Source organism: Cupriavidus sp. GW823-FHT06D04, from assembly GCF_058795055.1.
Map to the genome: position 1 here is coordinate 1 of NZ_JBXAHL010000026.1, position 55,759 is coordinate 55,759.

Consider the following 55,759-nt stretch of genomic DNA (forward strand, 5'->3'; position numbering starts at 1 on the left):
AGAGCATCACGTAGCGCCGTAGGAATCCTCGTCCTTTCCGCCGTAAGGCGGCAGCCGAAGGCTGAGGACGGGGAGGACGTCAATGAAGCGTCAGCCCACGAAGGCGTGGATACAAAGCCTTACAAGACTCTCAAGCGCCGTGGTCAACTGTCACAAGCTGTCGCCGTTACACGAGGTAACCAGCTTTAGGTTCTGCTCATACCAAACATGGCGAGAACCCCCTAAGGTATTGGCAACATTCGACGGAACAGCATCATGCAGAAGATCTTGGCAGTTTGTGCAATTGCAGCCGCATCCGTGCTTGCGTCAGGCACCGCCCAGGCAAGGGTAGACGTCGGAATTGGCATCGGTATTCCAGGTGTCGTAGTTGCAGCGCCTCCACCCCCGGTGTACTACGAGCCGGCCCCAGTTTACGTGGCTCCGCGCCCGGTGGTAGTGGCGCCTGGTTACTACGACGATTGGCAAGCACGCGAATGGCGTGAACAACAGTGGCGTGAACGGCGGTGGAGGGAACGCGAGTGGAGAGAGCGCCATCGCGAGTGGCGCCGTTGGCACGATGACGACTAGGACTGAAGACGGGTTCTACGCTAAGTCTGCCTTCCTGCGGGCCTGACCCCAAGGCGCGGGCTTCCCTGCGGAAGCCCGCTTTTCGTCCGCCCGTCTCAGAAGGTGGCCGGCGAATTCACCCACAGCACCCTGGCCACGACGTCGCCCACATTGCGGTAGCCATGCGGCACCTGGCTGGCGAACGTGAAGGCATCGCCCGGGCCGATCAGGTAGACGTCGTCGCCGAGCATCAGTTCGAGCTGTCCTTCGAGCACGTAGCCCACTTCCTCGCCCTGGTGCTCGATCTGCCCGTCGCTGGCCTCGCCGGGCCAGACGATGTGGATGTTGGCCTGCAGCAGGCCGCCACGCTTGGGCAGCACCACGCGTTCGAGCGCCACGCCGCCGGCCCGGATCACCGGGCGTTCACCATGCCGCAGGATCGGCGACTGGTTTGGCTCCTCGTCGCTGGTCAGCGCGCCGATATTGGTGTCCAGCGCTACGGCCAGCCGGTGCAGCGTGGTAAACGACGGGGTGGCCAGCCCGCGCTCAATCTTTGAAATCAGGCTTTCCGAGCACCCCGCCTTCCCGGCGAGCTGTAGCAGCGTGTAGCCGGCCACCAGCCGGGCGTGGCGCAGCTTGACGCCAAGCGTCAGGGTGGCCGACTTGCTGTCGGCCGTTTCAGGTGTGGGGCGCTCGGTCTTTGCCATGCAGGCTCGGAATGGGTTGGACTTGGATCGGCCGCCAGGCGCCGTACGTCGATGTGTTCAGCGGCTGGCCAGTTCGGCGACAGTGTAAGCCAGTGCCTGGGCTCCAAGGAACAGATCGGCGCCTTCCGTATCTTCGGCGGCATTGTGGCTGATGCCCCCTTTGCTTGGCACGAAGATCATCGCCGTGGGGCAATGGTCGGCCAGGTACATGGCGTCGTGGAACGCGCCGGAGGTCAGCCGCATCGGCAGCGCCCGGCCGGCGTTGCCGCTGGCACGCGAGCAGGCGCGCTCGATGGTGCCCAGCATGGCCTCGGGGAAATGCGTCGGCTCGCGATGGAAGAAGCGCGTGACCGTGACCGCTTCGGGCGCATGTGCGTGCCTGACACACGCCGCGCGCAATGCCGCTTCGGCGCGATCAAGCGCGGCGTCGTCCAGGCAGCGCATATCGACCGTGAACGTGACGTGGCCGGGAATGGTGTTGACCGAGTTCGGCGCCACGCTCCAGCGGCCCAGCGTCAGGCGCAGTTCGGGAGTACCGGGGGCGGCCGCATGGCGCGGCGCCAGCGTGTACAGGTCTTGCGCAATGGCCACGGCCGCGGCCATCGCATCGTGTCGCACCGCCATCGGCGTGGTGCCGGCATGGGCCATCGTACCCGTGCATTCCACGCGGAACCAGCGTACCGCCTGGATGCCGGTGACCACGCCCAGCGGCACATTTGCGCCTTCCAGCACCGGCCCCTGTTCGATGTGCAGTTCGACGCATGCCGCCATGGGCCGCGCCATCGGCACCCTGGGCACGTCATGGCTTTCCGCCAGCGCGGCATCGAGCGCCTCGCCGAACCGAATACCGGCCGCATCAGTCACGTCGCGATAGCCTGCCAGCCGCGCGGGTTCGACGAAGGCGCTCGACCCCATCGCGCCGGGACCGAAGCGGCTGCCTTCCTCGTTGGTCCAGGACACAACCTCGACGGGGCGCAATGTCTCAATGCCGGCCGCGTTGAGCGCGGCAATTACTTCCAGGCCGGCCAGCACGCCGTACGCGCCGTCGTACTTGCCGCCCACCGGCTGCGTATCGGCGTGGCTGCCGGTCAGCACCGGCGGCAGGTCTTCGCGGCCGGGGCGGCGGAAAAACAGGTTGCCGCAATCGTCGATGCCGACTGTGCAGCCCAGCGCGCGTGCCTGGTCGATCAGGTGGCGCCGGGCGGCCAGGTCGATTGCGGTCAGCGTTTCGCGGGAAACGCCGCCGTCGTGGCGCAGGCCAAACCGGGCCAGGGCTGCCAGCGATGCGGCCAGGCGCTCGGCGCCCACATGATCCTGCGCGCGTTCGGCAATGGTTTGTGCGTTGGCGAGGGTGGGCGGGTTCGATACGGTCAATTTGGTCTCCAGATATCAGGCAAGGCTGGCGCCGAGCGCCTGCTCAAGACGATGAGCCATGCCGAGCACGCGGGCATCGGCATGGCGCGGCCCCGTCACGGTCACGCCAACCGGCATGCCGGTGGCGCCGGTCCCCGTCGGCACATGGACGCATGGGGTGCCCAGCAGCGACCACATGCGGCAGAAAATCGGATCGCCGGTGGCGCCAAGGCCAGCAGGCGCTTCGCCTTCGGCGCTCGGGGCCAGTACGACGTCGAATTCGGCCATCGCCATACTGAACGCCGTGCGGGCTGCTTCCGCGTGGGCCAGCGCGACATGGAAGCGCTGGCCGGTGACGGCGCGGCCCGCTTTGAGTTGGCGCGCGAAAGCCGCGCTAAAGCCTTCTGCGTGCTCGCGTGCTTCCGGCGCGAATGCGGCGAGTGCCTCGAATGCCATGATGTCCAGTTGGGCTTCAGTCAGCCCGTCGCAAGCCTGCGGCAGGTTGAAGTCGCGCACCGTGCCACCGATGCGTTCGAGCGCACGGATCGCGGTGTCCAGCGCAGCTTGGGTATCGGCACTGGCGCGTTCCCAATGCGGCGTGCGGCAAATGCCGATGCGCAGCGGCGCGTGGCGTACCGTCGACGCATCCGCTACCGCGGCATCGCGCGCCAAGGTGCCGATGAAGAAGGCCGCGTCGTCCACGCGGCGGGCCAGCACCCCCACCGTATCCAGGCTCGGTGCCAGCGGCTTGATACCGGCCAGCGGCAGCGTGCCATGCGTGGGCTTGTAGCCCACCACGCCGCAATAGGCGGCCGGCCGGATGATCGATCCCGCGGTCTGTGTGCCGAAGGCCAGCGGCACCATGCCTGCGGCGACGGCGGCGGCCGATCCGCTCGAGGAGCCGCCGGGGGTGCGGGGCCTGTCCGCCGGCGCGCGCGGGTTGCGGGTCGGCCCAGGCTGAAACGTGGCGAATTCGGTGGTGACGGTCTTGCCGACCACGACCGTGCCCGCCGACCGGGCCAGTGCTACCGCCGCCGCATCCACGCCCGGCCGATGTCCGGCGTATATCGGCGAACCATAAGTGGTCGGCATGTCGGCCGTATCCATCAGGTCCTTGACGCCAAGCGGGACGCCCGGCAAGGCGCCTGACGCGCCGCCGGCATCTAGCCGCCGCGCATGCGCCACGGCGGTGTCGCCACCCACGTGCTGCCAGGCCAGAATGCCTGCGTCTTGCGCTGCAATGCGGGCCAGCGCCGCACGGACCACCGCTTCGGCGCTCAGTTCGCGCCGGGACACCATCGCCGCCAGGGTGCGGACCGGAAGATCGAGGAAATCGTCCATCGCATGTTCTCCGGATCAGCCGAAATAGGCTGCGCGAACCTCATCGTTCTCGCGCAGCGCCTGCGCGGTGCCCTGGGCCACGACACGGCCCTGGGTCAGCACATAGCCCTGGTGTGAGATGGCTAGCGTCTGGCGCGCGTTCTGTTCCACCAGCAGCACAGTCATGCCCAGTTCGTTGATCTGCTGGATGACCTTGAAGTTCTCCTTCACGTAGAGCGGCGACAGGCCCAGCGACGGCTCGTCGATGACCAGCAGCCGCGGCTGCGCCATCAGTCCGCGCCCGATCGACACCATCGCCTGTTCGCCGCCGGACATGGTGCCGGCGAGCTGGCCCGCGCGCTCGCGCAGCCGGGGGAAGATCGTGTACACGCGCTCGATGCGCTCGCGCACTTTGGCCGGGTCCGCCTCAAGGAAGGCGCCCAGCGCAAGGTTTTCAGCCACCGTCATGCGCGGGAACACCTTGCGGCCTTCGGGAATGCAGGAGATGCCGCGTGCGATGATGTTGTGGGTCTTCTCGCCCGCGATGTCCGTGCCGTCCCACAGGATGCGTCCCTGGCGCGGCGGTGTCAGGCCCAGGATCGAACGGATCAGCGTGCTCTTGCCGGCGCCGTTGGCGCCAAGGATGCATGTGATCTTGCCCGGCGGCACCTCGATCGAGACATCGTGCAGGACGTTGACCTTGTCATAGCCCGTGGTCAGCCCTTCCACGCGCAGTGTGCTGTCGCTCATGCGGCTTCCTCCCCCAGATAGGCGGTCTGCACGTCGGGATCGGCGGTAATCTCGGCGTAGGTTCCCTCGGCAATCTTCTTGCCGTAGTTCAGCACGATGCAGCGGTCGGTGATTCGCTCGATCACGTTCATCTCGTGCTCGATCAGCACCACCGACAGGTCCTGCAGCTTGCCGCGCACCTGCAGGATGTCGTCCATCAGCTCGTGGGTCTCGTCATGCGTCATGCCAGCCGAAGGCTCGTCGAGCAGCAGCAGCCGAGGGCGGCTCATCAGGGCCCGGCAGACCTCGATGCGGCGGCGGTCGATCATCGTGAACGTTTCCACCGGCTCGAACAGCCGCGCCACCAGCGGCGGGCTGAAGATGCCCAGCAGCTCGCGCACCGACTCCACGTAGCGCTCGTACTCGGCGCGGAACGCCTTGCGCCGGAACAGGTTGAAGACCAGCCCGTGCTGCATGTTCTGGTAATCGCCGATCACGATGTTGTCGAACACCGTCAGCGGCAGCGACAGCCGCGAACGCTGGAACGTCCGCGCCACGCCGCTGCGATAGATCTGCTGTGGCGTCTTGCCGATGACGTTGTCGCTGTCATAAGTGATAGTTCCGGCGCTGGCCTTGTATAGCCCCGTCAGCACGTTGAAGAACGTGGTCTTGCCGGAGCCGTTGGGGCCGAGCAGGCCCAGGATCTCGCCACGGCGGATATCGAGCTGGAGTTTGTCCAGCGCGGTCAGGCCGCCAAAGCGCATGGTCAGGTCGCGCACCTGGATCATCGCGTCGCTCATTGCGCATCCTCCCGGGGAAAGAACAGGCGGGTCTTGCGCGGCATCAGGCCGTCCGGGCGGAACAGCAGGATGGCGATCACCAGCGCCGCGTAGAACAGGAAGCGGTATTCCTGGATGAATTGCAGCTTTTCGGGCAGCACCAGCACGATGATCGCCGCTGGCACCAGGCCCACCACGTTGCCAAGGCCGCCCAGGATCACGATCGACAGCATCAGCAGCGAGTCGGCGAAGGTGAAGTTGTTGGGCGCCACGAACGCAGTGACCATACCGTAGACACTGCCCGCGATGCCGGCAAAGAAGTTGCCGAGCATGAACGCAATCACCTTCCAGCGGGCGATGTGCAGGCCGAACGCGGCGGCGGCGGTCTCGTCGGTGCGCACCACGTCCATCGCCAGGCCTACCCACGAGCGTTCCAGCGCCTTGACTACGGCAAACGTGCCTGCGCAGATCAGCAGGCTCAGCAGCGCATAGCTGGCGTAGAACGACACGTCCACGCCGAACAGTGTCACGCCCTCATTGAACGCGAAGCCGAACAGCGTCATCCCGGGCACCTGCAGGCCCTGCGGCCCGCCCAGCACGTCGTTGACCTCAAGGAAGGTCTTGAACAGGATGCCGAACGCGATGGTCACCAGCGCCGCATAGTGGCCGCGCGTGCGCAGCACGGGTGCAACCAGCACCGAGCCGATCACGGCCGCTGCCACGCCAGACAGCACGATCACCAGCACGTGAGGAATGCCCGTGTGCGTGGCCAGCACGGCCGTGGTGTAGGCGCCGATGCCAAAGAACGCCGCGCCCGCGAAGTTGGACACGCCGGAAAACCCGAACTGGACGGTCAACCCCAGGCAGGCGGTGGTGTAAAGCAGCACCGCACACAGCATCAACAGGACGAAATGGCTCTCGTGGAACAGCGCGATCAGCGCCAGCGTGCCGGCCAGCGCCCATAGCCTGGACTGGCCCGGTCGCCGCACTGTCGCCTGCTCCACGGCCTGCGTCAGGCCCAGCCGACCCGCCGCAAACACCGCGGCCCCGGCCAGTGCCAGCAGCACGGCCACTGCCAGCTGCGATTCCGCATGCAGGAAGCAGTAGAGATAGGCCACCATGGCGATGGCCGCGATGGCCAGCACCATGGCCGGGCGGCGTTGCGAGCCGTCGGTCGTTGCGCCGGGGACCGCAGGCAGCGGCTTCGAGACGTTGTCAGACACGTTCACTGGCTTTCTCCGCGATGAGTCCGGTCGGCTTCCAGGCCATCAGCACGATGACCACGGCAAAGGCGAATACGTCCTTGTAGGCGCTCGGGATGTCTGGCACCAGGGCCGGCAGCATGGCACTGCCCAGTACCTGCAGCGCCGCAAACAGGAAGCCGCCGAGGATGGCGCCGTAGATATTGCCGAGCCCGCCCAGGATGGCAGCGGCAAAGCCGATCACTCCCAGCAGCAGCCCGACGTTGAAGTTGATCTCGTTGTAGTAGAGGCCGTTCATCACGCCCGCCAGTGCCGCCATGGCGGACCCCAGCGCAAACGTGACCAGTACCACTACCTCGAAGTTGATGCCCATCAGCCGGGCCGTTTCGCCATCCTGGGCCACGGCACGAATGGCCATGCCAAAGCGCGTGCGGGTGATCAGCAGATGCACGCCGAGGATGATGGCTACGCCGGCGGCCAGCAGGATCAGGTTGTCCGCGCGGATGGAGAGCGCGCCGATGGTGAACTCGCCAGCGGGCAGCAGCGCGGGAAACGGCTTCGGGTTCGAGCCGTCCGGGTAGAACAGCCGGACCGCCTCACGCAGCACTGTGCCCAGCATCAGCGTGGCCAGCAGCGTGTTCAGCGGTGGCGCACGGCGCAGCGGCAGGATCAGGACGCGGGCGATGCCGGCGCCCAGCAGGCCGGTCACCGTCACCGCGCACACCACGATGGCCAGCAGCTGCAGCCACGGGGAATCCACGTGCATCGCCACCACGCCGGCTGATGCCGCCAGCCCGGCAAACGCGCCCACCATCAGCACATCGCCATGAGAAAACTTGATCACGTCGAGCACGCCGAAGAACAGCGTGAACCCGACCGCCACCATGGCGTAGATCATCCCGAGCATCAGCCCGTTAAAGACGTACTGCCCTAATACACTCATCGGTATCCTCCGAATTCCGGATGCCCAGGCGGGCGCGGGGCCGGGCGGGGGGGCAGGAGCGCCCCGAACCCGGCCGCCATGCTTACAGGCCGGTCAGCTTCTTCTTGCCCTTGCCGTAGGTGCTGTCTTCCCAGATCACCCACTTGCCGTCTTCCACCACATACTTGGTGATCAGCGGCACCACGTTCTGGCCGTGGTCGTCGAAGGTGACCTTGCCGATGATGGTGTTCACGTCCCTGGTGCCGTTCAGCACATCACGCACCTTCTTGCGGTCCGGGCCCACCTTTTCCACGGCGTCCATGATCAGGTTGGCCGCGGCGAACGCAAACGGGCCGTACGCTTCGGGCGGTTCACCGTATTTCTGCTGCGTGTAGCGTTCCATGAAGAACTGGCCGCCCGCCAGCTTCTCTACCGGCGCGCCTTCGATGAACGCCAGCGAACCCTCCGACAGCGGCTTGCCCACGCCTTCGATATAGGCATCGGACTTGATGCCCGACGTGCCTTCGAACTGGGCCTTGATGCCGAGCTTGTCCATCTGCGTGCGGATGCGCACGCCCAGCGGCGTGAGGCCGCCGAAATACACCACGTCGGGCTTCAGTTCGCGGATCTTGGTCAGCTCCGTGGTGAAGTCCTGCTGATCGGCTGTCACGCCGAACGTGCCTACGATGGTGCCGCCATCCTTCTTAAGGAACTCGCTGAAATACTTGTTGTGGCCCTTGCCGTAGTCGGTGGTGTCATGGATGATCGCCCACTTCTTGTAGCCCAGCCCGGTCATGAATTTGGCTGCCACTTCGCTCTGGTTGATCATCGTGCCGTTGACGCGATGGATCTCCTTGAACTTGTTGCCGTAGGTGACCTCGGGCAGCACGGCGCCCCACACGACGGCGGGCATGCCGAAGCGGTTGTAGACGCCCACTGTACCCATGGCCACGGCAGAGCAGAAGTGCGTCACGCCGGCAACAATGGACTTGTCCGCCGCGATCTTGGTCGCCACCTGCACGCCGACGTTCGGCCGGCATTCGTCGTCCTGCACCACCAGTTCATAGGTGTACCTGGCCTTCGGGTCCGCATTGCGCAAGCGCACGGCCAGGTCCGCGGAATTACGTCCGCCCAGGCCGATCGACGACACGCCACCGGTCAGCGGACCGACAAAGGCAATCTTGACGACATCCTTGGCCTGCGCCGGTGCTGCCGTCAGGACCATTGCGGTCGCTGCGGCTGCCATGGCGGCGGCTACTGCAGTGTGTTTCTTGCGCACTCTCTTTCCCCCTGGGTTGCATGGACAAATTGGACGGGCCACTGGCCCGGCGTCACGGACCCGAACCGATGCGGGCCGCCTGCGGATACCCGGGGCGGCTTCTTGAAAGCCGCCTGCACCAAATTCAAGTTACTTGAATGCTATGCAACAGACATGCCACCCTTCAACGAGCAATAACCCGTAGCTGGAATGGGGGTGTGGGGGAAATGAGGAGCGGATCCGTGGGTCCGATGCTCAACTTGCGCGCATTGGGCGCACGTTTGCGGTGCTAAACGACTCCCGGATGCGAGGCACAGATAAGTATCTTGATATCTATCGACCTATGGTATATCTTTTGATAGCTATCATAGGAAACATCGTGAGCACCACTGCCAAAATTTTCACCACTGGCCGCAGCCAGGCGGTACGGCTGCCGCAGGAATTCCGCTTCGCCGAGCGCGAGGTATATATACGCCGCGACCCGTCCACCGGCGACGTGATCCTGTCGCGCCGGCCGGAGAGTTGGGACGGCTTCCTGGCAGCCATCAAGGACAGCGCCGTGCCGGCAGACTTCCTGGCCGGCCGCGCGCAGGGCGAACAAGCCAGGGATCCGCTGGCGGGCCTCGAATGACGCGCTACATGCTCGACACCAATATCGTGAGCCACCTGCTGCGGGCACATCCGGCAGTCGTGGCACGCGTGACGGCCGCGCCGATGGCGGCGCTGTGCCTGTCAGCCATCACCGGCGCGGAACTGATGTACGGGCTGGCCAAACGCCCCGGTGCAGCGCGCCTCGCGCGCGCAGTCGACGAACTGCTGCGCAGGGTCGAGGTGTTGCCCTGGACCCCTTCAGTAATGGTCGGCTATGGTGAGACCCGCGCTGCGCTGGAATCCCAAGGACAGCCAATGGGGGCACTGGACTTGCTGATTGCCGCGCACGCGCTGGAGACTGGTGCGGTGCTGGTGACCAATGACCAGGCGTTCCGGCGCGTTCCTGGCCTGGTGGTGGAGGACTGGTCGGTTCCGACCGGAAACTGATCGCGGCAATCTGAAAGATTGGCCAACTGCGCGTCTGGCCGACACCCGGCATCGGCCAGTCCTGCCGCAACCGCAGTGCGCTACTGGTCTGCCTTCGCCCCCGAGCGCCGCACGATTTCCGCCCATTTCCTGCCTTCGGAAGCGTTGTAGCGGGCAAAGTCGCCGGGTGAAGAGCCGACCGGCTCGGCGCCCATGTCGGCGTATTGTTGCCGCACATCGGGCCGCTTCAGCGCGCTGGCCGCATGCGCGGCCAGCTTTTCCACGACCGGGGCCGGCGTGCCGCGCGGCGCCCACAGGCCGTACCAGGTGCTGATGTCGAAGCCGGGCAGGCCGGACTCGGCGACGGTGGGCACGTTTGGCAGCGCGCTCGCGCGGCGCGCGGTGGTCACGGCAACGGCACGCAGCTTGCCGGACTTGATGAAGGGCATCGCCGACGGCATGGAATCAAACATCAGCTGGATCTGGCCTCCCATCAGGTCCGTCAGCGCCGGCGCGCTGCCCTTGTACGGCACATGCTGCATCGGCACCTTTGCTGCCAGCTTGAACGATTCGCCGGCCAGGTGCTGGGCCGAGGCATTGCCAGCCGAGCCGAAGTTGAGCGCACCGCCCTGACTATTTGCGTAGGCGATCAGGTCCTGCACGGTCTTTACCGGCGATGCGTTGTTGACCACCAGCACCAACGGCACGTCGGCCAGCTGCGTGACGGGCACGAAGTCCTTGAATGAGTCATAGCGCATCTTCGGCTGGATGCTGGGGTTGATTACATGCAGCGAGGCATTGGCCAGGATGGTGTAGCCGTCGGCGGGCGCGCGCGCCACGGCTTCGGCGCCGATCATGCCACTGGCGCCGGGTTTGTTGTCGACCACCACGCTCTGGCCCAGGCTCTCGCCCATCTTGACTGCGACCACGCGAGCGAGCAGGTCGGTCGGTCCGCCGGCGGGGTAGGGCAGCACCATGCGCACGGGATGCAGCGGGAAGTCCTGCGCGACGGCGGCAGCCGGCAACGCGGCCGCAGCTACCGCCAGCATCAGTGCGGCGCGCAGCCGCGGCCACGCAGGAAGTCGTTTCTGGTATCGGGTGTTCACGTCTCTGTCTCCTTGATTTTTATCGCTACCTTGCCCACCACCTGGCGGGATTCCAGCGCGGCCAAGGCGTCGCCCAGGCCGGTGATCGGATAGACCGCGGATACGGTCGGCTCCAGCTTGCCCTGCGCGGCCCAATCGAACAGCGTCGCCATGACCTCCTGCAGCGCCTCCGCATGCTCGGCTCGCTCGTTGGCGGGCGTCCAGCCGATGTAGCGGCCAAAGAAGAACCCGTGCAGCGTGAGGTTCTTGACCAGCAGCAGGTTGACCGGGGCCTGCGGGATGGTGCCGCTGGCAAAGCCGATGCTGAGGATGCGTGCGTTCGCCGCCGCCGCGCGCAGCGCCTGGTTGAACAGGTCGCCGCCGACCGGGTCCACCACCACGTCCGCGCCACGGCCGTCCGTCAGCGCCTTGACCGATGCCGCCAGGTCCGCCGGGGCCAGCGCGTGCGTGGCGCCGCGCCGCAGCGCGTCGGCTCGCTTGGCCTCGGTGCTGGCGCAGGCGATGACCGTGGCGCCGAGCTGGCGCGCAATCTCCACGGCGGCCAGGCCGACACCGGCCCCGGCGCCAAGCACCAGCACCGTGTCGCCTGAGCGCAGCGCACAGCGCCACACCAGCCCGCAATACGCCGTGCCATAGGAAATCGGGATCGGCAGCGCAGCCTTTGGCGGCAGCGCGTCCGGGACGCGGTAGACGGTGTACTCGGGCACGGTGACCTGCTCGGCAAAGCAGCCCCAGTCCGCGATCGCCACCACCCGGTCGCCGGAACGCAGCCGCGTGACCGCGTCACCGCAGGCCACCACGCGGCCGACCGCTTCGGTGCCGGGCACGAAGGGCAACGGGGGGCGCCGCTGGTACTGGCCGGCGATCATCAGGCCGGTGGCATGGCTGACGCTGGCGTACTCGACGGCAATCGTGACCGCATGCGGGTCGGCCAGCGCCGGTTCCGGAATGGTCTGCAGCGCCAAGTCCTGCACGCCGCCGAACTGCTTGCAGACAAGCGCCTTCATTGCACACCTGCCTTGGCCGCCGGGGCCGTCGCCTGTCGCACCACACCCTGCTGCAGCCATGCGTCGATGGCCTGCTGGCCGAAGCCGGCCTCGCGCAGGACCTGCACGGTATGTTCGCCGTTGGCCGGCGCCGGGCCGGCTGGCCGGCGCATGTCGCGCGCCGGGATGCCGGCGAAGGGCAGCGGTCCGAGCCCCGGCTGCGCGATCGTCTGGAAGGTCTGCCGGTGTGCGGCCTGCGGGTGCGCCAGCACGTCGTCATAGCTGCGCACCGGGGCATGCAGCACGTCATGCCGGCTGAGGATGTCTTGCCATTGCGCGGTCGTGCGCGTGGCGATCTGCCCGGCCACCTGCTGGTTCAGCAGCCCGGCGTGGGCCATGCGCGCGGCATTGTCGGCAAAGCGCGGGTCTTCCAGCCAGTCGGTGCGGTCCAGCGCATGGCATAGCTTGGCGAACTGCGCGTTGTTCAGCGCCAGCAGCGTCACGCTGCCGTCGCTGCTGGCATAGACGCCATTGGGCGCGCTCACCGGCCCGGCGGCCGTCGGGCCACCGATCGCGTGCTCGAGCAGGTTGTTGGCCTGCAGCGCACAACACGCATCGAACAGGTTCAGCTCGACATGGCCGCCGCGCCCGCTGCGAAAGCGCCGGCACAGCGCCGCGGCGCAGGCCTGGGCGGCATAGAGGCCGGTGGCGGCGTCGGCCAGCAGCATGCCGATGCGGCGCGCGCCACCGTCGGCGGCACGGTTGGCGAACATCAGCCCGGAGTCGGCCTGCATCACCGAGTCCGACGCCGGATAGTCGGCATAGGGACCATCCGGGCCATAGCCGCTGATCGACACATAGACCAGCGCGGGCCGTTGTGCGGCCAGTGCCGCATAGCCCACGCCCAGCCGTTCCGCCACTTGAGGGCGGAAGTTCTGCACAACGATGTCCGCTTGCAGCGCAAGGCCGAGCAGCACTTCCTTGCCGGCGTCGGTGGTGGCGTCGATGCAGACGCTGCGCTTGCCGGCGTTATAGGCAATCGTCAGCGCGCTGGTATCGCCGCGCACGACCCCGACCTTGCGGCCCCAGTCGCCCGCGGGCGGCTCGACCTTGACGATTTCCGCGCCTTGCTGCCACAGGATGTGCGCGCAGTACGGGCCGGCAATGCCCTGGCTGATGTCCAGCACGCGCAGGCCGGTGAAGGGCAGGTCGGTGTCGGACAGGTCGGAAGCGGGCAGTGCGGACATGGGATTTGAAGGTGGATAAGCAGGAGGTTTATGCTAGGGTTGGCTTCCTGCCAGGACAATCCCTCGATTTGTGCCTACGGTGTTGACTCATGATTGACAATAATTTCGATCTCAACCTGGTGCGGCTCTTCGTCACCATGGTCGAGTCGCGCACGCTGACCGCCGCCGCCGAGCGCAGCGGCATGACCCGCTCCAACGTATCGCGCCGCCTGAAATTGCTGGAGCAGCACCTGGGCGCTCAATTGATGCGCCGCACCACGCGCCATGTCGAACTGACCGAAGCGGGTCAGTTGCTGTACGCGCATGGGTTGCGCATGCTGGACGAACTGCAGTCGGCCAATACCTCGATCGACAGCCTTGGCCAGGTGGTGCGCGGCGACGTGCGTATCCGCCTGCCCACGGGACTGGGTCATCTCTACCTGACGCCATTGCTGCTGGAATTCGCGCGCAACTACCCGCAGATTTCGCTGCGCGTCGTCATCAACGACAACATTGGCGACCTGATCCCGGCCGAGGTCGACGTGGCGCTGAAGATCACCTCGCAGCCGCCGGATGACCACGTGGCGCGGCGCATCTGCGATGTCGGCTGGTGCCTGTGCGCGTCGGCATCGTTCCTGGACAGTCACGGTCCGATCCGGACCGTGGCCGACCTGGAGCGCTGCGACATGATTGCCCCGGCATCGCTAGGGCGCCGCTTTACGCTGAAGGTATGGCTGGCGGGTACGCCGATGACGTTGCGCGTGTCGCCCCGGATCCAGTCAGGCGACTATCCGTTCCTGTTCGAGTCGGTGATGGGCGGGCTGGGCGTGGCACTGCTGCCGCGCTATGCGGTCTGGCGGCAACTGCAGTCCGGACAAATGCGCGAGGCGCTGGCCGAGTGCGAAGCCGAAGGCGTGGGCGACAGCGTCTACATGCTGACCGCGCCAAACCGCTATCCGACGCTGGCAACGCGAACGCTGATGGACTTTATCCGCCTGCATCTGGAGCGGCAGGCAGAGAACTGGGGGCGCCGCAACCTGCCTGCGGCATCGGCCAATGAAAGCAACGCCGCCCCAGCGTCTTGACCGTTGATGCGGCATGGCGGGCGCAGCGATTACTTCTCCTGCATCCTGGCAGCCCTGACGATCTCGCCCAGCCGCTTGCGCTCCGCATCGACAAACTTCACGAAGTCCGCACGCGTGCCGCCGACCGGCTCGATGCCCACGGCCTTCAGCTTGGCGGCGGCGGCCGGGTCCTTCATGGCCTTGTCCACCGCGGCGGCCACCTTGTCCAGGATCGCATCGGGCGTCCCCTTGGGTGCATGGACGCCGGCCCAATGCGCGATCTGCAGCTCCGGGAAACCTTGCTCCACGGCGGTGGGAAGCTGCGGGTAGGCCGAGAAGCGTTGCGTCCAGGTGGTGGCCAGCGGCTTGAACTTGCCGTCGTGCAGGATATGCGGAAGGGCGATGATGCTGGCCTCTGAGGTTCCTTCCACCTGGCCGCCCAGCACTGCCGTAGTGCTTTCCGACCCGCTCTTGTAGGGCACCGGCTGCAGTTTCGCGCCGTACTTCACATTCAGGATCTCCGCCACGAAGTGCGGGGTGCTGCCGGTTCCCGCGGTCGCGAAGTTGAAACCGCTCCCCTTCTTTGACGCCTCGACAAAGTCGCGCAGATCCTTGTAGGGCGCGTTCTTCGGCACCACGATGACCGAGGGCGCAAGGCCGATCATGGCGACGGGGACCAGCGCGTCATCCTTGAACGGCATGGACTTCTTGATCATGCCGTTCGAGATGACGCCGGCTGCGCTGATCAGGAAGGTGTAGCCATCCGGCGCGCTCTTGGCCACGATGTCGGCGCCCACGGTGCCGCCCGCGCCGGGCCGGTTCTCGATCAGCACGGTCTGGCCCAGCGCCTTGGTGGCGCCCTCGGCCGCGGCGCGCGCCATCAGGTCATTGGCGCCGCCGGCGGCAAAGGGCACGACAAAGCGGATTGTCTTGCTCGGCCATTGCTCTTGTGCGCAAGCTGGTGTAGCCGCGATAACGCTTACCGTCGCCAACAGGCCCAGGGTGAATCGGCTCTTTATGTTCAAGGCATGTCTCCGTCCGTGTAGTTTGTATGGGCTGGTGAATGCTACGAGAACCAGTCCATGCCGTGCTCGCGAATGAATGCCGGCGACCTGCATTTTACCGGCGCGGCGTCGAGCAGGCGGCCTGCACTGGCAATTGTGGCAACTACAATCAAGCGGGGAACTAGCGCAGATAGGAGCGTGTCATGGCTGCATACCTGATTGCCGACGTTGACGTCACGGACCCCGCCGTTTTTGAAGAGTACAAACGAGACGTACCTGCTACCGAGGTGCGGTATGGTGGGAAGTATCTGGGCCGTGGCGGTCCAACCAAAGTTCTCGAAGGAGACTGGCAGCCGCATCGTCTCGTCATCGTCGAGTTCCCGGACATGGATGCCTTGATGGCCTGGTATGACTCGCCAGAGTACGCCCGCCTCAAGGCGATTCGGGAAAGGTGTGCGACAACAAGGATTATCGCGCTGGAAGGGGTCGCGGCCGTCACCGTCTAGAAAATCGGCGCAAGCGTTGCCGGCGTCTGGCTCCGACCGGGTCGGCCTGGTCAGCGGTTTCCTGTTCGCGCGGCTGCGTGCGGGTGCTGTCTGATTCGGTCCGTGGCGATGCAACCGCGGGCCTGGCGCCCTTCACGCTGCGCCCAGGCGCTTCGCATTTGCCATCGCACGGCCGTGGATCGGCGCGAGGATTTCCTGCATCAGGTTTGTCGCCAGGTCTGCCAGCTTCAGCGGGTTGCCGGGGAACCCGGCGGCCAATTGCAGAAGGTCGGCCTGGCGTTCGAACCATTGCGCGGTGGAACGACTGCATGCCAGCGTGGCCGCGGCCGCGGATGTCGCCCAGAGATGGTCGCTGGTGTCCTTTGCGAGGGTCATGGTCAGGTTGATCCATCCCGAACCCATCGCAAGCAACGATTCCGATGCGGCCTCTCCCTTCTCAATGCTCATCAGGCTGAATTCGCGCTGGTCCTGCTCGTCAGGCGCCGGACCGGCGATCGCCATGCGCGTGGTGCGAATGCTGACGACATGTATTGCCGCCTGGAGCAGTTCGCACATTTCACTGAAGAGGCGGGAGGAGTTTGTTGCAGAAGCGTCGAGGACAGGCTGCGGAATAACGGAGGAGGGCACGCGGGTTTTCCTTCGGCATCCGATGAAAACGGACACCTGGCAAATTCTTGGGAGGCGAGCGGCGTCTGGATCGCTTTTTGAAGGCGTGTCCGGCCGGCATGCCTCCAAGCATAGGTGCATTTATGTTGCATTGCACCAATTCTTTTGGTTTTCTGCGCTGGGTTGGGCACGACACGACACCGCAGGACTCGGCGCCTCAGCTCCCGCAAGCGTGAATCAGGAACTCCCTCAGCGCATCCGCCGGCTTGCCCAGCTTGCGCCCGGGCTGCCACAGCATGCCGACCTCCATGTCCGGCACCGCATTGGCAATCGGCCGGGCCTCGATCTGCTTTCCCTCCAGTGACCACGGGCGATACACCATGTCGGACAGCACGGTGACGCCGAAGCCATGCGCCACCAGCCCGCGCAGGGCCTCCATCGAGCCGGTCCGGAATGCGACCTTGGGTGCGAGCCGGTGGCTGCGCCAGTAACGCAGGGTGGATTCCTCGGCCTCGTCCACGGTGATGAGGATATACGGATAGGCCGCAATATCGCGCAGCGAAGGCCGCTCCACGGCCAGCAGCGGATGGCTGGACGAGGTCCACAGCTGGCGCCGGGAACGCATCAGCGTATGACGCTGGAAGCGCTGGGGCCGCTCCAGGTTCGACAGCAGCGCAATGCCCAGCTCAATCTCCCCCGCCAGCACGGCTCGCTCGATATCCGGCCGGTCCATGTCGAGCAGATCCAGTTCGATGTCCGGATAGTTGGTGCGAAAGCGCGCCAGCAGCCCCGGCAGGAAGTAGCCCAGCACCGTGTAGGAGGCGGCCAGGCGCACGCTGCCCTGCAACCCGTGCACCTGGAAGCGCGGCTCGCGCAGCGCATCCTCGACCGAATCCAGGATCTGGCGGGCGTGCTGGAAGAATAGGTGGCCTTCTGCCGTCAGCGTCACACCGTGGGGCCGGCGATCGAACAGGCGTACGGCCAGGCGCTGCTCAAGCGCCAGCACAGCATTGGTGATGGCCGACTGCGAGACATGCTCGGCGGTCGCGGCCATCGAGAATTGCCCGGTCTCCGCGGCCGCGACGAAATAGCGGAACTGCCTCAGCGTGACTTCCTTGGCCAGTCTTTCCGAGCCTTCGCGCACCTTGAACATGGGGGGTCTCCGAGGTATCCGTTCTGCAGATATCAGGTGTTGGAATTCATGATTTTACGATGACGGCACGGATTTCTAAACTGCTCCGGATACAAGAGAACAAGCACGGAGACTGAGAATCGTGAATGCCCCGCTGAACCCCGCCTTGCTCGAAGCCCTGGCCAGCGCCAGCCTGGACGACAAGTACACCCTGGAGCAGGGCCGCGTCTACATGAGCGGCGTGCAGGCCCTGGTCCGCCTGCCCATGCTGCAGAAGGCGCGCGACCGCGCCGCCGGCCTCAACACCGCCGGGTTTATCTCGGGCTATCGCGGCTCGCCGCTGGGCGGCGTGGACCAGGCGCTGTGGAAGGCCAAGCAGCACCTGGCGGCCAGCGACGTGGTGTTCCAGCCCGGCGTCAACGAAGACCTTGCCGCGACCGCCGTCTGGGGCAGCCAGCAGGTCAACCTGTTCCCCGGCGCCACGCGCGACGGCGTGTTCTCGATGTGGTATGGCAAGGGGCCGGGCGTGGACCGGTCCATCGACGTGCTCAAGCACGCCAATTCGGCCGGCTCGTCGCGCCATGGCGGCGTGCTGCTGCTGGCCGGCGACGACCATGCCGCCAAGTCCTCCACCGTGGCGCACCAGTCGGAACACGTGCTGCAGGCTGCCGGCATCCCGGTGCTGTACCCCGCCAATGTGCAGGAGTACCTCGACTACGGCCTGCATGGCTGGGCCATGAGCCGCTATTCCGGCCTGTGGGTGGCAATGAAGTGCGTCACCGATGTGGTGGAGTCGACCGCCTCGGTCGAGATCGATCCCGAGCGCGTGCAGATCGCGTTGCCGGAGGACTTTGTCGTGCCGCAGGGCGGCCTCAATATCCGCTGGCCCGATTCCCCGCTGGAGCAGGAAGCGCGGCTGCTTGACCACAAGTGGTATGCGGCGCTGGCCTATGTGCGGGCCAACCGGCTCAATCGCGTCGTGCTCGATTCGCCGAACGCGCGCTTCGGCATCATGACCGCCGGCAAGGCATATCTTGACGTGCGCCAGGCGCTCGCAGACCTGGGCCTGGACGACGACACCTGCGCCCGCATCGGCATCCGCGTCTACAAGGTGGGTTGCGTGTGGCCGCTGGAGGCGCACGGCGCCCGTGAGTTCGCCACCGGCCTGGAAGAGATCCTGGTGGTGGAAGAAAAGCGCCAGATCCTCGAATACGCGCTCAAGGAAGAGCTGTACAACTGGCGCGAGGATGTGCGGCCCAAGGTCTTTGGCAAGTTCGACCAGCGTGGCAACGATGGCGGCGAGTGGTCGGTGCCGCGTGGCAACTGGCTGCTGCCGGCGCACTATGAATTGTCGCCGGCGCTGATCGCCAAGGCCATCGCCCGCCGGCTGGAACGCCTTGACCTGCCGGAAGCGGTGCGCGCACGCATTGCAGCGCGCGTGGCGCTGATCGAGGCCAAGGAGCGCGAGGCCGCGCAGCCGCGCATCGCGCTGGAGCGCAAGCCCTGGTTCTGCTCAGGGTGCCCGCACAATACGTCCACGCGCGTGCCGGAAGGCTCGCGTGCGCTGGCCGGCATCGGGTGCCACTACATGACGCTGTGGATGGACCGCAATACCGACACCTTCAGCCAGATGGGCGGCGAGGGCGTGGCCTGGACCGGCCAGATGCATTTCACCGGTGACAAGCACGTGTTTGCCAACCTGGGCGACGGCACGTATTTCCACTCGGGGCTGCTGGCCATCCGCGCATCGATCGCGGCAAAGGCCAATATCACCTACAAGATCCTGTTCAATGACGCCGTGGCAATGACCGGCGGGCAGCCCATCGACGGCGTGCTGACGGTGCCGCAGATTGCGCACCAGGTGCTGGCCGAGGGCGCGAAGAAGCTGGTCGTCGTCACCGACGAGCCGCAGAAGTATGGCGACGGTAACATGCTGCCGTCCGGCGTGACCGTGTTCCACCGCGACCAGCTCGACGCCGTCCAGGTTGAGCTGCGCGATACCGCGGGCGTCACCATCCTGATCTACGACCAGACCTGCGCGACCGAGAAGCGCCGCCGCCGCAAGCGCGGCACCTATCCTGACCCGGCCAAGCGCGCCTTTATCAACGATGCGGTCTGCGAGGGCTGCGGCGATTGCTCGGCCAAGTCCAACTGCCTGTCTGTGGAGCCACTGGAGACCGAACTCGGGACCAAGCGCAAGATCAACCAGTCGTCGTGCAACAAGGATTTCTCCTGCGTCAACGGCTTCTGCCCTAGCTTTGTCACCGCCGAGGGGGCGCAGGTGCGCAAGCCGGCGGCAGCGGGTGGCAAGGGCACCGGCGCCGACTTCGAAGCGCTGCCGCTGCCGCGGCTGCCAGCCCTGGAGCGGCCGTACGGCGTGCTGGTCACCGGCGTGGGCGGCACCGGCGTGGTCACTATCGGCGGCCTGCTGGGCATGGCATCGCACCTTGAACGCAAGGGCGTGACCGTGCTGGACATGGCTGGCCTGGCACAGAAGGGCGGGGCGGTGATCAGCCACGTGCAGATCGCACCGGGCCCGGACGACCTGCATGCGACGCGTATCGCGACGGGCGAGGCGCGCCTGGTGATCGGGGGCGACGCCATTGTCTCGGCCTCGGCCGAGGTGCTGTCGAAGATCCGGCACGGATTGACCGCCGCCGTGGTCAACAGCGCCAACACGCCCACCGCGGAATTCATCAAGAACCCGAAGTGGAAGTTCCCCGGCGCCAGCGCCGAGCAGGACCTGCGCGCCAGCGTGGGCGATGCCTGCGCGTTCTTCGACGCCAGCGCATGGGCGGTGACCCTGCTGGCCGACGCCATCTACTCCAACCCGCTGCTGCTCGGCTTTGCCTGGCAGAAGGGCTGGATCCCGCTGCAGCGTGAAAGCCTGCTGCGCGCGATCGAACTCAATGGGGTGTCGATCGACAAGAACCGGCTGGCATTCGAATGGGGACGGTATCTCGCGCACCATGGCGAGGCGGCGGTAAAGGCGCTCTTGCCGGGTGCTCCGGCGGCCCCGGCCGCACAGGTCGTGGCAATCCCGCAGACGCTCGACACCCTGATCCGCAAGCGCGAGACGATGCTGGCCGATTACCAGAACACCGCATACGCTGCCCGCTACCGCGAGGCCGTCGAGCGCATCCGCGCAGCGGAGCAGCAACTGGGCATCGAGCGCAAGCTGCCGCTGACCGAGGCCGTGGCGCGCAACCTGGCCAAGCTGATGGCCTACAAGGACGAGTACGAGGTGGCGCGCCTCTACGCCGATCCCGCCTTCCTGGACAAGCTGCGCGCCCAGTTCGAAGGGGAGCCCGGCCGCGACTACCAGCTCAACTTCTGGCTAGCGCCCCCGTTGCTGGCCAAGAGCGACAAGGGTGACGGCAAGGGCCGCCCGGTCAAGCGCCGCTTCGGTCCGCGCACGATGACGGCATTCCGCTTGCTGGCGCGCCTGAAGGTTTTGCGTGGCACGGCGTTCGATGTGTTTGGCAAGACTGCCGAGCGCCGCGCCGAGCGGGCGCTGGTCAACGACTATCTGGCCATGGTCGACGAGTTCGCAGCGTCCCTGAGCGCGGACAACGTCGACGCCGCGCTGGCGCTTGCCGCGTTGCCTGAGGATATCCGCGGCTACGGCCACGTGAAGGAGGCCAGCATGGATGCGGCGGCAGTACGGCGGGAGGCGTTGCTGGCGCAGTATCGCTGCGCGGCCCGGCGGGCTGCGGCTTGAGAGGCGGGCGGTTCGAGCCCTGCGCCGAACCGCCCCCTGTCTAGGCCTCGCGCCGGGCCAGCGCAAGGAAGGCGCCCAGGCCCAGCATCGTGACACCCGACATCCGGGTCATCAAGCGGGCGCGAGCTTCGCGGGCGGCGCCAGACTTGAGCAGACGATGCGCGGCAAACACGACGACAACGTCGACCAGCGTATTGAGCGCGACGCAAATGCAGCCCAGCAGCACCAACTGCGGCACCAGAGGTTCGCTTGCCGAGACAAACTGCGGCAGGAACGCCAGAAAGAACAGCGCCGTCTTGACATTCAAGACCTCGACCATGATGCCCTCGACCAGAGCGCGGCGCGCACCTTTGGATGACATGGTTTCGAGCGTGACCGGCGCTTGCTTGCGCATCAACATGCGAATCCCCAGGTACACCAGATAAGCCGCACCCAGATACTTGAGCAGGTTGAACGCCACGGCTGACTGGGCAATGACCAGCGACAGGCCCAAGGCCGCCGCGAGCACATGGAGCAAGCCACCAAGGGCGGTGCCGAAGCATGAAGCCAGGCCCTCGGACCGGCCGCCAGCCACCGTTCGTGCAACGACATAGGCGATGCCCGGGCCGGGGGTGATGGCGAGAACGATGGCAGCGATCAGGAAGGGGATGAGTGACATGATGTGGTGTTCGTCAATGGTGAGGCAAAGCTGAGCGCGGGTCCGGGGGCAATTCAACCAGCCTTGCGCATGCACTGTGCAAGTTCGCCATACCCCCGCGCCTCTAGGGTGTCGGCGGCACCGAGGCGATCCCGCAACTCCCTGTTCTGGCTGAGCTTGACCTTGCCCACCAGCGAAGTGACGGCGATCTCGATGCCCACGATGTTGCGCAGCATGCTGTCGATGTACTCCGGCGCGGAGTCCCCCATCTTCCAGGGCCTGGCTTCGGCTGTCTCGTGCCGCCGGGTCAGGCGCGCAACCAGGCGGCGAACGAAACGCTCGTCATCATGCACGGTGATCGTGCCGTGCGCGTGTACCACCTCGTAGTTCCAGGTCGGCACCTGGCGGTGCGCCTCATGCTTGCTCGGGTACCAGCTGGGCGAGATATAGGCCTCGGCGCCGCGGAAGACGACCATGACCGGCGAGCCCGTGGGGCAACGCTGCCAGAGTGGATTCGCGCGGGCCACGTGGGCTGTGAGCACGCCGTGGGTTCCCTCGCCGGGATCGAACTCGAACGGGATGTGGTCGGCATCCAGTCCGGCGCTGCCTTGCGTAACCAGCATCCCCAGCGGGTGCTCGCGGATGATGCGGCTCAGTTCCTCTGGCCGGTTTTCAGCAAAGTGAGCAGGAATGTACATGGTGGGGAATCGGAAGGGATGGAATGCTCGATACTCTCGCCGACAACTGGCACAATCAGAAGGTCCAGTTTTCATGATTCTTTATGGGCCAGTCACGCCAGCCAGCCGGTAACCGTGCCGGAGCCACGGGCGCGGGACGCCGCATCTACGATCTTCTGCGCGCCCAGATCGCGGACGGCTCACTGCCGCCGGGTGCCCGGGCGCCGTCCACGCGAGCGCTGGCGTCCGAGTTGGGTGTATCGCGTACCACCGTCACCGCCGCCTACGAACAACTTGTGGCCGAGGGCTTCCTCGTCACCGCGGTGGGGCGGGTGGCCCGAATCGCCAGCCCGTTGGCGGCACCGGCACCAGCCGGGCTGACCGCAGGCCGGCACTCCAGGTCGGCCCCAACCCTGTCCGAATTCGGGCGTCGCGTGGCGGGACTCGGCATGCCGGCACCGCTGCAAGCTGAACCGGTTCGCTTCGACTTCCTGTATGGGGCGGTGGCTTCCCGGGACTTTCCAACCCTGGCCTGGCGGCGTGCCTACCAGGCCGAACTGCTGCGCCAGCAAAACAGCCTGTCATACGCCCCGCCCGAAGGTGAGGCATCGCTGCGACGCGCCCTCCAGGGCTATTTGCGGCGTGCCCGGGGACTGGCCTGCGAGGCCGAGCAGGTTCTGGTGGTACATGGCTCGCAGCAGGCCATCGATCTGTGCGCACGGTTGCTGCTGGATGCCGGCGATGCCTTCGCCTTCGAAGACCCTGGCTACCTGATGGCAAGGCGCTGCTTCGAAGCCACCGGCGCCAGGTGCCAGGCCACGCCAGTGGACGGGCATGGCCTGGATACCGCCAGCCTTCCCCAGGACGATCGTGTCCGCCTGGTGTACGTGACACCGTCGCACCAGTTCCCACTAGGGGGTGTGCTGCCGATCGGCCGGCGCCTGGAGCTGCTGCAATGGGCGCAGCGCCACGACGCCTGGATCATCGAGGACGACTACGACGGGGAGTTCCGCTACGGCCAGCGCCCGATCGACACCCTGCGCTCGATCGACACCGACGGCCGCGTGATCTACGTCGGCACTTTCTCCAAGGCGCTGTCGCCGCACCTGCGGCTCGGCTACCTGGTGCTGCCGCCTGAACTGGTGCCGGTGTTCCGGCAGGCCAAGCGGCTGGCCGACCGCCATGCGCCCGTGCTGGAGCAGCGCGTGCTGGCAGCGCTGATCGAAAGCGGTGCCTACGAACGCCATGTGCGGCGCATGCGCCGGGAAAACGAGCGCCGGCGAGCAGCCTTGCTGGATGGCGTCACACGCTACCTGCCAGCGGACGCGGACGTCTGCGGTACGGCGGCGGGGTTGCATGTGGTGCTGTGGTTGCCGTCGCTGCGGCCCCGGGACGAGACAGCGCTGGTGGCCGCTGCGCGCAGCAAGGATGTGGGGGTCTACCCGGTATCTCCGTTGTTTGCAGGGGCCCGGCCGCATGGACAGCGTCGAGCGGCTGGATTGGTGCTGGGTTATGCGAGTTTGACGGTGGAGCAGATTCAGCGGGGGATGCAGATTTTAGGGTCGGTGATTGCGGTGATGGGGCGGGGTGTTTCCCGCCTGGGTTCTCAGGGCCAGGCTGACAACGGATTTCAGGTAGGCTGACGACTCGATGCTATGGCCGCCGATACGCGATGGGTTCGATTCGAACCACAGCAGCCTGGTGGCCGCCTCATTACTGGTCTGGAGGTTCCAGGTGGGGGCCGCATCAATAGGTCATCGTCACGTTGAGCATGGCCACCCGCGGATTGCCCACTGGTAGCACGTTGTTGTTCAGGCCGCCCGCGTAGTACATCTTGTCGAACACGTTCTTGACGTTGAACGCCGCGCGCCAGTGCGATGCTACGTAGCCGACGGCAAGATCGGCCACCGTGTAGCCCGGCACGGTGTAGTTAAAGCTGTAGCCGCGCTTGGCGCTCTCGCCGCGCAGGCCGGCACCGACGTACCAGCCGGCGAGCGCGCCGCGGAAGCGGTACTGGCTCCAGACCGAGAAGCTGTGCCGGGGCACGCTGTTGAGTGGCTTGCCGACGTTCGCAGCCGTGGTGTCCCCGGTGACTTCGCCTGCGATGTAGGCATAGGCCCCCGAAACGCTGAAGCCATTGCCGAGATCCTGCGTCAGTTCCATTTCTAGCCCGCGCGACCGCTGTTCGCCGACGGCCACGCTGAAGCCAGTGTTAACCGGATCGGTACTGAGCACATTGGTGCGTGTCAGGTCGAACGCGGCCAGTGTCAGCAGGCCGGTCTTGTCCGGCATGTCGAACTTGATGCCCACTTCGTACTGGCGGCCCTTCTCGGGCTTGAACGTGGCGCCGTTGACGTCGGTGCCGGCGTTCGGCAGGAACGAAGTGGCGAAGCTCACGTACGGACGCGCCCAGTGCGTCAGGTCGTACATCACGCCCGCGCTGCCGGTGACGGCGTTGTTGTCGTTGCCGGTACGCGACCGCGCCAGCCGGTCCGTTGTGCTCGTTTGCGCGGATTCGTAGCGCACGCCGCCGGTCACAGTCCAGCGCTCGGCGATACGGATTTGATCGCGCAGATAGAGGCCAACCGCGTTTAGCGTATCGGTCGCGTCCAGGCTATAGGCGGACGGGCAGTTGATGCTGGCGCCATAGACCGGGTTGTAGACGTTCAGCGCTGCCACGCGGCACGTTTTCTGCAAGCGGTCTTCCTTCGTATGGCGGTAGTCGATGCCGAAGGTCACGCTGTGGGCATGCCCCGTGAACGCGAAAGTCCGCTGCACGTTAGTGTCGACACCGAACGAGTCCCCCGAGAAGCTCTGCTGCGTGCCACTGCGGTTCATCGCCTGGCTGTTGACGGCCATCGTGCCGGCCGACACTAGCGTGCCGGTCAGCGACGACGTCTGGTAGCGCAGGTTCTGGTTCAACGTCCAGCCGGAGTCGAAGCGGTGCGTCAGCGCGTAGCCGATGCGGTTCTGCTCGCCGTCATAAGACGGCGCATTCGGCTCGCCGATGAAGCGGTTGCTCGGCACCACGCCATTGCGGTTCGGCACCAGGGTGCCATTCACGGGCAGGCCCTGCTGGCGCACGTAATTGCGTTGGTTGTGGCTGGTCAGGATCGTGAAGTCTGTGTGCGCGCCAAGGTCGAGCGTCAGCGACGGCGCGATCCAGCGGTTGCGATACCAGACGTAGTCGGTCGGATCGTCGCTGTTCATCATCAGCGCGTTCAGGCGGAACGCGGCCTTGCTGTCCTTGGCCAGTGGCGTGCCTACGTCGACCGTCACCTGCCGGAAGCCGTAGTTACCGACGGTCAGGCCCAGTTCACCGAACAGTTCGGCACGCGGGCGCTTGCTGACCATGTTGACCAGGCCGCCCGGCTGTACCGCGCCGAACAGGATCGAGGCCGGTCCCTTGAGCACTTCCACGCGTTCCACGCCGAACAGCTCCTGCGCCACGCGGTTGTTGCTGTCGACGAGCAATCCGTCGGCAAAGATCGATTCCGATGCACGCTGGCCGCGGATGATGAAGTCGTCCCAGCCGCGCCTGCCATAGACGTTGGTGACCACGCCGGCTGAGTTCTGCAGCGCGTCGCTGAGGTTCTGTGCCTGCTGGCTGTCGAGCAGGTCGCGTGTGATGACGGTGATCGACTGCGCGGCGTCGGCCGCTGATTGATCCGACTTGGTCACTCCGGCCGGCCGCCGCGTGGTGAAGCCGAGGTCAGTTTGCCCGTCGGCGGCGGCGCTGACCGTCACAGATGGCAGCGTGGTGAGACCTTCGGCGGCGTGGGAAACAACGGGAGGCAGGAACAGGCAACTGACGGCGGCGGGTATGGCAAGACGGCGGACAAACATGACGGCCCAAGGCGAAAGCAACGAAAGTGGCGCATCATAAATGAGAATGGTTTGTATTTACAAGAATTTCGTGCGGTGCGCTTACAAATTGCGCCTAGTCCGTAGGAGGGCAGGGCGCCATCGTAGTCAAAGTAAGGGGCGGCGGCGTGCGCCCCACCTTCTCCTGTTCAAAGCGTTCTACTGTTGTTGATGACAAAAGTCGCACTACCTTACTGATTCGTATCCATCAACGCCGTTTCTAGCGCACATGCTTTCCCTACATAGCGGCCCCTGGGCAGTCCCGTTACTGCTATCAATGTTCTCTTCCCGGCCGCCTGCCCATGAAACGCACCACCACCATTCCAACCCCGCCGCCCGATGCCGCACATATCCTGGTGCCGGCCGACGCGCAGGCGGCCCATGCCTGCGCCGACGACCGCAACTTCGTCACGGCGCTGGCACGCGGCATGGAGCTGTTGCGCGCCTTCGGGCCGCAGGATGATTACCTGGGCAACGCCGAGCTGTCGCGGCGCACTGGCATCCCGCGCCCGACCGTGTCGCGGCTCACCTACACGCTGGCCACGCTCGGCTATCTCACCTACATTGAAGCCACTGAGAAATACCGGCTGGGGCAGGGCGCGATGGTGCTGGGCCACCGCTATGTAGGCGGCGCCGGCATCCGCGAGATCGCGCAGCCGCTGATGCAGTCACTGGCGTTTACCACCGATTGCACGGTGGCACTGGCCATGCCTGATCGGCATGCCATGGTCTACCTGGAAAGCTGCCAGCCGCGCGGGGCGCTGGTGATCCGGCTGGCGCCGGGCGCGCGCCTGCCGATGGCCACCTCGGCGATCGGCCGCGCCTGGCTGGCGGGGCTGGATGTCGATCACCGCCAGGCCGCGCTGGCCGAACTGGCGCGCCACTACGGCACGCGCTGGCCCGCCGTGCGCACCGGCATCGACCGTGCGCTGCGCGACCACGCGCGGCGCGGCTTCTGCGTGGCGCATGCCGAATGGGACCGCACCGTCAGCGGCGCCGCGGCGCCGCTGCGCCTGGCGGGCAGCAGCGAGGTGCTGGCGCTGAATATCGGCGGGGCCGCGACACGGCTGTCGCCCGAGATCCTGGAAAGCAACCTGGGCCCGCGCGTGCGCGACCTTGCAGAGACCTTGCAGGCGCGGCTGTGGCAGCCGGGCGGCGCGCGTGCGACCGCCCGCTTTGCCTCAGCGCAGCCTGAGCCCGGCCCAGGCACCCGCGCCGACGCGTCCAACGGCTGACGCAAGCATCCGAATTCAACGAGGAGACAACCCATGGAAGTACGCAACAAGACCGTCGTGGTGACTGGCGCGGCCACCGGCATCGGGCGCGCGCTGGCGCTGGCCTTTGCGCAGGCCGGCGCGCGCGGCGTGGCCGTGGCCGACCTGAACGCGGCGGGCGCCGCCGCAGTTGCCGCCGAAGTCCAGGCCGCGGCGCCTGCGTGCCAGGTGTTCGCCCAGCCGGTCGACGTGGCCGATGCCGCCGCGGTGCAGGGCCTGGCCGACGAGGCCACGCGCCGCTTTGGCCAGGTCGATATCTTCTGTTCCAACGCCGGCATCATCCTGCGCAAGGGGCTGGAGGCGAGCGCCGACGACTGGCAGCGCATCTGGGAAATCAACGTGATGGCGCATATCCACGCGGCCAAGGCGGTGCTGCCGCAGATGCTGGAGCGCGGCGACGGCTACTTCATCAACACGGTCTCGGCCGCGGGACTGCTGTCGCAGATCGGCTCGGCGCCGTATGCGGTGACCAAGCACGCCGCCATCGGTTTTGCCGAGTGGCTGTCGATCACCTACGGCGACCGCGGCATCAAGGTCAGCTGCATCTGCCCGCAGGGCGTGCAGACCAACATGCTGTTCGGCGAGAAGGGTGAGCGCAAGGGCTTCCTGCAGGAAGGCTCGGTCACTGCCGAGCACGTCGCCGCGGTGACGCTGGAAGGGGTGGCCGACGAGCGCTTTCTGATCTTGCCGCACCCGGAGGTGCTTGAGTACTATCGCCGCAAGGGCCAAGACTACGACCGCTGGCTGCGCGGCATGCGCCGCCTGCATGACAAGGTGATGCAGGAGTTCGGCGGCATCGCGGTCTGAAGGCACGAGTAGTCCTGGCAGGTTCCGGCGGCGGCATTGGCCGCCGTCTTCACAATGCGGGCAGCCATGTAGCCGCCGGCAACAGGAGGAGAATCCATGCGTTTCGGTACCGTTGCCGCGGCAATGCTCGCCGCATCCGCCCTGGTGAGCGCGGCCCCCGCGCTGGCACAAGGCTATCCCGCCAAGCCGATCCGGATCGTGGTCGGCTTCCCCAGCGGCGGTGCGCCCGACACGCTGGCGCGCATCGTCTCGGAAAAGATCTCGCCCGCATGGGGCCAGCCGGTGGTGGTGGACAACAAGCCGGGCGCGGGCGGCAATATCGGCGCCGAAGCCGTGGCGCACGCGCCGGCCGACGGCTATACGCTGGCGCTGGGCACGGTCGGCACGCACTCGATCAACGGCGCGCTGTACAGCAAGATGCCGTACGACATGGTCAAGGACTTCGCCCCCGTGATCCTGATCGCCTCGACGCCGAACGTGCTGGTGGTCAATCCCGGGGTGCCGGCAAAGAGCGTGGCCGAGTTGATCGCGCTGGCAAAGTCCAGGCCGGGCGGCCTGACCTTCGGCACTCCCGGCGTCGGCACCTCGCCGCACGTGGCCGGGGAAATGTTCAATTCGATGGCCGGCGTCAAGATCACGCATGTGCCCTACAAAGGCCGCGCCATGGCCATCCCCGACCTGCTCGGCGGCCATATCACCATGATGTTCGACAACCTGCCGTCGGCCTTGCCCGTGGTGCGCGAGGGCAAGCTGCGCGCGCTGGGCATCACCAGCGCGAAGCGCTCGGCCTCGGCACCGGATATCCCGACGCTGGCCGAGCAGGGTTTGCCGGGCTTTGAAGCCGATTCATGGTTCGCCGTGTTCGCGCCGGCCAATACGCCGAAGGACGTGGTGGCCAGGCTCAACACCGAACTCAACCGCATCTTCACGCTGCCGGATGTGCAGGCGAAGCTGAAGACGCTGGGGCTGGATCCGATCCTGGGCACGCCGGAGAAACTGGCTTCCTATCAGCGGCAGGAAATCGCGAAGTGGGCGAGGGTGGTGAAGGAGTCGGGGGCAAAGGCGGAGTAGGCCTTTAAACCCAGAGGGTTTGCTCCCCTCTCCCGCTTGCGCGAGAGGGCGCACGCAATTGCTGATCAGGCGTCCGGCTCCACCGCCCCGCGCGCAGGCTCCGCGCCGCTGGCATCGCGCAACCTGCTCAGGCTAATCAAGGCCCCCAGCGCCGCCACCACTGCCGCCAGATACAGCGCAATGCGCGCCGCGCTGGTCGGCGCCAGGCTGAACAGCAGCGCCACCACCGCGGTACCGGTGGTCTGCCCCAGCAGCCGCGTGGTCGCCTGTGCACCGCTGGCGCCGCCGCTGCGCTCGGGCGGCGTGGCACCGATCATGGCGCGGTTGTTGGGGGACTGGAAGAAGCCGAAGCCCGTGCCGCACATCGCCATGCGCCAGACGATGTCCAGGCTGCCGGCGTCCGGGCCCAGCGTGGCCAGCCCGACCAGTCCGCACGCCAGCATGGCCAGCCCGATGCCGGCCAGGATGCTGGCCGGATAGCGGTCCGACAGCCGGCCCGACACCGTGGCCATCACGGCCACCATCAGCGGCCAGGGCGTGATCAGCAGGCCGGTTTCCTGCAGGGAGCGGCCGAGCTGGTATTCGAGATAGAACGGCAGCGCGATAAAGGCCAGCATCTGCGTCATGAAGGAGCAGAACGAGGTGCCCACCGCCAGCCTGAAGGCGCGGCTGGCAAACAGATCCACCGGCACCAGCGGCGCGGCGCGGCCGTGCTGGCGCCGCACCAGCAGCCAACCCAGCACCACGGCCACGCCCATGCCCGCAGCGCCTGCGATGCGCCAGCCGGCATGGCCCAGAACATCGACGCTGAGGATGAACATGCCGAACACCAACGCCGACAGCAGCCCGCTGGGGTAGTCGAACTCGCGCGGCTGCGGCGGCGTCGCCGGCAGCGAAGTGCGGCTCAGCACCAGCGCGACGATGGCCACCGGCACGTTGACCGCGAACAGCCATTGCCAGCTGGCGACCGCCAGGATCAGCGCGCCCAGCGACGGACCCACGGCGATGGTAACGCCGACCACCAGCGCGTTCAGCCCGATGCCGCGGCCTAGGCGCGTGGGCGGGTAGATAAAGCGCACCAGTGCCGTATTGACGCTCATGATGCCGGCGCCGCCGATGCCCTGCAGCACCCGCGCGGCCACCAGCATCGGCAGGTTGACCGCCAGCGCGCACAGCAGCGAGCCCAGCAGGAAGGTGGCCAGCCCCGCCCGGTACACGCGCTTGTAGCCAAGGATGTCCCCCAGCGACGAGAGCGGCAGCAGGCACACGGTCACTGTCAGCTGGTAAGCGTTGACCACCCAGATCGTGCTGGACGGATCGGCGTGCAGCTCGCGCGAGATCGACGGCAGGGCGATGTTGGCGATCGAGCCATCGAGCACGGCCATGATCAGGCCGAAGAAAACAGTGAGGATCGCCCAGGTCCGCTGTGGCTGGGGAAGGCCTTGTTCTGGCTGCATGGGGAGAGACATTGAAGACAATGCCGCGCCAGCATCGGTCAGGCATGGCCAGGACGGCCACGGCGCAGCATTGCCATTATCGTCCCGCGTGGCGATGCTCGCAAATCCGCTAATTGTGGTAGAGCGCTGCGCGCGGGGCGCACTATCCCGCGGCTGCGGCGGCCGGGGTCCACGCCTGCGCGGCGTCACACAGTGTTTCCAGTGCCAAGCACGCCTCGACGATGGGCTGGCGGCGCACGATCATGAAGGCGCCGGCCACGGCATGGACCCAGTGTCGCAATGCCGACAGGTCCTGCTGTGCAATGATGTGCGCCAACGCTGGCAAGTCCTGCTGCAGTTGCCGGCGCAGCATGGCTTCATAGCGACGGCGATCGGCGGCTTCGGCGTGTGAGGCCGCAGCCGTATCGTCATGGGTGGCGGGAGGCGGGGCCGCGGCATGCCTGCGGCCGTGCAGGCCATGCAGGCACGCTTGCAGGTCCTGCAACGACGCCGGCTTGGCGACAAAGCCGGAAAAGCCGCGCAGGCGCCAGTCTGCCGACGGCTCGCCGCACGTGAATGCGCTGAAGGCCAGTACCGGCATGCCGGGATGCCGCGCGCACACCGCGTGCAGCAGCGCGAGGCCGTCCATGACTGGCATATGGATGTCGGTCAGCACCGCGTCGATGTGCGTGCTCTCCAGCGCCGCCAATGCCTGCCTGCCGTTGCCTGCAATGATCGGGTGGCAGCCAAGTGCCTGCACCTGTTCGGCGATTAGGGTCTGGTTCAGCGGATTGTCCTCGGCGACAAGGATCGTCAGCGGCGCCGCGGCCGGTGCCGCGAGTGCCTGCACCGCCAGCGTGTTGCCGTCAGCCGGCGCAAGCGCCGGCGTGGCGCCCTCGGCCGCCTGGGCCACGCAGTCGATCAGCGCGCGGTGGCTGTAGGCCGTGACTTCGAGGATGCCGGGGGCGCACTGGCGTGGCCGATGCGGGCCCTCCGGCGTCACCCACACAAGCGGCACCTTTGCCGCATCGCGCAGGCCGCCCAGTGCCGCCAGGGGGTGCTCTTCCGTGGCGACGATGACGCGTGGCAGCTTGACCTGGAGGGACGCCAGCGCGGCCGCCTGCGATGCCAGCACATCGGCACGCCAGCCTGCCGTAGTGAGCCACGCAGCCAGGGCCTCGCCGGTGCGCATGTCCTGGCACAGCACGACCACGTCGCCGCACTGCGCCGCGGCGGCCGGGACAAGCGGCCGCTGCGTGCCAGCGGCCGGCGGCAGCGGCACCGAGACCGTGAATGCGCTGCCCACGTCCGGCACGCTATCCACGCTGACGCTGCCGCCCATCAGCTCGCACAGCCGGGCGCAGAGCGACAAGCCCAGGCCAGTGCCGCCATAGCGGCTGGCGGTTGCGGCATCACCCTGCACGAACGGCTGGAATACGCGCGCCGCCAGCGACGGCGGCATGCCGATGCCGGAATCGCTGACGCGGCAGACCAGCCGCTGCGTGCCGTGGTGGTCCTGACGCAGCTCGCCGCTTACGGTGATGCGGCCGCTGGCGGTGAACTTGAAGGCGTTGCTCAGCAGGTTGTTGAACACCTGCACCAGGCGCATGCGGTCGCCTGTGACCTCCGCATCCAGCGATGGCGACAGCTGCAGGTGAAAGCGGATGGGACGGCCGGCCACCATCGGCGCATGGGTCAGCGCCACGCTCTCCAGCGCCTCGACGGGGCGGAAGGGCGCGTTGACCAGCCTGAGCTTGCCGGCATCGATCTTGGAAAAGTCCAGCACATCGTTGACGATCCGGCGCAGCGTCTCGGCGGCGGTGTCCAGCGCCCTGAGCCGGGGCGCGTGTGCTGCCAGGCCGCTGCCGCGCGCGAGCAGTTCCAGGTTGCGCCCAGCAATGCGTTCAGCGGCGTACGGATCTCGTGGCTCATCGCGGCGAAGAAGGTCGAGCGTGCGCGCATCATTGCCTCGGTGGCCTGCTGGGCGGAGCGCAGCTGCTCTTGCAGTGCCTGCTGCGCGGTGCAGTCCTGCACGGCACAGAACAGCACCGCTTCCTCGCGGTAGCGCGCCGGTGCGTAGGTGATTTGCAGGAAGCGCTGTCCGGCGTCGCCGGGGCCGGGTGGCTCATTTGCCGGCGCGCACGGCGGTGCCGCGACGGTGAAGCTGGAAATGGAGGCGTGCCCGCTGTCGCCACCGCACGGCTGTCGCTTGAACGCCTCCGCTATTGCATCGGGCAGGCGCCCATGGGGCTGCCACTGCAGCAGCACGCCGGCCAGCGGGTTCGACGTCAGGACGGCGTAGTCGTGCTGGCGCACGATGCACAAGCCGACCGGCGTGGCATTGACCAGCACGTGGTTCATCAGCTCGCTTTCCAGCGCGCGCGAGGCTTCGGCGTGCGTGCGCCGCAGCAGGTGCCGGCTCCAGTAGCGCGCGGCCAGCCCGATGGCGCCGGTCAGCAGCAGCATGGCGCCGGCGATCACGGCCAGCTCCGCTGCCAGCGCCGCACCCAGCATGCGGTACGGCAGGTGGTAGACCAGCCGCCCGAAGCCGGCCGGCAGCGCCTGCACCAGCCGCACACCGGATGGCGTGACATCGAGCGTGCCGTGCGAGAGCAGGCGCGCGCCGGCCGCCACATCGTGGACGCTGGCCGATGCTGCCGGCCAGTCGCGTGGCTATACATCGATGATCTCGCCGGCTGGATTGAGCAGCGCCAGCAGCGCCGGATCATCCGCGCGCTGCAATTCGGCGGGGAACGCCTGGAGGGGCACGCAGGTGGCCACCAGCATGGTGGGCGTGTCGCCGGCATAGGCGGCGCCGGCCAGCACCATGACAGGGGCGTCGTCCACCGGGTGGCGCAGCGGACCCAACCAGACCTGCTGGTCGCGCGCCGGCACGGTGTGGCCGCTGCGCTCCAGCAGCGCCTGGGTCAGCCATGTGCGCAGCCGCGGGATCAACGTCGGGTCGAGCGCGAGCGATGCGCGCGCGCCGGCCTCGGGCTGGCTGATGACCACGGCGCTGTCTTCGTCCAGCGCGACCGCGTAGGCCCCGTGGTCGAGATCGAACGCCTGCTGCGTGGCCACCGCAGCCAGGGCAATCTGCCGCAGCCGCACGAACTGCGCCGGCAGCCCGGCCCCCCAGCCCTGCCGCGTTGCCTCGGTGGCAAGCAGGTGATAGTCCTTGCGCACGGCATCGACGTGGAGACTCGCGGTGCCGGTGCGCCGGAAGGCCCCGAAGGCGGCATCGCGCGACGGCTCCGGTGCGGGCGCATCGAGGTTGTAGCGAATGCTCAGCACGGTGCGCCGCAGGAACGAGGACTCATTATGCAGCAACTGCGAGACCGAACTGGCGTACCGCGAGACGTCGCTGCTGCGGTAGTCCAGGTGCTGTTCCGTTGCCAGGCCGGCAAGCAGCAAGCCGGAGAACAGCACGATGGCGATCAGCACCGCGATGGTCACCGAGTACAGGTGTTGCTGGCGGCGCGCGTTGTGGGCAAGCGCATCGAAGGCGCTGGCCAGGGTCTCACGGGTTCGGTCGACGGTTTGCTGCATCGGCGGGTCCGGCCGTGTCAGATCAGGCGGTTTTCATAGGCGTAGCCGATCAGCCCGGTATTGGTCTGCACCCCCAGCTTGCGCATGGCCACGGTCTTCTGGCTGGAGATGGTGCTGACCGAGCGGCCGAGCTTGCCGGCGATGTCCGTCAGCTGCAGGCCTTGCGCATAGAGCCGGATCACTTCCAGTTCGCGCTGCGTCAGTTCGGTGGCCGGTGCGCCGGCCAGCGTGGCGTGTTGCAGGATGGCGTGCACCGCGGGCGAATAGAAGCAGCTGCCGCCGGATGCGATGTGGATGCAGGCGCGCACGACCTCCTCCAGGTGGTCTTCCTTGCTGACAAAGGCGCGCACCCCAAGCTTCATGGCGCGGCGGATGATGGCGGGATTGGACTGGGCGCTGATCACCACCACGCGCGTCAGCGGATGGCGGCGCGCCAGGCGGCCCAGCAGGTTGAAGCCGTCCAGCGAGGTATCGCCGTGGCCCATGCAGAAATCGGTGATGGCGATATCGGCGGGATGCTTGTCCAGCGCGCCGAGCAACTCGGTGCCGTTGCGGCATTCGCAGCTGATCTGGACACTGCCGCTGCGCTGCAGGCAGTCGCGCAGGGCGGCCACGACCAGCGGGTGGTCGTCCGCCAGGGCGACACGCAAGACTCCGTCGTACATAGCTATCTCCGGATGGGTGGCAACCGGTCCACGCCGGTTGCACTGGGCGATTGCGTCACCACAAATCCGAAATTCTGGCTATGTTCCGCCACCCCTTGAATCGTAATTCTGCTAGTTCAGGGAACTTGCTTGAGGCGGGCATGGACACGGCCAGTTCGGGAAATGCGTGACCTGCCAATTGAACGGCGCCATGCCGCGATGCTTGACCTGGGTTTGCGCAGCATTGCGGCGCTTGTTCCGCGGCGAGCGCGACCAGCTATTTGCCTGATGTCAATGCGCGGCGGAAGACGCATTCATGCAGTGGCGGCAGGAGCGCGGCGAGAGAAAGTGGATTCGCGGTGACATCGCCGCGTGCGCGCAGCGCGCCGGCTCCGGCAGCGCGAACTTTCACGCATCGGGGCGCGGACCGCTGTCCTAGAATGAAGCTGACACGCGCCCCGCGGCGCGTGCACCGCGTTGGGGAACGCCATGCCCGTCTACCAATACCGCTGCGAGAAGTGCGGCCATATGTTCGAGAAAACCGAGCATCTCGCAGAACACGCCTCTGCCCATCCGAACTGCCCGAACTGCGGCAGCCAGTCCGTCCAGCACGCACCGGCCCCGTTCGTGGCAGTGACCCAGCGCAAGAGCTGAGTCCGCCGAGTCCGAACAACTACCTCCCAGGAGGGTTTGCGGCCCGCCGCCCCGTAGTGCGGCGGGCGCGCGGATGTGCCGCCGGCTGACGGCCGCGGCATGTCTTTTCCAGGCGTGGTGCATGGGCACCACGCGCGTTAGCGCTGCGCGCAAGCGGCGATCTCAACCTTGACGGAGGATGCCATGGCAACGAGACCGTTCACCGAATTTCCCGCCGACGAGCAGCAACAGGTCCTGCAGGTATGCAGGCATGTCGGGCTGGCGGCCGAGATGTTCGAGATTCTCGAGGAAAGCCGCGAGGCCGGGGTGCGGCGCGTCAGCGTGCGCCGGGTGGGCACGGACAAGACCAGTGTCTATGAGGCCGGCCCCGATTCGGTCTGGGTCGAGGAATTCGAGAGTGACCTGGAGTGCGGCCTGTTCGGCCAGGTGACGGCCTAGCCCTGGTGACAGAAGCGCGCCGCAGGCCCTGGCGGCGCGGCTCAGTGCCGTCCGCGTTCGCCGGTGCGCGACACGACTGACGCGCCGGCGATCAGCTCCTTGAGCAATGCCAGCGACGCCGCACCGCAGGTGCGGTACGGGTCCAGTTCGGCCCGCGCCGAGAACTTGAGCAGGGTGGCGGTGTTGATGCGCGCCGCATTGACCTGGCCCATCGCCCAGCCGGCAAAGTCGCGCGTGCAGGTTTCCTCGAAATGCAGCAGGGTCACGTCGTGGTGGCGCGGGTCGCGTGCGATCGCCTGGAACAGTTGTGACACGTCCTGGCGGTCGCCTTCCAGCGCCTGCAGGAAGATGCCGTTGCCGTGGCACAGCACCCCGGTGATGCCGTGGCGCGGATTGCGTTCCAGGCTGGCGGCCAGGATGGCGTCGAGCAGGGCGGCGTCGATGGCCTGGCGGGCGCGGCTGGCATAGAGCAGGCGGACTAGCATGGTCGTGGCGCTCGGTTGTGGCGGCTGGTGGGTGGCGGGGCGTGCCGCCTAGCCGCGGTTGTGGTTCAGCAGCGTGAGAAACTCGCGGCGCAGGCTGTCGTCCTTCAGGAACGAGCCGCGCATCACGCTGTTGGTCATCTTGGCATCGGTGTCGCGCACGCCGCGCCAGTGCATGCAGAAGTGCTCGGCCTCCATCACGATGGCCAGGCCGTCGGGATTCATCTTTTCCTGCAGCAGGTCGGCGACCTGTGCCACCGCCTCTTCCTGGATCTGCGGCCGGCACATGATCCATTCGGCCAGCCGCGCGTACTTGGACAGGCCGATCAGGTTGGAATGCTGGTTCGGCATCACCCCTACCCACAGCTTGCCGATGATCGGGCACAGGTGATGCGAGCAGGCACTGCGCACGCGCAGCGGGCCGACGATCATCAGTTCGTTGAGCTGGCCGACGTTGGGGAACTCGGTCACCGGCGGGGCCTTGGCGTAGCGGCCGGCGAAGATCTCTTTCAGGTACATCTTGGCGACGCGGCGCGCGGTTTCCTGGGTGTTGTGGTCGTTGTCGACGTCGATCACCAGCGCGCGCAGCACGTCTTCCAGGCGCGTCTGCACTTCCGCCTGCAGCTGCTCCATCTCGCCCGGCTCGATGTAGTGCGCAATATTGTCGTTGGCGTGGAAGCGCTCCTGGGCGGCCTCCAGCCGTGCGCGGATGCGGGCCGAGACGCTGTGGGTGTGGGGGTGGCCGGCATCGTCGCCGGCGTTGCTGTCCTTCGCGCGGTGCGCCGCGTCCTTGCTGGTCATGGTTATGCGTGGTGGGATGGATGACTGCGCAGCGGGTGTGCCGGATTCACTATATGGCAGATGCCGTGGCCTCACAACCCGCGCGGGGCATGGCAGGATGCGGTGCGGTGGGCCGATTACGCCACAAGCCGGCATTGCTCCGTGAATAGTTCATGACATCGCTAAAGCCCGCGCCGCACAACGCCGACAAGCGCACATAATGTCTGCACAACGCTAGGCAGCCCGCCATAAAGCCGCCGGCACCCGGCCGCTGCAGCGCGCGGCCAGACTCTTTGTCGGGAAAAACGTAATCATGCCGATTGCCTTTCCGTGCAGCAGCCTCATGCTGCTCCATGTGGTCACAGTGCCGCTGCCGGCCACGCCGGTGGAAACGGGCGTGGCGGAACACCACGCCAGTGCCGTGCGCCATGGCGCGACCGGCCTGCGCCGGCCCCTGCTGCAGGCCGCCAGCACCCCCGCGGCCAACGACGCCGCCACCAGCTGAGTCAGCGGCTTAAGAACCCGTTTCAGAATGAAAAAGGGGCCCGGCAGCAGCCTTCCCTTTGGGTTCAAGCCAGGCGCGGCGCATGCGTTGTTACGGGCCTTGACCTTGGAATGACTAAGGCCGGCGGCCCGCGCCTAGCCTGCGCCGCGCCTGGCTTGAACGCGTCCCCATTTTCATTCTGAAACGGGTTCTAAAGCAGCAAAAGCGCCAATGCTGGCAGCATCGCTGCCGGCATGATCACGGCCCCCACGCGCAGGAACTGGCCGGCGCTGACCATATGCCCTTCGCGCCGCAGCGCCGTGAGCCACAGCAACGTGGCCAGCGAGCCGGTGACGGACAGGTTGGGGCCAAGGTCAATGCCGATCAGCACTGCACCGGTCACGGCGTGCGAGGCATGTCCGCCCGCCAGCGCCGAGGCGGCGATCAGGCCTGCCGGCAGGTTGTTGGCGATATTGCCCGCCAGTGCCACCACCGCGCCCACGCCCAGCAGGGCCAGCGCGCCGCCGTCGCGCGACGCCGCTGCGACGGCATCGGCCAGGTGGCCGATCACCACGGTCTGCTCCAGCGCCGCCACCAGCACGAACAGCCCAGCCACCATCGGCAACACCCCCCATGAAACCTCGCGCAGCGCCGGGACCAGCAGCTCGCGCCGGGTGGCGCAGACCAGCAGCAGCGTGGCCACGCCCGCCGCGCAGGTCGGCCAGCCCAGGTCGTTGCCGCGCAGCGAGGCCACCAGCAGGATCAGGCCGGTCAGCACGATACCCAGCGCGGTCAGCCGGGCCTGCGGCGACAGCGGCGGCACCGGCACGTCATGTTCGATGGGCTCGGCCAGCGCCGCGCGCTGCGTCCACCACAGCGCCGCCAGCGTGGCCAGCACCGCGGCCAGCGACGGCAGCGCGAAGCTCGCCAGCCAGCCCGCCAGCGGCGGCATGCGTGTGCCGAAGATGACCAGGTTGGCCGGGTTGGAGATCGGCAGCACGAAGCTGGCGGCATTGGCGATGAAGGCGCACGCGTACAGGTAGGGCAGCGGATGCCGGACCCGCGCGGCGCGCGTGGCGGCCAGCACTGCGGGCGTCAGCACCACGGCGGTGGCGTCGTTGGACATGAATGCCGTCACCAGTGTGCCGAAGCCGTACACGAGCAGAAACAGCCGCAGCGCCGAGCCGCGCGCCCGGCGCACGGCGAGCGCGGCGACGTGGTCGAACAGCCCGGTCTTGCGGGCCAGCTCGGAGATCAGCATCATGCCCGCGAGAAACAGGTACACGTCGTAGCCGCGCAGCACCGCCGCCAGCGCGTCGGGCAGCGCCATCAGGCCGGTGACGCACAGCAGCAGGGCGCCGGCGGTGGCCCAGAAGGCTTCGGGCAGGCGGAACGGGCGGAACAGGACGCCGGCCGTGGTCAGCGCGGCGACCGACCAGATCAGCAGAGGGGCGTGGCTGGACATCGGGATCGGGACAGTGGAAAGCCCGAAGTCTACAGGCTGGCGTCTGCGGGGACGGCCGGCGTGGCAGCGCCGGGCGCCGACAGTCCAATCGCCTCGCTGGTGACGGGCGTCGGTGCGGAGCCAGCCGGTGCCGCGGCCGCGGGCCCGCCGAGCCTGCTGGCGACCGGATCGACCGCCGGCGCCGCCGCGGGTGCCGGTGGCGGGAAGCCAATGGCAGCGATGCCGTGGCTGCCATCGGCATACTCGGCGTACATCCAGTCGTCGCTCACGCGGACCACGCCGGCGGGCGCTTCGGCTGCAGGCACAGGCACGCCCGCAAGGCGGCCCTCCATATAGGCGGCCCACACCGGCAGCGCGGTGGTGGCGCCGAATTCATGCTCGCCCAGGCTGCGGTTGTCGTCGTAGCCCATCCACGCCACCGTGACGACGCCGCCGGCGTAGCCCGCGAACCAGCCGTCGACCGAATCGTTGGTGGTGCCGGTCTTGCCGGCCACGTCGTCGCGGCGCAGGTAGCGGCGCACGCCGGCGCCGGTGCCGTCGTCGACCACGCTGCGCAGCAGGCTGTCCATGACGAAGGCGTTGCGGGCGCTGATCACGCGCGGCGGGGCCGGGCTGTCCGTGGCGTTGCCCGGCTCGGCAGAGAACAGCACCTTGCCTTCGCTGTCGGTGATGCGCGCGATCAGGTAGGGCTCGGTGCGGTGGCCGCCGTTGGCAAAGACGCCGTAGGCCGCGGCCAGGCGCAGCGGCGAAGTGGTGCCGGTGCCCAGTGCCAGCGGCAGGTAGCGCGGCAGCCGTCTGGGCGCGAAGCCGAAGCGGCTGGCGAACTCCACCGCGTACGGGATGCCGATCGCCTGCAGCGTGCGGATCGCCGGCAGGTTGCGCGATTCGGCCAGCGCCTGGCGCACGGTGATGGGGCCGACAAAGCGCCCGTCGTCATTGGTCGGCTGCCAGCGCGAACCATTGGGCAGCGGCGCGTCATTGATCAGCGTGCGGGGCGACACGCCGCGCTCCAGCGCCGCCGCATAGACGAAGGGCTTGAAGGTCGAGCCCGGCTGGCGCTGCGCCTGGGTGGCATGGTTGAAGCGGCTGGTGGCAAAGTCGGCGCCGCCCACCATCGCCTCGATCGCGCCGGTGGCGCTGTCCAGCGATACCAGCGCGGCCTGCGGACCCTGCGACAGGTCCTTGACGAACTTGCGGTGGCGCCGCGCGTAGCCTTCCAGCCCACCGTGCACCGCATCGTAAGCCAGCGTCTGTCGCACCGACGACACCGTGGTGTAGACGTTCAGGCCGCGCGTGTAGGCCTCGTCGCCAAAGCGCTCGCGCGCCAGCTGGCGCGCGAGTTCGGCCACGTACTCGGCATGCCCGGCAAAGCTGCCGGGGCTGTTGTCGGAGATCGCCAGGCGCGCGGCGCGGGCCTCGCGGTAGTCGTCCTGGCTGATCATGCCCAGCGCCAGCATGCGGCCCAGCACATATTCCTGGCGCCGCTTGGCGCGCGGGAAGTTGACCACCGGGTTGATGGAGGAGGGGGCCTTGGGCAGCCCCGCCAGCATGGCCGTCTCGGCCAGCGACAATGACGCCAGCGGCTTGCCGAAGTACGCATGCGCGGCGCTGCCGAAGCCGTAGGCATGCTCGCCCAGGTAGACCTGGTTCATGTACAGCTCAAGGATGCGGTCCTTGGGCAGGGTCTGGTCGATGCGCCAGGCCAGCAGCATTTCATACCACTTGCGCGCCAGCGTCTTTTCGCGCGACAGGTAGAAATTGCGCGCCACCTGCATGGTGATGGTGGAGGCGCCCTGCGCATAGCCCTGGCCCAGGTTGGCCAGCGCGGCGCGCAGCACGCCGGGGAAGTCGACACCCTCGTGCTGGTAGAACTGGTCGTCCTCGGCTGCCAGCAGCGCCTGGACCATGCGCGACGGCATCTGCCCGAAGGGGATGAACTCGCGGTGCTCGCTGCCGAACTCGCCGATCTGCACGTTGTCGCTGGTGTAGATCCGCAGGGGCACGTCGGGCCGGTAGTCGCGCAGGGCGTCGACTGGGGGAAGCTGCCGCAGGCTTACCACCGCGGCAAAGCCGGCAAGCAAGGCACCGGCTGCAGCCAGCGCCAGTACGGCGCCGCCTGCCTTGACTGCGATTTTTTTCATGCGCGCATTTTACCCGCTGGCTGACTGGTGCTAGCGCCTGGCCGCCAGCGGCAACGGATTGCCGAGCTCGTCATGGTCGACGGGCGGCGTGCCGGCGGCGGCCGGCGGGGCGGGCCGGGCGGGCTGTGCCGTAGCCACGCGCAGCCTGGCCTGGCTGTGATGCCGGGCAAATTCGCACAGCGCCAGCCAGGTCTCCTCGCGTTCGATGATAGTGAAGTGATCCGTGGCTGGCACGGTCTGCAGCGCCACCGGGCCCGGCCAGGCGGCCATGAGCCGTTCAGAGCATTCATGGGGCACGACTTCATCGGTCTCGGCCAGCAGCACCTTGGTGCTCTGCACGACCTTCTTGCAGTGCGAGATCGAATCGAAATGGTGGCGCATCAGCTGGCGCAGCGGCACCAGCGGGAAGCGCTTGCGCACCAGTTCAAGCAGTGAGTCGTAGGGCGTGATCAGCTGCAGGCTCTCGAAGTCCTGCAGGTCCGCCAGCTGGATCGCGACGCCGGTGCCCAGGCTGCGCCCCACCACATGCACACGGGTGTCGGGGAAGACACGCCGCGCATGCAGCAGGAACTGGCTGGCGTCGGCCACTGCGGCGCCCTCGGACGGGAGGCCGTCGGAGTGTCCCAGGCCGCGGTAGTCGTAGGTGGCGAAGGCCATGCCGGCGGGCAGCCAGCGTGCGTACTGCAGCGTTTCGAGCACATCCTCGCCACGCCCGGGCAGGTAGAACAGCAGGTCGCGCACGTTGTCGCCGGGGGTATGGTAGATGTAGCCGCGCACCACGCCGCCGGGGATCAGGTGCGAGTAGCCAATGATGCCGTCGGGCAGGTCGCGCGGCGGACGCCGGCGCGCATCGAACAGCAGCCGCTCCTGGTTGAGCGTCAGGTAGGTCCAGTAGCATGCGAAGCCGCTGGCAGTCATCAGCGCGGCTGCCAGCGTACGGCGGGTGATCAATGGCATGGCTAGTCTTCAGTGTCGCTGCCAGGCGAGGCGCACCAGCGCCGGCCTTGCCGCCCAGCCGCGCAGCCTACCTCATTTTTGTCTGGCGCAAGCGCGCAGCGCAAGCCGGCCGCCGCAGTTCTTGTACGATATACCTCATTCACGCGCGCGCGCCCCCTCCCGAGACGACGCGCATACGGAGCAAACAGGCATGAGCGAGCAGAAACACGAGCAATACCGCGCCGAAGAGGCGCAGGCGATGGAACGCGTGGTCGCGGCGACGCGGCAGGTGCAGGTGGCCTTCACCGCCTTGCAGACCCACTATCCGCCGCAGGGCAGCGGCAAGCCATCCAAGCTTGCGCTGCAGACGTTCGATGCGGCGCTGCAGGCGCTGGAAGATGCCCAGGCCACCTTCGACGAGATCCTGAACGACCTGCTCGACGAAAAACGCTGACCCCGGCCCGGCATGGCGCGGGGGCAATACATGGCCGGGAGCCTGTGATAAGGTTGCCGGAATACAGCCGCCCGGCCTGCCGCCGCACCTGAACTGCACGGCACGCGCCACGGGACGGCAGGGCAGCGGCCGCGACGCGCGCCGCCTGCTGATACAGGAGACCCGCCGTCATGCACCGTGCCGCCCATCCCGCTGCGCCTTCCGATGTTGCCCCCCAGGCTGCCCATGTCGACCCGACCGATGCCGACCGCGCCGGCCTGATCGCCCGCGCGCATGCGCGCTCGGCCGGCTTCGGGCTGGATGCGCGCCATGCGCCCGGCTTCGATGCCGTCAGCCCGCGCGCGCTGGGTGAGCTGGTGGACGCCAGCTGCGACCTGTACCGCCATGCCTTGCCGGTGATGGAGACCCTACACGCGCAGATCGCCAATACCGACAGCATGGTGCTGCTGACCGACAGCAGCGGCGTGATCCTGCACAGCCTGGGCGACGGCGACTTCGTTGCGCGGGCGCGGCGCGTTGCGCTGGCGCCGGGGGTGTCGTGGTCGGAGCCGAGCAAGGGCACCAACGCCATCGGCACCGCACTGGCCGAGGCCCGCCCCACCCTGATCCACGCCAGCGAGCATTTCCTCGAGTCCAACCACCAGCTGACCTGCTCATGCGCGCCGATCGCCAGCCCGACCGGTGCCATCCTGGGCACGCTCGATGTCAGCGGCGATCATCGCGGCTTCCACCGGCACACCATGGCGCTGGTGCGGATGTCGGCGCAGATGATCGAGAACCACCTGTTTGCCAACCACTTCCCGGACGCGCTGCTGGTGCGCTTCCATGCGCGGCCCGAGTTCGTCGGCACGCTGTTCGAGGGCATGGCGGCGTTCTCGCCCGACGGTGCTTTCCTGGCTGCCAACCGCAGCGGCCTGTTCCAGCTGGGGCTGGCCCCGCACGCGCTGGCGGCAGCCGGCTTTGCCGGGCTGTTCGGCCAGCCGGTGCGCGCGGCGATGCAGGCGCGCAGCGGCGCGGCGGGATCACTGCAGACGCTGACGCTGCCCAGCCGGGTACAGGTGTTTGCCCGCATCGAATACCTGGCCACGCCCATCGCGGTGCGCCAGCCCAGCGCCGAAGATCCGCTGCCGCCGGCACTTGCCGCGCTCGATACCGGCGACGCCGCCGTGGCCGCAGTGCTGCGCCGCGTGCGCAAGGTCAGCGGGCGCGATATCACCATCCTGGTCCAGGGCCGCACCGGCACCGGCAAGGAGTGGCTGGCGCGTGCCATCCACGCCGCCTCGCCGCGCGCCGGCGGGCCTTTCGTCGCGGTCAACTGCGCGGCCATCCCCGAATCGCTGATCGAGGCCGAACTGTTCGGCTACGAAGAAGGCGCCTTCACTGGCGCGCGCCGCCGCGGCAGCGAGGGCAAGGTCGTGCAGGCGCACGGCGGCACGCTGTTCCTGGATGAGATCGGCGACATGCCGCTGGCACAGCAGGTGCGGCTGATGCGTGTGCTGCAGGAGCGTGCGGTTACCCCGCTGGGCAGCGCCCGCGCGCTGCCGGTCGATGTGCGCGTGGTCTGCGCCACCCACCGCGACCTGCGCGCGATGATTGCCGATGGCGCCTTCCGCGAAGACCTGTACTACCGCATCAATGCGCTGGCCGTGACCCTGCCGTCGCTATGCGAGCGCAGCGACCTGCCGCTTCTGGTCGATCGCATCCTGCAGCGGCAGGGCGAAGACGCCGGCTTGCCGTCCCCGGTGCATGTCGACGCGCAGGTGCTGGCGCTGCTGCGCCGGCACCCGTGGCCGGGCAATATCCGGCAGCTTGCCAACGTGCTGCGCACGGCGGCGATCCTGGCGGAAGGGGAGGCGGAGATCGGGGTGGAACACCTGCCGGAAGGGTTTGAGCAGGAGTGTGGCGATGAGGTGGAGCGCTGTGATGCAGCGGCTTCTGCGCAGCCGCCGGCGTCCTCAAAGGCCAGCCGGATGCGCGACTGGGAAGCTGGCCTGATCCGGCAGGCGCTCGCCAGGCACGGCGGCAATGTCAGCCACGTGGCGCGTGAGCTGGGGGTGTCGCGCAATACGATCTATCGGAGGTTGAGGGAGGGGTTGGAAGGCGAGCCGGAATCGGAGCGCTGAGGCAGTCCCGCCGACCGCTTGTTTGCTCCCTCTCCCGCAAGCGGGAGAGGGAGCACTCCGTCGGCAAGCAACTACCGACATCAGCAAGCAATCACCCTCACAACCCCGGCTGTGCCGCCAGCCACGCAGCCTCTTCATCGCTGAACAACTCCGACCGGGTCAGGAACCGCTTCCCCGTCCGTCCCTCCAGCGAGAACATCCCGCCTGCCCCTGGCACCACATCGATCACCAGCCGCGTGTGCTGCCAGTACTCGAACTGCGCCCGCGTCATATAGAACTGCGCGCCGCCGATCTCGCCCAGGCAGACATCGGCCTGCCCCACCAGTAGTTCGCCGGCGGGGTAGCACATCGGCGCGCTGCCGTCGCAGCAGCCGCCGGACTGGTGGAACATCAGCGGGCCATGCCGCGCGGCCAGCTCCGCGATCAGCGTGAGCGCGGCCGGGGTTGCCACCACGCGTGCGACCGGCGCGGTGGCGGGAGCGGACGTCGAGCCCGCCATGGTCAGAAGAACCCGAGCGCGTTGGGGCTGTAGCTCACCAGCAGGTTCTTGGTCTGCTGGTAGTGGTCGAGCATCATGCGATGGTTCTCGCGGCCGATGCCGGACTGCTTGTAGCCCCCGAATGCGGCATGCGCGGGGTAGGCGTGGTAGCAGTTGGTCCACACGCGCCCCGCCTGGATGCCGCGGCCCATGCGGAATGCGCGCGCGCCGTCACGTGTCCAGACACCCGCACCGAGCCCGTAGAGCGTGTCGTTGGCGATGGCCAGCGCCTCTTCCTCGTCCTTGAAGGTGGTCACCGACACCACCGGCCCGAAGATCTCTTCCTGGAAGATCCGCATCTTGTTGTGGCCGGCAAACACCGTTGGCTTGACGTAGTAGCCGCCCGCGAGGTCGCCGTCCAGCACGTTGCGCTCGCCGCCGGTGAGGCACTGCGCGCCTTCCTTGCGGCCCAGGTCGATGTACGACAGGATCTTCTCCAGTTGTTCGGCGGACGCCTGCGCGCCGATCATGGTGCCGGTGTCGAGCGGATGGCCCTGGCGGATCGCGGCCACGCGCTTAAGCGCGCGCTCCATGAAGCGGTCGTAGATCGATTCCTGGATCAGCGCGCGCGACGGGCAGGTGCAGACCTCGCCCTGGTTCAGCGCGAACATGGCAAAGCCTTCCAGCGCCTTGTCGAAGAAGGCGTCGTCGGCGGCCAGCACGTCCTCGAAGAAGATGTTGGGCGACTTGCCGCCCAGCTCCAGCGTCACCGGGATCAGGTTCTGCGACGCGTACTGCATGATCAGCCGGCCGGTGGTGGTCTCGCCGGTGAACGCCACCTTGCTGATGCGCGGGCTTGATGCCAGCGGCTTGCCGGCTTCCAGCCCGAAGCCGTTGATCACATTGATCACGCCCGGCGGCAGCAGGTCGCCGATCACTTCCATCAGCACCAGGATCGAGGCCGGCGTCTGTTCCGCCGGCTTGAGCACCACGCAGTTGCCGGCGGCCAGCGCCGGGGCCAGCTTCCAGGTGGCCATCAGCAGCGGGAAGTTCCACGGGATGATCTGGCCGACCACGCCCAGCGGCTCATGGAAATGGTAGGCAATGGTGTCGGCGTCGATCTCGGAGATGCCGCCTTCCTGCGCACGGATGCAGCCGGCAAAGTAGCGGAAGTGGTCGACCGCCAGCGGCAGGTCGGCGGCGGTGGTTTCGCGCACCGGCTTGCCGTTGTCGATGCTCTCGGCCACTGCCAGCAGCTTCAGGTTGGCCTCGATGCGGTCGGCGATGCGGTTCAGGATATTGGCGCGCTCGGTGGTGGAGGTGTGAGCCCACGCGGCCTTGGCGGCATGCGCGGCGTCCAGCGCTGCGTCGACATCCTGCTGGCCGGAGCGCGGCACGCGCGTGAACGGCTTGCCGGTGATCGGGGTGATCGATTCGAAGTACTCGCCGCCGGCGGGCGGCACCCAGGCGCCGCCGATGTAGTTCTCGTACTGCTGCTTGTAGGGGTTGTTGACGCCCAGCTGGGCGATTTCCGCCATGTTCATGTCTCGCTCCGTTCAGTGATTTCTGTGGTGTCGTCACGGCATTCCGGCCATGCGCACAACAGGCAGATCGCAAGAGCTGTGCCGGGGCGGGAATCGAACGAAAGAACGGGGAAAAGCGGGGGGCGCGTGCGCGTGGCACGGGTGGGATATGTCACACGCCGGCACGGCTGTGCCAGCGCGTGACACCGGGTGTTCCAGAATGGAACACCCGGGGCAGGGCTTCAGTGCCCGGGGCCTGCGGCGCGCAGCGCCTTGACCGCGGCGGGCGTCACGTCGGCCGGCTGGCCGCCCCAGGTGGCGCGCAGGTAGTTGGCCAGCAGCGCCAGCTCGTCGTCGCTCATGCGCGCGGCAAAGCCCGGCATGTCCTGCATGGCCTCCGCGCCGGGGAAGCGCTGCGCCTCGATGCCGTCGAGCATCGACACGATCAGGTTGCGCGCATCGGTGTTGCGCACGGTCGAGTTGCCGGCCATCGATACCGCCACGTGCGGCTTGCCTTCGCCCTCGCGGCCGTGGCAGCCGGCGCAGACCGCCACATAGTGGCGGCGGCCCGGTGCCAGTTGCGCGGCATCGGCGTTGACGGGCTTGACTGGCTGCGGTGCGGGCGGCTTGTCCCCGAGCAGGTAGGTCGTCATCGCCGCCAGGTCGCCCTTGTTCAGGTACTGGCTGCTCAGATAGATCGCCGCCAGAATCATTCATATCCCGGCGGCCGGCCGTCCAAAGATCGGCCGGATAGGTGAAGGCGTTTAGCCCTGCGGCTGGCGCCGGCTGTCGGGCACGAAATGCCGGAGCGAACCGTCGCCATAGGCGCGCTGCACTTCGGATATCACCACGTGATAGCCGTCATACCACTTGCGGTACTGGCGCTTGGCGTCCAGGTGCCGCGGGTGGGTGGCGAAGGCCTGCAGGGAGTCCTTGTCGCGCCAGTAGTAGCTGGCGTTGGACAACTGGCCATCTGGCGAGCGCCAGGACTCGGCACCGACAAAGCCGGGTATGCCGGCGGCGATCTCGTCGATCAGGGCGCTAAGGCGGTGGAACTCGTCATCGGCCTGGCCGGGCCGGTAAATAAAGGCTGCGATATACATCAAGGGCTCTGCGTGAGAAACGGTTTCAGGCCGGGCGCGAGGTCAGCGCCAGCCGCAGCGCCAGCAGCACCAGCACGGCCGCAAGGCCGCGCGACTGCAGTGTCGCGGCCTTGGGGTGGCGTGACAGGAAGCGGCGCACGGTACCGCCAGCCGCGCCGAGCAACGCGTGAAACACGGTGGCGATCACTGTCAGGACCAGGCCAAGCATGAGCAGCTGCTGGGCTACGCCGCCCTTGCCGGGATCGACGAACTGCGGCAGGAAGACCATGAAGAACAGCAGCGCCTTGGGATTGAGCAGGCTGTTCAGCATGGCGCGCACAAACACCGAGCGCAAGGACGCTTGCGTCACCACTGCCTCCTTCAGCGCAAGCGGCTGCCGGAGCGCCTTGACCGCCATCCACAGCAGATAGGCCGCGCCGGCATAGCGGATCAGGTCGAACGCCGGCGCCCACGCCATTACCAGGGCGGTGATGCCGGTGGCGGTCAGGACCGTGAGGACCAGGTCGGCCACGGCAATCCCCAGTGCCGTCGCAACGCCGCCCCGAGGGCCATAGGTGATGCCATGTGCCATCACGAATGCCATGTTCGGGCCGGGTGACAGGAGCAGCAGCATCACTGCCGCGGCGAAGATCGACAGGGTGGTCAGGGCAATCATGTGCAGGAAATGGTTAGCGTTGACTAGGCATGCAGGCTATTCTTCTGGCCTGATACACGCAAAGCATTGTTCTAGATACAAAGCATGGCCCACGTGCGCTACAAAACCATTGTTGACGAGATTTCCGCGCGCATTCATTGCGGCGAGCTGCCTCCGGGCACGCAACTGCCGACGGTGCGTGCGCTGATGAAGCAGTACGGCGTGGCGCTGGCGACCGCGGCACGCGTCTATGTCGAGCTGGAGGCCGTCGGGCTGGTGGTCGGCGAGACCGGCAGGGGCACGTTCGTGCGCGATACCTCGCTGCCGCGCGGCCTGGGGCTGGAACAGCATCCGGTGCGCGCCGGCGCGGTGGACCTGACCTTCAACTATCCGTCGCTGCCCGGGCAGGTTGAACTGTTGCGCGATGGCTTGCGCAGCATCGCGGCCTCGGGCGATCTCGACGCGCTGCTGCACTCCGCGCCGCAGGGCGGGCGCCCGCACGAACGGCAGGCCGTCGCCAGGCACCTGCGCAACCGCGGCATCCGGGTGCCGGGCAGCCAGGTGCTGATCGTCAATGGCGCGCAGCAGGGCCTGGCGGTGACGGTGATGGGACTGCTCAATCCCGGCGACGTCTTGGCGGTTGACGCGCTGACGTATCCGGGCATGAAGGCGCTGGCGCAGCTGTACCGGCTCGACCTGGAGCCATTGCCGGCGACCGCCGCGGGCCTGGACCTGGATCGGCTTGCCGCGCTCTGCAAGCGGCGTCCGGTGCGGGCGGTCTACACCATGCCGACCATGCACAATCCGCTGGGCTATGTCATGAGCGAGGCGGACCGTGGCCGTCTTGCGGCCCTGGCGCAACGGCATGATCTGCTGATCATTGAAGACGGTGCCTATGCCTTCCTTGCCGAACCGGCGCCGAAGCCGGTGTTCACCTTCGCGCCAGAGCGGACCGTCTACGTCTCGGGCTTGTCGAAAAGCGTGGCATCGGGCCTGAGGATGGGGTTCGTCGCGGCGCCCGGGCCGCTGGTGCCGGCCCTGGAACGCGCCATTCGCGTGTCAACCTGGAACACGCCGTCGCTGACCGTGGCGTTAGGCTGCCTCTGGATCGAAGCCGGCACCGTCGATGACCTGGAGGAGCGCAAGCGCAAGGACGCCCGGCGCAGGCAGAGCCTGGCGCGGCGCATCCTGCGCGGCTGCCGCGTCACGGCGCACCCGTCTTCATACTACCTGTGGCTTGAACTCGAGGAGGACCTGCGCGCCGACCAGGTCGCGGCTGCCCTGGAGCAAGAGGGTGTGCTGGTGACGACGGCCGAGCCGTTCGCGGTCGGAGCGAGCGTGCCGCATGCGCTGCGGCTGGCGCTCGGGTCGATCTCGATGGATGCGCTGGAGCAGGCGTTGCGCAAGGTTCGGCGGGCGGTGGCAGCCTGAAGCGGCGGCAAAGGCTGCCGCGTCAGCGGAACACCAGCGTCCTGCCGCCGTTGCGCAGGACCCGATGTTCCGCATGCCATTTCACCGCCCGCGCCAGCGCCACGCATTCCACATCGCGTCCGATGGCGGTCAGCTGCGCGGCATCCATGGCATGGTCCACGCGTGCGACTTCCTGTTCGATGATGGGGCCTTCGTCGAGGTCGCCGGTCACGTAGTGCGCTGTGGCGCCGATCAGCTTGACGCCGCGCTCGTAGGCCTGCGCGTAGGGGCGCGCGCCCTTGAAGCTGGGCAGGAAGGAATGATGGATGTTGATGGCGCGGCCCTCCAGGCGGCGGCACAGATCCTCGGACAAGACCTGCATGTAGCGGGCCAGGACGACCAGGTCGATACTGTAGTCGCAGACCAGGTCCCACAGTCTCGCTTCCTGCGCGGCCTTGCCTTGCGGCGTGGCATTGAGCAGGGGCAGGTGATGGAACGGGATGTCGTAGCTCGCCGCAAGCTGGTAGAAGTCCTTGTGGTTGGAGACGATCGCCGGAATCTCGATGGGCAACTGGCCGGTGCGGTAGCGGAACAGCAGGTCGTTCAGGCAGTGGCCGATCTTTGACACCATCAGCATCACGCGCGGCTTGCGCGCGGCGTCGTGGAGGGACCAGTCCATTTCATGCGCGGCCGCCACGCCCGCCAGCGTGCTGCGCAGGGCAGCGAGCGCATCGCCGCCATCCTGGCCTTCTGGCAGCGGCCGCTGGAAGTGCACGCGCATGAAAAACCGCGCGCTGTCGCGATCGCCGAACTGCGCGGAATCTACGATATTGGCGCCGGCTTCCACCAGCAGCGCCGAGACGGCATGGACAATGCCTGGACGGTCGGGGCACGACAGCGTCAGGATGTAGCTGGCGCTTTCGGTCTGGATCACTGGCATGGGCACTCCGGTATCCGCTTGCATCGATGTTCAGGCCTTGGTCCGTTCGCTGGCCGGATCGTACGGCGCGCGCAGATGGATGCGCGCGGGCAGCAGTTGCCCGGCCAGGTCCACGTGATACTTGCCGCCCTCGATCCATGCCGCGTCGGCCGGACCATCGGCGCGTGCCAGAAGCCCCATGCCCACCGGACAGCCAAGGGTGTGGCCGAACGCGGCCGACGTCACGAAGCCGGCCGGGCGCACGGTGCCGTCCTGGGCGGTGCGCAGGATGGCCTCCCCGCCCCAGAGCATGGCCTCGCTGGCGCCGTCCAGCGTGACCACGGCAACGCGGCGCCGCACCTGCGCGGTGCCGCCGGCAGCGCGCAGCTTGAGCAGCGCTTCGCGCCCGCGGAACGGGATGCCCGTGTTCAGCTTGCAGGCAAAAGACAGCCCGGCCTCGAACGGATGAATGTCGGTGGTCAGTTCGCGGCTCCAGGCGCGGTAGCCCTTTTCGATGCGCAGCGATTCGATGGCGTAGTAGCCGGCATTGACCAGTCCGAAGCGTTTCCCGGCCTCGTGCAGGGTGTCATGGACGCCCACGGCGAATTCCACCGGGACATACAGTTCCCAGCCCAGTTCGCCCACATAGGTCAGGCGTGTCGCGCGCACCGTGGCATAGCCGAGATCAATCTCTTTCGAGGTGCCGAACGGGAACGCCTGATTGGAAAAATCGGTGCACGACACGCTCTGCAGCAGCTCGCGCGAGCGCGGGCCCATCACCGCCAGCACGGCGAACTGGCCGGTGACATCGACAATCGCGCAGCGCTTGTCGGCGGGAATCAGGCGCTCGATATAATTGAAGTCGCGCGTGGTCTGCGCCGAGCCGGTCACCAGCAAGTACTGGTCGTGCGCCAGCCGCGTCACGGTCAGGTCGGATTCATAGGTGCCGCGGTCGTTGAGCATGGCGGTGTACACGGTCTGCCCCGGCGGCACGGCCACGTCGTTGCTCATCACGTATTGCAGCACGGCCTCGGCATCGGCACCCTTGACGATGTACTTGGAGAACGAACTCATATCGAACAGCGCCACTGCCTCGCGGCAGGCGCGGTGTTCTGCGCCGCTCCACGGCAGCCAGTTCTGCTGCCCGAACGAGTAGCGGATCTCGGGCGACTGTCCGGCAGGCGCGAAGAAGTTTGGCCGCTCCCAACCCATCTTGCTACCGAAATTGGCGCCGGCAGCGTGCAGGTGGGCATAGAGCGGCGAGCGCCGGAACGGCCGCGCCGTATCCAGTTCCCGGTTGGGCCAGGGCATCGCGTAGTGCAGGCCCAGCGTTTCCTTGACGCGGTCGTGCAGCCAGCTCTCGTTGCCGTTGAAGCCGGCAAAGCGGCGGATATCGACCGGCCACAGGTCCATGGTCGGCTCGCCCGCGACGATCCATTCCGCCAGCGCCATGCCGGCGCCGCCGGCAGACGCAATCCCCATTGAGTTGAAGCCCGCGCCCACGTAGAAATTACGAAGCTCGGGCGCTTCGCCGAGGATGAAGTTGTTGTCCGGCGTGAAGGACTCGGGCCCGTTGTAGAACTGCTTGACCTGCGCCGACTCCAGTGCCGGAACGCGGATCAGCGCGTTCTCCATCAGGATCTCGAACTGGTCCCAGTCATCAGGCAGCAACTGGAACTCGAACGGCTCGGGAATGCCCTGCATGCCCCACGGCTTGGCATTGGGCTCGAAACCGCCCATCACCAGCCCGCCCACTTCTTCCTTGAAGTAGATGAAGCCGTCCGGGTCGCGCATCACCGGCAGGTCAGGGTGCACGCCGGCGATGCGCTCGGTGACGATGTAATAGTGCTCAGCCGAGTGCAGCGGCACGGTCACGCCGCACATCTGGCCGACCTTGCGCGCCCACTGGCCGGCGCAGTTGACGACGATCTCGGCCTCGATGCGGCCTTCGTCGCCGGCCTTGTTGCGCCAGCTCACGCCGGTGGCGCGGCCATCGCGGGTATGGATCGCGGTGATTTTCGTATCCTGCGCGATGACCGCGCCGCGGCTGCGCGCGCCGCGCGCCAGCGCCCGGGTCAGGTCGGTCGGGTTGGCCTTGCCGTCGCCCGGCAGCCAGACCGCCCCAAGCAGGTCGTCGGTGCGCATCACCGGCCACAGTTCGCCGGCCTGCGCGGGCGAGATCACCTCGCAATCCACGCCATAGGCCCGCGCCACTGCCGCGGTGCGGCGCAGTTGCGTCATGCGTTCCGCAGTGCGCGCGACCGACAGCGAGCCGCATTGCTTCCAGCCGGTGCCGAGGCCCGTTTCCGCTTCCAGTTCGCTGTACAGCTGGGCGGAGTAGCGGATCAGTTTCGTCATGCTTTCCTGCGAGCGCAGTTGCCCGACCAGCCCGGCCGCGTGCCAGGTGGTGCCGCAGGACAGCTGTCCCTGTTCCAGCAGGACCACGTCCTTCCAGCCGAGCTTGGTCAGGTGATAGGCGACGCTGCAACCGATGATGCCGCCGCCGATGATGACGACGCGGGAGTGGGATGGGATGACAGGGGACATGGCGGGAAAACCTCGGCAGGAAAGTGGTTGGCGTTGCCTGCCATGTTATGCAAAAAAACGCCAACCAACAACACAAAATGCCACATGCATCGGCGGATCAGCGCGCCAGTTGCAGTGTCAGGATCCCCGCCAGGACCAGCGCGGTTGCAATCAGCCGCCGCCGGTCGAAGGGCTCGCGCAGCAGGAAGTGGCCCAGCAACGCGGCAAAGATCACGCTCGATTCACGCAGCGCCGCCAGCTTGGTCACGGGCGCCATGGTCATCGCCCACAGCATCAGCGCATACGAGCCCACCCGGTTGATGCCGCCGATCCACGCGCGCTTCCATTCCGTGCGCATCAGCGTGACCAGCGCGGTGCCGCGCCGGCTGAAGGCGTAGGTCGGCATGAAGATGTGCGACATCGCCTGCAGCCAGACGATGTAAGTGAAGACCTCGCCGTAGCGCTTGACCGCGGTGCCATCGATTACGGTGCCGCCCGCCAGGCAGGCCCCGGCCAGCAGCGCAAAGCCGAGCAGGTCGGGCGTTTGCCGGCGCCAGCGCACCAGGCTGACCAGCCCGCAGCAGATCAGTGCAATGCCGGCATAGCCGCCAGGCCCCAGCCGTTCGCTGCCGGCCAGCAACAGCAGGATCGCCACCATCATCGGCGCCGAGCCGCGCATCAGCGGATAGGCCTGGCTGAAGTCGCCGCGGTTGTAGGCGGCCACCAGCGACAGCTTGTAGCCGACCTCCAGTGCCACGGTGGCCAGCAGGAAAGGCCAGACCTGGGGCGCGGGCAGCGGCACCAGGAACAGGAAGGGCAGCGCCACCAGCAGGCAGAAGGTGTCAATCAGCGCCATCGACGACAACCGGTCGCCGCCGATCTTGACGATGGCGTTCCACGACGCATGCATCAGCGCGGACAGCATCACGGCGGCAAAGGCGAGGCCGTGAAAGTCTGGGGGGAGGGACATGAAGGAGGGGTCGTTCTTGTGGTCTTCTGATGCGTTCGCAAGTCCGCTGGTTTGCTCCTCTCTCCCGCAAGCGGGAGAGAGGAGCCTGCTGCCGGGTGTTGGAGGAAAACGCCTTAAGCCGCTTCCGCCAGCGGCGCCTGCGCCTTGATCCCCATCTCGCCCAGCACCTCGCCGATTGCCGTCACGACATTGCGCATCTCGTTGTCATCAATTGCACCAATGCACCCGACGCGGAAGGTCTCCATCTGCGTCAGCTTGCCCGGATACAGGATGTAGCCGCGCTCGCGCACCTTGGCATAGAAGGTCTTGAAGTCATAGCGCGCATCGGCCGGCGCATGGAAGGTGACGATGATCGGCGCCTGCACCGCCGCCGGCAGGAAGGCGCGGAAACCGAGTGCGGCCATGCCCTGCACCAGCGCGTCGCAGTTCCTGCGGTAGCGCGCGCCGCGCACCGGCTGGCCGCCTTCTTCCAGGAACTGGTCGAGCGCGGTGCGGAAGGCCGCCACCACGTGCGTGGGCGGCGTGAAGCGCCACTGCGTGGTCTTCTGCATGTAGACGTACTGGTCATACAGGTCCAGCGCCAGCGAGTGGCTGTTGGCCTGGCTGGCTTCCAGCACGTCCTTCTTCACCAGCACGAAGCCCATGCCCGGCACGCCCTCGATGCACTTGCCGGTGGCGGCCACCAGCGCGTCGAACGGCATGGTGCGGGCGTCGATCTCGATCGCGCCGAACGAGCTCATCGCGTCGACGATCAGCCCCTTGCCCAGTCGCTGGCACAGCGCGGCGATGTCCTGCAGCGGGTTGAGCACGCCGGCGCCGGTCTCGCAGTGCACCTGCGCCACGTGGGTAATCGACGGATCGCGCCGGATGGCCTCTTCGATCACCGCGGCGGTGGCGGGCTGGTCTTCGGGGATCGGCAGTTCCACGCTGGCGCGGCCCAGCACCTTGCAGATCTTGAGGATGCGCTGGCAGTAGGCGCCGTTCTGCGGCACCAGCACCTTGCCGTCGCGCGGCACCACGTTGGCAATGGCGGCTTCCACCGAGAAGGTGCCGCTACCCTGCATCGGCACGCACACATGGGTGCCTTCGCCGTGGA

51 protein-coding genes and 1 pseudogene (1 of these 52 cut by a window edge) are annotated in these 55,759 nt (G+C 67.2%); 16 read left to right on the plus strand and 36 right to left on the minus strand.

Annotated elements, in window-relative coordinates:
* The first annotated feature begins 255 nt into the window (after positions 1-255).
* Entirely contained in the window at positions 256-567 is a 312-nt protein-coding gene (locus tag AC1Q7H_RS26275) for a hypothetical protein (RefSeq protein WP_080569604.1), read from the plus strand.
* Positions 568-662: 95 nt separating this feature from the next.
* On the opposite strand, the gene AC1Q7H_RS26280 is transcribed toward AC1Q7H_RS26275, so the two are convergent.
* The 8 genes from AC1Q7H_RS26280 to AC1Q7H_RS26315 all read right to left on the minus strand — a co-directional run bounded on the left by AC1Q7H_RS26280 (position 663) and on the right by AC1Q7H_RS26315 (position 8,837).
* Positions 663-1,253 carry a helix-turn-helix domain-containing protein gene (locus AC1Q7H_RS26280; RefSeq protein WP_013953602.1) on the minus strand — a complete coding sequence of 197 codons (591 nt, stop codon included), beginning with the start codon at positions 1,251-1,253 and terminating at the stop codon, positions 663-665.
* Positions 1,254-1,310: 57 nt separating this feature from the next.
* Positions 1,311-2,627: a M20 family metallo-hydrolase gene (locus tag AC1Q7H_RS26285; RefSeq protein ID WP_211982001.1), complete on the minus strand. Its 1,317-nt coding sequence runs from the start codon at positions 2,625-2,627 to the stop codon at positions 1,311-1,313.
* Positions 2,628-2,642: 15 nt separating this feature from the next.
* On the minus strand, positions 2,643-3,947 hold the full coding sequence (locus tag AC1Q7H_RS26290; RefSeq protein ID WP_211981999.1) for an amidase: 1,305 nt from the start codon (positions 3,945-3,947) through the stop codon (positions 2,643-2,645).
* 15 nt (positions 3,948-3,962) lie between these two features.
* Entirely contained in the window at positions 3,963-4,676 is a 714-nt protein-coding gene (locus AC1Q7H_RS26295; RefSeq protein ID WP_211981997.1) for an ABC transporter ATP-binding protein, read from the minus strand.
* A complete protein-coding gene (locus AC1Q7H_RS26300; RefSeq protein ID WP_013953598.1) occupies positions 4,673-5,455 on the minus strand; it encodes an ABC transporter ATP-binding protein in 783 nt (260 codons plus the stop codon). The genes AC1Q7H_RS26295 and AC1Q7H_RS26300 overlap by 4 nt, the downstream gene beginning before the upstream one ends.
* The gene (locus AC1Q7H_RS26305) at positions 5,452-6,663 is read right to left on the minus strand and encodes a branched-chain amino acid ABC transporter permease (RefSeq protein WP_492378907.1); all 1,212 of its coding nucleotides are present in this window, start codon (positions 6,661-6,663) and stop codon (positions 5,452-5,454) included. The genes AC1Q7H_RS26300 and AC1Q7H_RS26305 overlap by 4 nt, the downstream gene beginning before the upstream one ends.
* A complete protein-coding gene (locus AC1Q7H_RS26310) occupies positions 6,650-7,579 on the minus strand; it encodes a branched-chain amino acid ABC transporter permease (RefSeq protein ID WP_013953596.1) in 930 nt (309 codons plus the stop codon). Before AC1Q7H_RS26310 ends, AC1Q7H_RS26305 begins: the two co-directional genes overlap by 14 nt.
* 82 nt (positions 7,580-7,661) lie before the next feature.
* Positions 7,662-8,837, minus strand: coding sequence for a branched-chain amino acid ABC transporter substrate-binding protein (locus tag AC1Q7H_RS26315; RefSeq protein WP_013953595.1), 1,176 nt, complete (start codon positions 8,835-8,837; stop codon positions 7,662-7,664).
* A 358-nt stretch (positions 8,838-9,195) separates the two neighbouring features.
* Here AC1Q7H_RS26315 and AC1Q7H_RS26320 point away from each other — a divergent pair, with 358 nt between their 5' ends.
* Both AC1Q7H_RS26320 and AC1Q7H_RS26325 read left to right on the plus strand, forming a co-directional pair.
* Positions 9,196-9,447, plus strand: a complete 252-nt coding sequence (locus AC1Q7H_RS26320) for an antitoxin (protein WP_041228698.1) — start codon at positions 9,196-9,198, stop codon at positions 9,445-9,447.
* Positions 9,444-9,854: a type II toxin-antitoxin system VapC family toxin gene (locus AC1Q7H_RS26325; RefSeq protein WP_211981994.1), complete on the plus strand. Its 411-nt coding sequence runs from the start codon at positions 9,444-9,446 to the stop codon at positions 9,852-9,854. Before AC1Q7H_RS26320 ends, AC1Q7H_RS26325 begins: the two co-directional genes overlap by 4 nt.
* Before the next feature lie 80 nt (positions 9,855-9,934).
* Here the strand turns inward: AC1Q7H_RS26325 and AC1Q7H_RS26330 are convergent, their stop codons facing one another.
* From AC1Q7H_RS26330 to AC1Q7H_RS26340, 3 genes are read right to left on the minus strand one after another with little or no spacing between them, the layout of a single operon-like run.
* Complete coding sequence (locus tag AC1Q7H_RS26330) at positions 9,935-10,882, minus strand: tripartite tricarboxylate transporter substrate binding protein (protein ID WP_249221339.1); 948 nt, start codon at positions 10,880-10,882, stop codon at positions 9,935-9,937.
* 53 nt (positions 10,883-10,935) lie between these two features.
* Positions 10,936-11,946, minus strand: a complete 1,011-nt coding sequence (locus AC1Q7H_RS26335) for an NADPH:quinone oxidoreductase family protein (RefSeq protein ID WP_211981990.1) — start codon at positions 11,944-11,946, stop codon at positions 10,936-10,938.
* Positions 11,943-13,172: a CaiB/BaiF CoA transferase family protein gene (locus AC1Q7H_RS26340; protein ID WP_013953590.1), complete on the minus strand. Its 1,230-nt coding sequence runs from the start codon at positions 13,170-13,172 to the stop codon at positions 11,943-11,945. Before AC1Q7H_RS26340 ends, AC1Q7H_RS26335 begins: the two co-directional genes overlap by 4 nt.
* 89 nt (positions 13,173-13,261) lie before the next feature.
* On the opposite strand from AC1Q7H_RS26340, the gene AC1Q7H_RS26345 reads away from it, so the two are divergent.
* Positions 13,262-14,236: a LysR family transcriptional regulator gene (locus AC1Q7H_RS26345; protein ID WP_211981988.1), complete on the plus strand. Its 975-nt coding sequence runs from the start codon at positions 13,262-13,264 to the stop codon at positions 14,234-14,236.
* 29 nt (positions 14,237-14,265) lie between these two features.
* On the opposite strand, the gene AC1Q7H_RS26350 is transcribed toward AC1Q7H_RS26345, so the two are convergent.
* Entirely contained in the window at positions 14,266-15,216 is a 951-nt protein-coding gene (locus tag AC1Q7H_RS26350) for a Bug family tripartite tricarboxylate transporter substrate binding protein (RefSeq protein WP_249221338.1), read from the minus strand.
* A 206-nt stretch (positions 15,217-15,422) separates the two neighbouring features.
* On the opposite strand from AC1Q7H_RS26350, the gene AC1Q7H_RS26355 reads away from it, so the two are divergent.
* A complete protein-coding gene (locus tag AC1Q7H_RS26355; RefSeq protein WP_013953587.1) occupies positions 15,423-15,725 on the plus strand; it encodes a DUF1330 domain-containing protein in 303 nt (100 codons plus the stop codon).
* A gap of 132 nt (positions 15,726-15,857) precedes the next feature.
* Here AC1Q7H_RS26355 and AC1Q7H_RS26360 read toward each other — a convergent pair whose 3' ends face one another.
* Together AC1Q7H_RS26360 and AC1Q7H_RS26365 are read right to left on the minus strand one after the other, a co-directional pair.
* The gene (locus tag AC1Q7H_RS26360) at positions 15,858-16,352 is read right to left on the minus strand and encodes a polyhydroxyalkanoate granule-associated phasin (protein ID WP_238553102.1); all 495 of its coding nucleotides are present in this window, start codon (positions 16,350-16,352) and stop codon (positions 15,858-15,860) included.
* 196 nt (positions 16,353-16,548) lie between these two features.
* Positions 16,549-17,484, minus strand: coding sequence for a LysR substrate-binding domain-containing protein (locus tag AC1Q7H_RS26365; RefSeq protein WP_013953585.1), 936 nt, complete (start codon positions 17,482-17,484; stop codon positions 16,549-16,551).
* A 121-nt stretch (positions 17,485-17,605) separates the two neighbouring features.
* Between AC1Q7H_RS26365 and AC1Q7H_RS26370 the strand changes: the two genes are divergently transcribed.
* Entirely contained in the window at positions 17,606-21,184 is a 3,579-nt protein-coding gene (locus AC1Q7H_RS26370) for an indolepyruvate ferredoxin oxidoreductase family protein (RefSeq protein ID WP_492378908.1), read from the plus strand.
* A gap of 40 nt (positions 21,185-21,224) precedes the next feature.
* Here the strand turns inward: AC1Q7H_RS26370 and AC1Q7H_RS26375 are convergent, their stop codons facing one another.
* Entirely contained in the window at positions 21,225-21,842 is a 618-nt protein-coding gene (locus AC1Q7H_RS26375) for a LysE family translocator (RefSeq protein ID WP_492378921.1), read from the minus strand.
* 53 nt (positions 21,843-21,895) lie between these two features.
* A complete protein-coding gene (locus AC1Q7H_RS26380) occupies positions 21,896-22,519 on the minus strand; it encodes an FMN-binding negative transcriptional regulator (RefSeq protein ID WP_492381904.1) in 624 nt (207 codons plus the stop codon).
* Positions 22,520-22,602: 83 nt separating this feature from the next.
* On the opposite strand from AC1Q7H_RS26380, the gene pdxR reads away from it, so the two are divergent.
* A complete protein-coding gene (gene pdxR / locus AC1Q7H_RS26385) occupies positions 22,603-24,141 on the plus strand; it encodes a MocR-like pyridoxine biosynthesis transcription factor PdxR (protein WP_492381905.1) in 1,539 nt (512 codons plus the stop codon).
* 103 nt (positions 24,142-24,244) lie between these two features.
* Here the strand turns inward: pdxR and AC1Q7H_RS26390 are convergent, their stop codons facing one another.
* Positions 24,245-26,344 carry a TonB-dependent siderophore receptor gene (locus AC1Q7H_RS26390; RefSeq protein WP_492378910.1) on the minus strand — a complete coding sequence of 700 codons (2,100 nt, stop codon included), beginning with the start codon at positions 26,342-26,344 and terminating at the stop codon, positions 24,245-24,247.
* Between the two features lie 320 nt (positions 26,345-26,664).
* Here AC1Q7H_RS26390 and AC1Q7H_RS26395 point away from each other — a divergent pair, with 320 nt between their 5' ends.
* From AC1Q7H_RS26395 to AC1Q7H_RS26405, 3 genes are all read left to right on the plus strand, one after another.
* Positions 26,665-27,597, plus strand: coding sequence for an IclR family transcriptional regulator (locus tag AC1Q7H_RS26395; RefSeq protein WP_492378911.1), 933 nt, complete (start codon positions 26,665-26,667; stop codon positions 27,595-27,597).
* Positions 27,598-27,630: 33 nt separating this feature from the next.
* A complete protein-coding gene (locus tag AC1Q7H_RS26400) occupies positions 27,631-28,443 on the plus strand; it encodes an SDR family oxidoreductase (protein ID WP_013953578.1) in 813 nt (270 codons plus the stop codon).
* A 96-nt stretch (positions 28,444-28,539) separates the two neighbouring features.
* Positions 28,540-29,514, plus strand: coding sequence for a Bug family tripartite tricarboxylate transporter substrate binding protein (locus AC1Q7H_RS26405; protein ID WP_013953577.1), 975 nt, complete (start codon positions 28,540-28,542; stop codon positions 29,512-29,514).
* 65 nt (positions 29,515-29,579) lie between these two features.
* Here the strand turns inward: AC1Q7H_RS26405 and AC1Q7H_RS26410 are convergent, their stop codons facing one another.
* From AC1Q7H_RS26410 to AC1Q7H_RS26430, 5 genes are all read right to left on the minus strand, one after another.
* Positions 29,580-30,971 carry an MFS transporter gene (locus AC1Q7H_RS26410; protein WP_080569603.1) on the minus strand — a complete coding sequence of 464 codons (1,392 nt, stop codon included), beginning with the start codon at positions 30,969-30,971 and terminating at the stop codon, positions 29,580-29,582.
* A 142-nt stretch (positions 30,972-31,113) separates the two neighbouring features.
* On the minus strand, positions 31,114-32,736 hold the full coding sequence (locus AC1Q7H_RS26415) for an ATP-binding protein (protein WP_492381906.1): 1,623 nt from the start codon (positions 32,734-32,736) through the stop codon (positions 31,114-31,116).
* On the minus strand, positions 32,646-33,584 hold the full coding sequence (locus tag AC1Q7H_RS26420; RefSeq protein ID WP_492378913.1) for a histidine kinase dimerization/phospho-acceptor domain-containing protein: 939 nt from the start codon (positions 33,582-33,584) through the stop codon (positions 32,646-32,648). The genes AC1Q7H_RS26415 and AC1Q7H_RS26420 overlap by 91 nt, the downstream gene beginning before the upstream one ends.
* 39 nt (positions 33,585-33,623) lie before the next feature.
* Complete coding sequence (locus tag AC1Q7H_RS26425) at positions 33,624-34,499, minus strand: hypothetical protein (protein ID WP_013953576.1); 876 nt, start codon at positions 34,497-34,499, stop codon at positions 33,624-33,626.
* Positions 34,500-34,516: 17 nt separating this feature from the next.
* Positions 34,517-35,164 (minus strand): response regulator, encoded by a 648-nt coding sequence (locus AC1Q7H_RS26430; RefSeq protein WP_013953575.1) that lies wholly within the window; start codon positions 35,162-35,164, stop codon positions 34,517-34,519.
* Positions 35,165-35,632: 468 nt separating this feature from the next.
* Here AC1Q7H_RS26430 and AC1Q7H_RS26435 point away from each other — a divergent pair, with 468 nt between their 5' ends.
* Positions 35,633-35,797, plus strand: coding sequence for an FmdB family zinc ribbon protein (locus tag AC1Q7H_RS26435; RefSeq protein ID WP_010812787.1), 165 nt, complete (start codon positions 35,633-35,635; stop codon positions 35,795-35,797).
* 183 nt (positions 35,798-35,980) lie between these two features.
* The gene (locus AC1Q7H_RS26440; protein WP_013953573.1) at positions 35,981-36,235 is read left to right on the plus strand and encodes a hypothetical protein; all 255 of its coding nucleotides are present in this window, start codon (positions 35,981-35,983) and stop codon (positions 36,233-36,235) included.
* 41 nt (positions 36,236-36,276) lie between these two features.
* On the opposite strand, the gene AC1Q7H_RS26445 is transcribed toward AC1Q7H_RS26440, so the two are convergent.
* A complete protein-coding gene (locus AC1Q7H_RS26445) occupies positions 36,277-36,720 on the minus strand; it encodes a BLUF domain-containing protein (protein ID WP_013953572.1) in 444 nt (147 codons plus the stop codon).
* Between the two features lie 48 nt (positions 36,721-36,768).
* Positions 36,769-37,518, minus strand: a complete 750-nt coding sequence (folE, locus tag AC1Q7H_RS26450; protein WP_041228695.1) for a GTP cyclohydrolase I — start codon at positions 37,516-37,518, stop codon at positions 36,769-36,771.
* Positions 37,519-37,810: 292 nt separating this feature from the next.
* On the opposite strand from folE, the gene AC1Q7H_RS26455 reads away from it, so the two are divergent.
* Positions 37,811-38,002 carry a hypothetical protein gene (locus AC1Q7H_RS26455; RefSeq protein ID WP_041228694.1) on the plus strand — a complete coding sequence of 64 codons (192 nt, stop codon included), beginning with the start codon at positions 37,811-37,813 and terminating at the stop codon, positions 38,000-38,002.
* Positions 38,003-38,192: 190 nt separating this feature from the next.
* Here AC1Q7H_RS26455 and AC1Q7H_RS26460 read toward each other — a convergent pair whose 3' ends face one another.
* From AC1Q7H_RS26460 to AC1Q7H_RS26470, 3 genes are read right to left on the minus strand one after another with little or no spacing between them, the layout of a single operon-like run.
* Positions 38,193-39,446 carry an arsenic transporter gene (locus AC1Q7H_RS26460; protein WP_013953569.1) on the minus strand — a complete coding sequence of 418 codons (1,254 nt, stop codon included), beginning with the start codon at positions 39,444-39,446 and terminating at the stop codon, positions 38,193-38,195.
* A 29-nt stretch (positions 39,447-39,475) separates the two neighbouring features.
* Positions 39,476-41,587, minus strand: coding sequence for a penicillin-binding protein 1A (locus tag AC1Q7H_RS26465; RefSeq protein WP_013953568.1), 2,112 nt, complete (start codon positions 41,585-41,587; stop codon positions 39,476-39,478).
* A 30-nt stretch (positions 41,588-41,617) separates the two neighbouring features.
* Entirely contained in the window at positions 41,618-42,544 is a 927-nt protein-coding gene (locus tag AC1Q7H_RS26470) for an alpha/beta hydrolase (RefSeq protein WP_013953566.1), read from the minus strand.
* A gap of 190 nt (positions 42,545-42,734) precedes the next feature.
* Between AC1Q7H_RS26470 and AC1Q7H_RS26475 the strand changes: the two genes are divergently transcribed.
* Both AC1Q7H_RS26475 and AC1Q7H_RS26480 read left to right on the plus strand, forming a co-directional pair.
* Positions 42,735-42,977: a hypothetical protein gene (locus tag AC1Q7H_RS26475; RefSeq protein ID WP_018308883.1), complete on the plus strand. Its 243-nt coding sequence runs from the start codon at positions 42,735-42,737 to the stop codon at positions 42,975-42,977.
* 170 nt (positions 42,978-43,147) lie between these two features.
* Positions 43,148-45,100 (plus strand): sigma-54-dependent Fis family transcriptional regulator, encoded by a 1,953-nt coding sequence (locus AC1Q7H_RS26480; protein ID WP_013953565.1) that lies wholly within the window; start codon positions 43,148-43,150, stop codon positions 45,098-45,100.
* 97 nt (positions 45,101-45,197) lie between these two features.
* On the opposite strand, the gene AC1Q7H_RS26485 is transcribed toward AC1Q7H_RS26480, so the two are convergent.
* From AC1Q7H_RS26485 to AC1Q7H_RS26505, 5 genes and pseudogenes are all read right to left on the minus strand, one after another.
* Positions 45,198-45,599, minus strand: coding sequence for a DUF779 domain-containing protein (locus tag AC1Q7H_RS26485; protein ID WP_013953564.1), 402 nt, complete (start codon positions 45,597-45,599; stop codon positions 45,198-45,200).
* Between the two features lie 2 nt (positions 45,600-45,601).
* Positions 45,602-47,122 carry an aldehyde dehydrogenase gene (adh, locus tag AC1Q7H_RS26490; RefSeq protein ID WP_013953563.1) on the minus strand — a complete coding sequence of 507 codons (1,521 nt, stop codon included), beginning with the start codon at positions 47,120-47,122 and terminating at the stop codon, positions 45,602-45,604.
* Between the two features lie 221 nt (positions 47,123-47,343).
* Positions 47,344-47,799 (minus strand): annotated as a pseudogene (locus AC1Q7H_RS26495) (c-type cytochrome); the annotation flags it as partial.
* A gap of 66 nt (positions 47,800-47,865) precedes the next feature.
* Positions 47,866-48,204 carry an antibiotic biosynthesis monooxygenase family protein gene (locus AC1Q7H_RS26500; protein ID WP_013953561.1) on the minus strand — a complete coding sequence of 113 codons (339 nt, stop codon included), beginning with the start codon at positions 48,202-48,204 and terminating at the stop codon, positions 47,866-47,868.
* A gap of 25 nt (positions 48,205-48,229) precedes the next feature.
* Positions 48,230-48,859: a LysE family translocator gene (locus AC1Q7H_RS26505; RefSeq protein WP_013953560.1), complete on the minus strand. Its 630-nt coding sequence runs from the start codon at positions 48,857-48,859 to the stop codon at positions 48,230-48,232.
* Between the two features lie 84 nt (positions 48,860-48,943).
* Here AC1Q7H_RS26505 and AC1Q7H_RS26510 point away from each other — a divergent pair, with 84 nt between their 5' ends.
* Positions 48,944-50,269 carry an aminotransferase-like domain-containing protein gene (locus AC1Q7H_RS26510; protein WP_211981906.1) on the plus strand — a complete coding sequence of 442 codons (1,326 nt, stop codon included), beginning with the start codon at positions 48,944-48,946 and terminating at the stop codon, positions 50,267-50,269.
* Positions 50,270-50,291: 22 nt separating this feature from the next.
* On the opposite strand, the gene purU is transcribed toward AC1Q7H_RS26510, so the two are convergent.
* From purU to AC1Q7H_RS26530, 4 genes are all read right to left on the minus strand, one after another.
* Positions 50,292-51,188 (minus strand): formyltetrahydrofolate deformylase, encoded by an 897-nt coding sequence (gene purU, locus AC1Q7H_RS26515; protein WP_013953558.1) that lies wholly within the window; start codon positions 51,186-51,188, stop codon positions 50,292-50,294.
* A gap of 30 nt (positions 51,189-51,218) precedes the next feature.
* A complete protein-coding gene (locus AC1Q7H_RS26520) occupies positions 51,219-53,714 on the minus strand; it encodes a GcvT family protein (protein WP_492381907.1) in 2,496 nt (831 codons plus the stop codon).
* Positions 53,715-53,811: 97 nt separating this feature from the next.
* Positions 53,812-54,663: an EamA family transporter gene (locus AC1Q7H_RS26525; protein ID WP_013953556.1), complete on the minus strand. Its 852-nt coding sequence runs from the start codon at positions 54,661-54,663 to the stop codon at positions 53,812-53,814.
* A gap of 113 nt (positions 54,664-54,776) precedes the next feature.
* Positions 54,777-55,759 carry the 3' portion of a 2-aminoethylphosphonate--pyruvate transaminase gene (locus tag AC1Q7H_RS26530; RefSeq protein ID WP_013953555.1) on the minus strand. It continues 151 nt past the right edge of the window, so 983 of the gene's 1,134 nt are visible here — the last part of the coding sequence; its start codon lies off the right edge, out of view; its stop codon occupies positions 54,777-54,779.

Excerpts from the sequence above, each read along its gene's own strand:
- AC1Q7H_RS26275 (WP_080569604.1), top strand. The coding sequence starts at position 256 with ATGCAGAAGATCTTGGCAGTTTGTGCAATTGCAGCCGCATCCGTGCTT.
- AC1Q7H_RS26280 (WP_013953602.1), bottom strand. The coding sequence starts at position 1,253 with ATGGCAAAGACCGAGCGCCCCACACCTGAAACGGCCGACAGCAAGTCG.
- AC1Q7H_RS26290 (WP_211981999.1), bottom strand. The coding sequence starts at position 3,947 with ATGGACGATTTCCTCGATCTTCCGGTCCGCACCCTGGCGGCGATGGTG.
- AC1Q7H_RS26295 (WP_211981997.1), bottom strand. The coding sequence starts at position 4,676 with ATGAGCGACAGCACACTGCGCGTGGAAGGGCTGACCACGGGCTATGAC.
- AC1Q7H_RS26300 (WP_013953598.1), bottom strand. The coding sequence starts at position 5,455 with ATGAGCGACGCGATGATCCAGGTGCGCGACCTGACCATGCGCTTTGGC.
- AC1Q7H_RS26310 (WP_013953596.1), bottom strand. The coding sequence starts at position 7,579 with ATGAGTGTATTAGGGCAGTACGTCTTTAACGGGCTGATGCTCGGGATG.
- AC1Q7H_RS26325 (WP_211981994.1), top strand. The coding sequence starts at position 9,444 with ATGACGCGCTACATGCTCGACACCAATATCGTGAGCCACCTGCTGCGG.
- AC1Q7H_RS26330 (WP_249221339.1), bottom strand. The coding sequence starts at position 10,882 with ATGCTGGCGGTAGCTGCGGCCGCGTTGCCGGCTGCCGCCGTCGCGCAG.
- AC1Q7H_RS26335 (WP_211981990.1), bottom strand. The coding sequence starts at position 11,946 with ATGAAGGCGCTTGTCTGCAAGCAGTTCGGCGGCGTGCAGGACTTGGCG.
- AC1Q7H_RS26340 (WP_013953590.1), bottom strand. The coding sequence starts at position 13,172 with ATGTCCGCACTGCCCGCTTCCGACCTGTCCGACACCGACCTGCCCTTC.
- AC1Q7H_RS26345 (WP_211981988.1), top strand. The coding sequence starts at position 13,262 with ATGATTGACAATAATTTCGATCTCAACCTGGTGCGGCTCTTCGTCACC.
- AC1Q7H_RS26355 (WP_013953587.1), top strand. The coding sequence starts at position 15,423 with ATGGCTGCATACCTGATTGCCGACGTTGACGTCACGGACCCCGCCGTT.
- AC1Q7H_RS26365 (WP_013953585.1), bottom strand. The coding sequence starts at position 17,484 with ATGTTCAAGGTGCGCGAAGGCTCGGAAAGACTGGCCAAGGAAGTCACG.
- AC1Q7H_RS26375 (WP_492378921.1), bottom strand. The coding sequence starts at position 21,842 with ATGTCACTCATCCCCTTCCTGATCGCTGCCATCGTTCTCGCCATCACC.
- AC1Q7H_RS26380 (WP_492381904.1), bottom strand. The coding sequence starts at position 22,519 with ATGTACATTCCTGCTCACTTTGCTGAAAACCGGCCAGAGGAACTGAGC.
- pdxR (WP_492381905.1), top strand. The coding sequence starts at position 22,603 with ATGGGCCAGTCACGCCAGCCAGCCGGTAACCGTGCCGGAGCCACGGGC.
- AC1Q7H_RS26390 (WP_492378910.1), bottom strand. The coding sequence starts at position 26,344 with ATGTTTGTCCGCCGTCTTGCCATACCCGCCGCCGTCAGTTGCCTGTTC.
- AC1Q7H_RS26395 (WP_492378911.1), top strand. The coding sequence starts at position 26,665 with ATGAAACGCACCACCACCATTCCAACCCCGCCGCCCGATGCCGCACAT.
- AC1Q7H_RS26400 (WP_013953578.1), top strand. The coding sequence starts at position 27,631 with ATGGAAGTACGCAACAAGACCGTCGTGGTGACTGGCGCGGCCACCGGC.
- AC1Q7H_RS26405 (WP_013953577.1), top strand. The coding sequence starts at position 28,540 with ATGCGTTTCGGTACCGTTGCCGCGGCAATGCTCGCCGCATCCGCCCTG.
- AC1Q7H_RS26410 (WP_080569603.1), bottom strand. The coding sequence starts at position 30,971 with ATGCAGCCAGAACAAGGCCTTCCCCAGCCACAGCGGACCTGGGCGATC.
- AC1Q7H_RS26425 (WP_013953576.1), bottom strand. The coding sequence starts at position 34,499 with ATGCAGCAAACCGTCGACCGAACCCGTGAGACCCTGGCCAGCGCCTTC.
- AC1Q7H_RS26430 (WP_013953575.1), bottom strand. The coding sequence starts at position 35,164 with ATGTACGACGGAGTCTTGCGTGTCGCCCTGGCGGACGACCACCCGCTG.
- AC1Q7H_RS26435 (WP_010812787.1), top strand. The coding sequence starts at position 35,633 with ATGCCCGTCTACCAATACCGCTGCGAGAAGTGCGGCCATATGTTCGAG.
- AC1Q7H_RS26440 (WP_013953573.1), top strand. The coding sequence starts at position 35,981 with ATGGCAACGAGACCGTTCACCGAATTTCCCGCCGACGAGCAGCAACAG.
- AC1Q7H_RS26445 (WP_013953572.1), bottom strand. The coding sequence starts at position 36,720 with ATGCTAGTCCGCCTGCTCTATGCCAGCCGCGCCCGCCAGGCCATCGAC.
- folE (WP_041228695.1), bottom strand. The coding sequence starts at position 37,518 with ATGACCAGCAAGGACGCGGCGCACCGCGCGAAGGACAGCAACGCCGGC.
- AC1Q7H_RS26455 (WP_041228694.1), top strand. The coding sequence starts at position 37,811 with ATGCCGATTGCCTTTCCGTGCAGCAGCCTCATGCTGCTCCATGTGGTC.
- AC1Q7H_RS26460 (WP_013953569.1), bottom strand. The coding sequence starts at position 39,446 with ATGTCCAGCCACGCCCCTCTGCTGATCTGGTCGGTCGCCGCGCTGACC.
- AC1Q7H_RS26465 (WP_013953568.1), bottom strand. The coding sequence starts at position 41,587 with ATGAAAAAAATCGCAGTCAAGGCAGGCGGCGCCGTACTGGCGCTGGCT.
- AC1Q7H_RS26470 (WP_013953566.1), bottom strand. The coding sequence starts at position 42,544 with ATGCCATTGATCACCCGCCGTACGCTGGCAGCCGCGCTGATGACTGCC.
- AC1Q7H_RS26475 (WP_018308883.1), top strand. The coding sequence starts at position 42,735 with ATGAGCGAGCAGAAACACGAGCAATACCGCGCCGAAGAGGCGCAGGCG.
- AC1Q7H_RS26480 (WP_013953565.1), top strand. The coding sequence starts at position 43,148 with ATGCACCGTGCCGCCCATCCCGCTGCGCCTTCCGATGTTGCCCCCCAG.
- AC1Q7H_RS26485 (WP_013953564.1), bottom strand. The coding sequence starts at position 45,599 with ATGGCGGGCTCGACGTCCGCTCCCGCCACCGCGCCGGTCGCACGCGTG.
- adh (WP_013953563.1), bottom strand. The coding sequence starts at position 47,122 with ATGAACATGGCGGAAATCGCCCAGCTGGGCGTCAACAACCCCTACAAG.
- AC1Q7H_RS26500 (WP_013953561.1), bottom strand. The coding sequence starts at position 48,204 with ATGTATATCGCAGCCTTTATTTACCGGCCCGGCCAGGCCGATGACGAG.
- AC1Q7H_RS26505 (WP_013953560.1), bottom strand. The coding sequence starts at position 48,859 with ATGATTGCCCTGACCACCCTGTCGATCTTCGCCGCGGCAGTGATGCTG.
- AC1Q7H_RS26510 (WP_211981906.1), top strand. The coding sequence starts at position 48,944 with ATGGCCCACGTGCGCTACAAAACCATTGTTGACGAGATTTCCGCGCGC.
- purU (WP_013953558.1), bottom strand. The coding sequence starts at position 51,188 with ATGCCAGTGATCCAGACCGAAAGCGCCAGCTACATCCTGACGCTGTCG.
- AC1Q7H_RS26520 (WP_492381907.1), bottom strand. The coding sequence starts at position 53,714 with ATGTCCCCTGTCATCCCATCCCACTCCCGCGTCGTCATCATCGGCGGC.
- AC1Q7H_RS26525 (WP_013953556.1), bottom strand. The coding sequence starts at position 54,663 with ATGTCCCTCCCCCCAGACTTTCACGGCCTCGCCTTTGCCGCCGTGATG.